Raw genomic sequence first — 57,671 nt, forward strand, 5'->3', positions numbered from 1 at the left:
ACACTTTAATGCTTTTTTATCTCTCTCAAGCGGATTACCCCAACCTCCGCCGCCACTTGTCTGAATATAGAGTCTATCTTTCTTATAAAAACGCACCCTTGCTTTCGAAGGCAAATGTTCTTCCGTTCCATCAGCTCTATTTACTGTAAAACGAGCTCCTAATGCTGCTTTTCCACCATTCAATCCCCACGGTGCCGTATTAACACGATCAGAGGCAATAAAGCAGTCCACCTCATCTGTCTGGAATTCCAGGACTCGCTCAATTCCAAATCCACCCCTGTGCTTACCAGGTCCTTCAGAATTTGGAGCTAAACCATATCGTATTACCTTAACCGGCATGATTCTTTCAAGAACTTCTACTGGTGTATTTCTGGTATTAGTCATATGCGTATTAACTCCACTGGTTCCATCTTGATCGCACATTCCACCATATCCTCCTCCAACAGTTTCACCATTAGCAAAGAACGAATGTGTTTCTGGATTATAACCACCCAGCTGAATTCCATTCATAGATCCACAAGCAGCCGCACATACTTTTTCTGGAACCACTTGAGCCAGTGCACCAAGCAGTACATCTACCAAACGCTGACACGTAATAGAATTTCCAGAACCGGTAGCTGCTGGATATACCGCATTTACCAAGGAACCTTCCGGTGTTATAACCTCAAAGCGGCGATATGTTCCAGAATTCGGTGGAATCGTGGGATCCGTCACTGCTCGAACAACATAATAAATGCAAGCCAACGCCATCGGACGAACACAATTCAAAGGTCCTCTTACCTGAGGGCATGTTCCCGTAAAATCAATTTTAATATGTGGACCTCCTGTAGTAATTGTTACCTTGATTTTTAATGGCTCTGTTGTAGTAATTCCATCTCCCTCTAAGAAATCCTCAAATTCAAATGTCCCTTTCGGAAGTTTTTCTAACTCTGCTCCCATTCGCCGGTCACAGTAGTTCTCTAACTCTGCAATTGCCTCAAGAACTACTTCTACGCCCATCTCATCACATAATTCCTCAAACCGCTTTTCTCCTACATTATTTGCTGCAATCTGAGCCATCAAATCTCCACTACTTTCGTATTTTGTTCGGATATTAGAGCGAAACATAGCAAAAATCTCAGGATCTACTTTTCCTTCTTTTTTTATCTTTACTGGTGGGAAGCAAATCCCTTCATGGAAAATTTCCGTTGCATCTGGTGTTAACGAACCCGGAACCTTTCCTCCCACATCTACATGATGCGCCAGATTTCCTACAAAAGCTACTAGCTCTCCTTTAAAAAAGATCGGAGAAAAGATAATAATATCTGGCAAATGAGTTCCACCAATGAATGGATCATTGTGCATGATAGCATCTCCAGGTTTCAGTTCTTTTTTGTTAATATGCTTTAAAGCTCCCTTTACTCCCCAAGGCAACACTCCTGAATGAACAGGTATATGCTCTGCCTGTGCAATCGTCTCTCCATTTACATCAAATAACGCACACGAACAATCTCTTCTATCTTTAATATTTGTGGAATAGGCTGTCCGAATTAATGCTGCTCCCATCTCTTCTGTAATTGCAAAAAAGCGATTTCGCATAACTTCCAATGTGATTGCATCCATCTTTTCATTCCTCCTTTTAGTTCTCTTCTAATGCTTCCATCTTCCCAGTCTCATGATTTGCAATCTTCACAACCAAATTCATTCTCTCATCTACTGTCACCTTATCGCCAGGCCCTACTACGGACGTAGCTCCTGTTTCCTCTATGATTGCCGGACCGATAAAGCTGTTACCTGCTTTTAAAGCATCTCGCTTATATACGGCTGTATCCAGCCACTCTCCCATAAAATAAGCTTTTCGAATTTCTTCTGGTTTTGGAAGTTCCTTGCTAATTTCTCCTTTTGAATACAAGTTACTTTTGTCCATTTCCCCAACTACAGAAAGACGCAAACTAACCAACTCCATGGGATCATTCTTCTTAAATCCATAAGAACGCTCATGTGCATCACTGAAATCATTCACAAGCTTATCCCAAACCAGCTGATTCACCGGGCTATTGGGTACCGAAATCGTTAATTCGTAGGCCTGACCAAAATAACGGATATCTATTTTTCTCTCAAAACTTACGCTACTCTCTGATACGCCATCTCGAGCCATTTCTTTTCTTGCTTCAGCCTCTAATTTTTCAAATTTTTCTTCCATATGGTCGAAAGAAACATCTTTTTCATGTTTATGATACGTGCATACTTCATCATATCTAATTGGTGCAACTAATAATCCAAAAGCAGAAAAGTTTCCAGGTGCGATAGGAATAACAACTGTTCCTATATCCAGAGTTCTTGCCAGTTCAACCGCATGAAGTGCTCCCGCTCCTCCATATGGCAGAAGCACAAACTTTCTCGGATCGATTCCTCTTTCTACCGTCATAACTCTAATTGCTCTGACCATGTTGGAATTCGCTACACGAAGAATTCCCTCTGCTACTTCCTCCACTGTCATATTTAATTTTACGGCCAATTTTTCTTCTATCGCTTTCCGTGCAGCCGCCACATCCAGGTGCATTTTTCCACCTAGCAATTTTTCACCCACACGACCTAACACAGCATGAGCATCTGTTACTGTTGGTTCTGTTCCTCCTTTGCTATAACAAACCGGTCCCGGTACTGCTCCTGCACTGCGAGGACCAACCCGAAGCGCTCCGCCAGCATCCAGCCATGCTATAGAGCCTCCTCCTGCTCCAATCGTAGTAATATCTATATGTGGGAATTTTACCGGAAATCCCTCAATCACTCCTTCACCTGTGATACCAATAGAACCATTCTGCACAATTCCTACATCAAATGACGTTCCTCCAAGATCTCCAGTAATAATATTATGATAATCCGTAATCTTGGAAAGAAATTCGGCAGCCAAAACACCTCCAGCCGGACCAGATAATAACGTATTCACACTCTTCTGAGCTGCAATCTGATCGGTCATCATACCTCCAGAAGATTGCATAATAGTCAATGGAGAATTAATCCCATTTTCATCTAATCGTCTACGCAACTGGGATACATATTTCTGCATTCTTGGCTGAACATATGCATTCATAACGGTTGTATTCATTCGTTCAAATTCACGAAACTCCGGCAAAATTTCACTAGATACAGACACTGGAAAATCTGGTGCGATTTCACGAATAACTTCCAACGCTTTTTTCTCATTTTCATCATTCGCATAAGAATGAAGAAAACAGATTGCAATGGATTCCGCTCCCTCTTCCATTAATTCATGAATCGTTTTCTTTAATTCCTCCATATCCAACTGCACCAATACAGTTCCCGTATAATCCATTCTTTCGTCTGCCTCCCGACGAAGATATCGGGGAATTAATGAAGCTGGTTTTCTAGCATGTAAATCATAAAGTTCTGGTCTGCTCTGGCGACCAATATCTAAAACATCTCTAAATCCTTTTGTTGTTATTAATGCTGCTACAGCGCCGTTTCGTTCCAAAAGTGTATTTGTAGCCACTGTCGTTCCATGTGCAACACCCGTCACACAATCTGGTGCTACTCCCAACTCTTCTAAAAGTGCTCTAATTCCGTTCAGAACACCTATACTTTGATCTTCAGGTGTAGAAGGCGTTTTTGCAAAATACACCTTACCATCTTCATTTATTCCGACTACATCGGTAAACGTTCCTCCTACATCTACACCTAATTTCAATTTAGCCATTTTTCATCCTCCTTTATCTCTATCCCTGGTAATAATTTACTTTCGGCATATATTTACTTCCTAGCATCTTATGAAATTCTGGGTATCTTGATTGTTCCGGGTGACGTCCTTTCTTTTCTGTTACATCATTAGCCAGCCATTGTAATGGAATAATGTAAAATAATGGAGTTAAAATTTCATCCATTCCTCCTGGAAGCGAGATAAAACGACCTTTTATTTCAATCTCTTTTTCAAAGCCCTCGTAACCAATAACTGTCACGTGATCCGAATGCTCCTGAGCAAATTGAATCATTCTCTTTATTCGCTCTACTCCAGGTCCCTCGTTTACCAAAAAAATCAAATATGACCACTTTTCAAGACAATGATACGGACCATGCATGTACTCTTCCACATCATATACCTCTACCGGGATTCGCACTCCTTCTAATACCTTAAGAGCCCCTTCTTTAGCTGCAGCTGTTAAAGTACCACCTCCGATAATTGTCACAGATGGAGCAGATTTATACTCCTCCGCAAAATCTTCAATTTCTTCAGATGTACATCTCAAACTTTGCTCCATCCATTTTGGAACTAACGAAATGTCTAATTCCTTACCAGCTAATCCCGCAGCATATAAATACAACATTGCTATAGTCGAAGTAAATCCCTTCGTTTTGGCCCCTACCAGTTCTTCTCCTGTACATGTATCCAAAATCGCCTCAGCACTTTTTCCGCCAGGATTATCAGGCTCGGCTGTTACCATAACGGTTCTAGCCCCATACTCTCTTCCTTTTTCCAAACAATGTATCGTCCCAATACTACGTGCCGTCTGTGAAATTCCTAAAATCAGCGTTTTCTCATCTAGTCGATAATGTGGATAGTAATACAAAAAATCAAATGGGGTAAACACCTGAACCTCTGCATTGAACCATTTTGTAAATGCATATTTAGCCGCAATTGCTGTATGAAGTGAGGTTCCAGAACCAATTAAATAGATTTTATCAAATGGACCTTTTCCCACTATAGAATACACACTATCACACACTTTTTCTGCATTTTGGCAAACTCTTCTAATTGTGTCTGGCTGTTCCAATATACAGCTCTTCATGGTTTGCTTCATTCTATGTATGCCTCCCAACTCTTGTATTTTTCTCTATTTTATTTTTTTACCTGTATATCCTGCTCTTCGATTTTTTTTGAAGCAAAATTAATTGCTCCTAGAGCTCCTGCTTTTCCTCCCAAGTTTGCCAAACAAATATCCGCCTGAATTGGCGTAAGCCTGCCAACCTCCTCTCGAATCCGCTGAATCACAGATCCCATAGAATCAGAAACTCCACCGCCTATTACAACCTTCTCTGGATTTAAAAGACTAATCGTATTGGCTATCGCAACTGAAAAATCACGAACAAATTTGTCTATTACCGGTATTACTGAGGTATCTCCTCGGCTATATGCTGTAAATAATGCTTCTGCCGAACCAACAATTTGATCCAGTGCCGAGCCAGAACATTTTTTTTCTAAAATTCCCTGTTGTCCTAATTTATTAATTTCCCCTTTTTCCACATCAGAACTTTCTAAATAATATCCTAATTCTCCTGCTCTTCCTTGAGCCCCCAATACCAACTGTCCACCACATACTAATGCTCCGCCAATACCTGTTCCCAATGCAATAAACAACATATCATCCGTCTGTTCACCTGAACCTATCCAACGTTCACCTAATGCTGCCAGATTCACATCATTTCCGACATACACTGGAAATGAAAAATATTCATTCATTAAACTTTGCAAAGGAAATTGATTCCACGATAATGCTTTGGCACGCACCACTGTTCCATCTGAATCCACCGTTCCCGGGACTCCAATTCCCATGCCAAATATCATTTCTCGTTTAATTCCTGCTGCTTCTAATGACTCCTCTACAATCTGGACTAATTCCTCAAACTGATTTTTGGTTGGTATTTTTTTTTCGTACACAATATTACCCACCAAATCTGTTATCAAAAACAAAAGTTTTGTTCCGCCAATATCCATGCCAATACAATACGCAGATTTTGGATTAAATCCCAACATAGTAGATGGGCGTCCAACCCCTGATGGAGACATACAGTCTCCATACTCAACTAGGAGCTTTTTCTTAATTAATTCATCTACAATCGCACTAACTGTTGTTTTACTTAAATTTAATGCCTTTGATATCTGTGCACGGCTAATCGGCTGTTTCTCCTTGACCATATTCAGAATCAATGTCCGATTAATTTTTCGTATTAATTCTAAATGCCCTAAATTTCCATTCTTCTCCATATTACACCCCTTACTCACTTAATTAGTTCAGTGCACTTACTAATTCTTTTAAAAATTACCTCTCGTATTAAGCAAGAGGATTTATATATAAAATACACTTTTATTATTCTGTTTTCAATAGGATTTTTCAACAAAATATCTTTATATTTTCGTAAAAATCACCAAAACGCGTTTCACATAATTTGTTTCTTCAGAAAACTAAATGTCATTTTCAAGATACACGTCTATATATGCTGAACTCTTTTTGCAATGCAATTGATAATTCATAAAATCAATTATATCTAACAAAAATGCAATTACAAACCAAAGATGACAGTAACTGTCAACCTGTAACGAATCAACAATTTCAAGAATGTTTTTACTAACCTTCTATATGGTTCCACACATACCCATGCAGTAGAACTTTCAACATTTCCTTATCTCGCTCTTCCCAGGCGGCTTGTACATTCTCCATATCGAACATGGGCATTCTTCGTAAATCTGATATGCTGAAATCTCCCAAGAGCAGGCGTGGCAAAGGCAACTGAAAGAAACGATAGCAACAAAAAACAGGTCCGGACGCACGGAGAGTAATCAGTGTATCTGAACCTAGCTTTTCTATGGTCTTTCCGATGAATAGCTTGGCTGGCTTTTCATTGAAATTTCTTATGCTTTTTTTCGTTGACATTTAATACTGTTCAATGTATCATATAATCAAGAAATGGGTTTGTTACCGTACAGCTATTGCTTAAGCGGGATGCTCGTTTCTTTTTTGTGTTCACCATATCGTCCTGTCATTATTCAAGAATGCCTCGGTGCTCTTGTAGCAAAAAGCAGACGCACCCTTTCTTACGTCCTCGAACATTTTTCCGCATCGATCGCCAGCACAAACATTAATGCATCCAGTGCATATTCCGGCTCATTTACCTGAATCACATACGTGTCCGTCATATGGAACAGCTCTTTGCTGACACTGGCAACCGAATATCCCCTTTGATCGAGGATATTATAATCCCATTCCATAATCGAACCGTCGATATGCCAGCCATTGTAATCAATATTGTAATGCGGCATCAGGAAAGAGAATTCTTTACTCAAGCATCCGATATAGGTGCCTTTTTTATATATCTCAAATTTTGGCAGAAATGTCAGTACACGCTGAACAACCATTCCAATTTCATTGCCGTCTGCATCATATATCACCAACTTATGGCCCCAGGACAACTGGCCTTTTACCACATATACTGTATTGCCAAACTCATCATAAATATCATAACTGTCAAACCACGAAAATAACCGCTGTTTAAATAAAAGCTTCATAAAATCACCTCAAATATCATAATCCGTTCTCTTTTGTCCTCGCCCGGAAACAAATCCGATGTGTCAATCTCATCATAAAACATTAGCTGTTCCTCCGTCATCAGACAACTGATATATTCCTCCGATGGATAATAAAAAAACAGCAGTATCTCTCTCGGATTTTCGTAATAGGACTCATATATCCTGGCAAGAACAGAGTGCAATATCTCTACCGAAAATGGATTGAAAAAATAACACCGGTCCACTTCTGAAGGAAGCTCATAGTTCTCCGCACTGCTTAAGATAAAGGAAGTACGGTTTCCGGACACTGCCGTCTCCTTATTTTCTGCTGCCCCCTGATAAATACGTTCATCGTATTCGATTCCGATTGTTTTACTCCTTGTCTGATAGGACAAGTAAAAACAGACTCTTCCCTTGCCGGTTCCATAGTCCAATAAGGTATTATTCTTCCGAATTAATCCGCTGTTCGCCAACCGTTCCAGAACCACGTATGCCGTCGGTTCGTATGGGTATCGGTATTGATCCGCATGCGAATCATCTCTGCCGCTTGTTCGGATTTTCAGAAATCTATCCCATTGGGTCTCATTTTGGTTCATGGTATATCTCCCGTATCATTTACTCGATTCTTATATCTACAGAATATAGGAAATTGGCGGCGCTTGTCAACTTGCAGCTTTGGAAAGAAAAAAATTGCAAATATGTAAATCTCCCATCGTCTTATTATGGGCAGATCTTGTTGTTAATTCTTGGCAAATCTAATATTTCGTACTATAACTATTCTGTACCGTTTTCTCTGTACTGGGCATCTGCTTCCGTAAAGAGAATGTGCCTTGTCACATTCTCTCGCCGGGCGCGGTCGCTTGCAGCATGATTCACAAGATACGGAACCATTCCTTAGGTTTTATTACGAAAGAAGGCTTTTTATGATTTCCCGTCTACTTACCTTAACTGCCTGGTCCATGACACCGCCCGCAGTCTGGTCTCCCTTTCATTTAGTATTTATGCTGATCGGCATCCCGCTCGCCGCCTTTGCCGCATGGAAATTGCGGACGCGCTCCGAAGCGTTCCGTCTGCATCTGCTCTTTGCCTGCGGTGTTTTTCTGGCATTTTCCGAGGTCTACAAACAGCTTTTTCTCTATTACATAGAAAACAACCGGCACTACGACTGGTGGTATTTTCCATTCCAGCTCTGCAGCCTGCCGATGTACCTCTGCCTGCTGCTGCCCTTTGTTCCGCATAAATATCAACGTATTTTTTGCACTTTTATGTATAATTACAACCTGCTCGGTGCCGTCATGGTGTTCGTCGATCCGTCCGGTCTGATGCACCCGTACTGGACGCTGACCCTGCATGGATTTATCTGGCATATCCTTCTGATCTTCATCGGGCTACTCATCGCCTTTTCCCGCATGGTGCTGCCAACCGCCAAAGGATTCTGGCAGTCTACAGCTGTATTTGCGGTCGGATGCGTCATCGCAACCATCATCAATGTTACCTCACATCCGTATGGAAACGCGGATATGTTTTATATCACGCCGTACTACGCGACCACGCAGATTGTGTACTCCCAGATCGCTGCTAAATTTGGAATTTTTGCCGGAAACACGGTGTATGTGCTTTCAATCATTTTGGGCGCATGGCTGCTGCATCTCGTATTTCAAGTCGAACGTCCGTGAGACTTGGCGCGTGATTCTGGTCAGCAAAGCTGGCATATTCGTTGCTGCTCACTCATTCCGTGCACATCAACGGGATTTTACCGATGCTTCGCATTTCAAATCGGCAAAATCTGCTATCGATACGATATCATACGGAATTTTCAGTTCAGAAAATTCCTATCTGCAATTAAAAGAGCGCCAGCCCCGCATTCACAGCCGGGCAGACGCTCTTTTCTATAATAGCTCAATTAATTCACTGTCACGGTAAAATCCACTGAAACGACTCTGTAACAATGGATTTTACCCTTTTATTTTTATTTACTGAATCTCGCTATGGAACTCCTGCAGGGACTTAACCTCCAGATGTCCGTTCTTCTTGATACTTCTCAGAGCCTGTACGGTAGCCTTTGCTGCTGCCATGTTGGTGAAGTACGGAATCTTCGCCTTTACAGCTGCCTTACGGATGTAGCTGTCATCGCCTCTGCCCTTCTTATCGTTCGGGGTATTGATAATGATTGCCACTTCTCCGTTGGTAATCTTATCTAAAATGTTCGGACGGCCTTCGTTGATCTTGCATACCTTCTCAGCCGGAAGTCCTGCTGCTACCATCACATCACAGGTTCTGCCTGTACCCATCAGGGTAAAGCCACACTCGTAGAAGCCTCTTGCAACCTCGATAAGCTCTATCTTATCCTTGTCATTGACACTCAGGAGGACAGTTCCTGAGGAAGGAAGACGTGTCTGGGTTGCTTCCTGTGCCTTGTAGATAGCCTCACCAACGCTGGTGGACATACCAAGAACCTCACCGGTGGAACGCATCTCCGGTCCAAGTACCGGGTCAACCTCCGGGAACATCTTGAACGGGAATACCGGCATCTTAACACCGTAGTGCGGAATCTTCTTCTCTTTCAGTGCCGGAACCGGTGACGGACGGCCTGTTAAGTAAGAAGTCATGATATCCGTTGCCAGTTTTACCATCTTGATGTTGCATACTTTAGATACCAGCGGCACGGTACGGGATGCTCTCGGGTTTGCCTCCAGCACGTATACTTCGCCGTCCTCGATTGCATACTGCATGTTCATCAGACCTACAACGTGCATCTCTTTTGCAATACGGCTTGTGTAATCACGGATTGTCTCTACCTGATCCTTGGTCAGATTTCTGGACGGAAGGATACAAGCGGAGTCACCGGAGTGGATACCTGCCAGCTCGATATGCTCCATAACAGCCGGAACAAATACGTTCTCGCCATCGCTGATAGCATCTGCCTCACACTCGGTTGCATGATGCAGGAAACGGTCAATCAGGATCGGACGATCCGGAGTTACACCGACAGCTGCTCTCATATAGAAGGTCATCGCTTCATCGTCATGAACAACCTCCATGCCGCGGCCGCCAAGTACATAGGACGGACGAACCATAACCGGGTAACCGATCTTATTCGCAATCTCTAATGCGTCATCAACGGTAACTGCCATGCCTGACTCCGGCATCGGAATCTGCAGTTTATCCATCATCGCACGGAACAGGTCACGATCCTCTGCCATGTCGATGGTTTCCGGAGTTGTACCCAGAATATTGACACCATATTTCTTCAGGTCTGCTGCCAGGTTCAGCGGTGTCTGGCCACCAAACTGTGCGATAACTCCCAGCGGTTTCTCCTTATGATAGATGCTTAATACATCTTCCAGAGTCAGCGGCTCGAAATACAGTTTATCGGAGGTATCATAGTCTGTAGATACGGTCTCTGGGTTGCAGTTAACGATAATTGTCTCAAATCCAAGCTCTTTCAGAGCGATAGCTGCATGTACGCAGCAGTAGTCGAACTCAATACCCTGACCGATACGGTTCGGACCGCCGCCCAGAATCATGATCTTCTTGTTGTCGCTGCACGGACTCTGATCCTTGATGTGATAGCTGGAGAAGTAGTATGCAGAATCCGGTGTGGCACTTACGTGTACGCCCTCCCAGCCTTCTACGATACCTTCTTTGGTTCTTGCATCGCGGATCTCTTCCTCTGTAACGCCTAACAGCTCGCTTAAATATTTATCTGCAAAACCGTCCAGCTTCGCCTGGCGGAGAACCTCAACCGGCGGAACCTCGCCCTTATACTGCATCAGGCTTTCTTCCTCTTCTACCAGTTCTTTCATCTGCTGGATGAAGTAATGTTTAATCTTGGTTAATTCGAACAGCTCGTCTACGGTAGCGCCCTTACGAAGTGCCTCGTACATAATAAACTGACGTTCGCTGCTCGGAACATGCAGCATCGCAAGCAGTTCTTTTTTTGTCTTCTTATCGAAGTCTTTCGCATGACCAAGACCGTAGCGGCCTCTCTCCAGGCTTCGGATTGCCTTCTGGAATGCCTCTTTGTAGGTCTTTCCGATACTCATAACCTCGCCGACTGCCTTCATCTGGGTTCCCAGCTTGTCCTCTGCGCCTTTGAACTTCTCAAATGCCCAGCGTGCAAACTTGATAACGATATAGTCGCCGGACGGAACATACTGATCCAGAGTACCGCTCTTGCCGCATGGAATCTCATCCAGAGTCATACCGGTTGCCAGCATCGCTGATACCAGTGCAATCGGGAAACCAGTTGCCTTGGATGCCAGGGCGGACGAACGGGAGGTTCTCGGGTTGATCTCGATAACAATATCACGGTCTGTCTTCGGATCGTGTGCCCACTGTACGTTGGTACCGCCGATTACCTGGATTGCTTCTACGATCTTGTAGGATTTCTCCTGCAGACGTTTCTGTACTTCTTCCGAAATGGTTAACATCGGAGCAGAACAGAAGGAATCTCCGGTGTGTACGCCCAGCGGATCAATATTTTCAATAAAGCAGACAGTGATCATGTTGTTCTTCGCATCACGGACAACTTCCAGCTCAAGCTCTTCCCATCCAAGGATAGACTCCTCTACCAGAACCTGACCAACCATGCTGGCCTGCAGGCCTCTTGCACACACGGTCTTCAGTTCTTCTACGTTATATACAAGACCGCCGCCTTCGCCGCCCATGGTGTAAGCCGGACGAAGAACAACCGGATAACCCAGTTTATCTGCGATTGCCAGTGCATCCTCAACGCTGTAGGCAACCTCACTTCTAGCCATCTCGATACCCAGGCTTTCCATTGTATGCTTAAACTCGATACGGTCCTCACCACGCTCGATAGCATCAACCTGAACGCCGATTACTTTAACATCATATTTATCCAGAACACCTGCTGCTGCCAATTCGGAGCAGAGGTTCAGTCCGGACTGTCCACCCAGGTTCGGGAGCAGCGCATCCGGGCGCTCTTTTTCAATGATCTGAGTCAGACGGTCTACGTTCAGCGGCTCAATATAAGTCACATCTGCTGTCTCCGGATCCGTCATAATCGTAGCCGGATTGGAATTGACCAGCACAATCTCATAGCCGAGTTTTCTCAGTGCCTTGCACGCCTGTGTTCCCGAATAATCGAACTCACACGCCTGTCCGATAATGATTGGACCGGAACCGATAATCAATACTTTGTGAATGTCATTTCTCCTCATGTTTTCTCCCTCTCATTGTCTGCTGTTTTTTGGCTTTAAAAAAGCGGCCTCCCGGATCAACTAAAAATCAAGCACCCCCGCGGTGCCTTCACGCGCGTCTGTCTGATCTTCCGTCACCCTGACAGCCTCCGCCAATCGCAGCTCTGCCAGACCCCAGTTAGCCATTATCAGCATTATAATAGAAAGCGCTTTATTTGTAAACAAAAAATTTTACAAAAATCGATCTTTTTTGCTTTTCAAATTTGATCTTCTATGATATTATAGTAAAGATATACTGGGGTGTTTATTTTGTCCAAAAGGCAGATTTAGACCCTCTTATTTTCGTTCCTGCGCGAGAATGTGCCAAGGCACATTCTTTTTTATTATCTTGTCCTACGAAAATCCTACGAAAAGGAAAGGGGTTATCCATTATGAAAAAAGTTGTCATCATCGACGGTCAGGGCGGACGCATGGGGCGCGCTCTCGTAGAAGAAATCCAGAAACTCTGTCCCGGACAGCCGCTTCTCGCGCTCGGTGCCAACACCACTGCCACTGCCGCGATGATGAAAGCCGGAGCTGCCATGGGCGCCACCGGAGAAAACCCCGTTCTCGTCGCCTGCCGCGATGCCGACCTAATCATCGGACCAATCGGCATCGTCATTGCAGACTCCCTCTTAGGAGAAATCACCCCCGCCATGGCAGCCGCCATCGGACAAAGCCGCGCCCAGAAAATCCTGATTCCTGTCAGTGGAAGCTCCTATTGCCGCCATATTTTAGTAGGAACACAGAATTTACCAATGAATGAATATATCCATTTGGCGGCAGAGGAAGCAGCTGCCTACCTGAATCATATTTAAAAAATGCACGAAGCTGAACTCTCATCGTTCCGCTCCGTGCATTTTTCTCCCGGTCTCTTTATCCTTCAAAACCTGCATCTTCAACTCATCCACCCCGGAAAATTTCATCTCCGGCCGCATAAAATCTAAAAAATGAACCTCTATCTTTTTCCCATACAGGTTTTCATCCAGATCATAGATATATGTCTCCGCCCCCGCTGGTCGTTCTCCGGCAATCGTCGGTTTTTTTCCAATATTCGTGATACTTCCATAAGAAGCACCATCAATCACCGTCCGGGAGAGATATACCCCGAACGCCGGAAGATGTTTCTGGATTCCCGGCAGGATATTCGCCGTCGGAAACCCTAGGGTGGAGCCTAAATGCTCCCCGTGTACCACCTGTCCGCTGATCCGGTACTCGTATCCCAACAGTTCATTCGCCTTGCGGATATTTCCCTTCGCCAGCTCTTCCCGGATATAGGTGCTGCTGATCTCGCGATCGCCGTCCATCGCCTTTTCAACGATCGACACCTCATATCCATATTTCGGTGCCAGTTTCCGAAGCAGTTCAGCATCGCCCTTCCGCTGGTAGCCAAAATGGCAGTCCGGACCGGACACGATCGCCTTTGCGCCCATCTTGCCGACCAGAATCTCGGCAACAAACTGTTCCGGGTCCATATGTGCGACTTCCTGGTTGAACGGATATTCCACCAGATACTCCACCCCCGCCTCGCGCAGGTTCTCCTCGCGCTCCTCGTTGGTCGTGATCATCGTCTGCAGCTTTCCCCGGATCAAGGTTCCCGGTGCCGTCTCAAAGGTAAACACCGCTGGTTTATATCCTTTTTCCCGATACCGCATCACTTCCCGCAGCAGCTTCTGATGTCCTCTGTGAAGGCCGTCAAACTTACCGATCGTGACCGCAGTCGGCTCTTTTATCTGAAATTCTCTGGTTCCGGCAAAATACTGCATCTTACTCTCCTCCCAGAAAGATCTTACGTGGTTTCCATTGTTTCTTCTCCGGCTGATAGGCATAGAGACCGATAAACTGGTTCGCGCTGTCATAGACGCGGATGATTCCAGAATCCGGAAGTACCATCTCTGAGTTTCCATCCGCAGAAACCTGGTGTTCAGCCAAACTGCTTCCGATCTGCACTAAGCAGCCGTCTCTCGATCCCAGCCCCTTCGGGAATGGATTTCCATTCTGCAGAAGCTTATCCAGCACTTCGCTCTCCGACACATACGCCGGGCAGTCCTCAAACATTCCATCCACCGGCACGATCCTAGCCTCGATCTGACCGGCTTTCGCCAGCGCTTCCACCTCGGACAGGCGCAGGCTGTCCCCGATCGCAAATCGATCGACGCGGGTGCGGATCAGTTTTTCCATACAGCCGCCGCATCCCAGCTTTTCACCGATGTCATGGCACAGGGTACGGATGTAGGTTCCCTTGGAACAGGTCACGGTCATCGTCACACGCGGCAGTTCCACCGCATCTATCTGAAGATCATAGATTTCCACCGGACGTGCTGCCCGCTCTACCTCTTTTCCGGCTCTCGCCAGCTCGTAGAGCTTCTTTCCGTTGACCTTAAGCGCCGAATACATCGGCGGTACCTGCATATACGGACCAACAAAGCTCTCCGCCGCCCCGCGGACTGCCGGTTCTGTCAGCTGTTCCGTCGGTTTCTCCGAAAGAATCGTTCCTGTCGTATCCTGCGTATCGGTTTCGGTTCCCAGCAAAAGAACTGCCTGATACGTCTTTCTCTTATCCGTCAAAAGGTCGCACAGCTTCGTGCCCTTCCCCAGACATACAGGGAGTACGCCCTCCGCTGCCGGATCGAGCGTACCCGTATGACCGATCTTTTTCTGTCTCAAAATGCCCCGGAGCTTCGCCACCACATCGTGGGACGTAAACCCCGGTTCTTTATAAATGTTTATCACACCGTGAAACATAAAATCTCCTAAAAAATCAGAACTATTACCGTCCATGCGCTGTGCACCTGAAAGCAGGCAGCGCAATCAGCAACAGAACCTCCTATTCCTCCCTACGGGCATCCATCTGTTTCTCAATATGTCCCGTCAGGTTGTTGATCACATCCCTCGGATGTCCCTGCATCGTGCAGCCCGCCGCGTGGATGTGTCCGCCGCCGCCGAAATACGCCGCCACCTTGCTCACATCGACATAGTCGTTGGAACGAAGGCTGACCTTGTACTCGTTGAACGCCTTTTCATAGATGAAAATGGCACATTCCACTCCTTCGGTAATCCGGAGCTGATCGATAATGCCATCCAGATCGTTCGTATCGACACCGTAAAACTCCATTTCTTTCTGGGAAACCACACTGAAAATACATCTTCCATCCAGAATCCGTGTACTGCCAAGCAGCGCTTTTCCGAGAATCTGGTTCTGTGCGTAGGTCTTGCGGTAAAAGCTGTCGTCGATGATCTTCGCCGCGTTCACGCCTTTTTCCATCAGCGCGCCCGCGATTTCCATCGTTTTCCGGGTCGTTGAATTGTACTTAAATACACCTGTGTCATGCACAATTCCGGTATAGAGACACTCTGCCGCCTCCCTGCTGATCTTTGCCTCATCAAGAAGCGTGTATAACACTTCGCTGCAGGAGCTTGCGTCCGGAATGATGTAATTTTGTTCTGCAAATCCTGTATTGGTTCTGTGATGATCGATACAGAGTGTCTTGGCGGCGCTGTCAAAATAGACCGCGTAGGCGCCCAGACGCTCTTTGTCGCTGGCATCCAGCGTAATGCACAGATCAAACTGTTTTTCCGGCACAATCTCGGTATGAATTTTCTCAAAATCATTCATATAAGAAAATTTAGCAGCCGGATGGTCGAGAAACAGTTCTGCCTCTATCTGCGGATAATTCTCCCGCAGATAGTTAAGCAGTCCCAGAGTCGTTCCGATACAGTCCCCGTCCGGATGGATGTGACCAAGCAGTACGATGTGCTCCGCCCCTTCCAGTGACGCCTCTAAGATATTTTTACTCATTTTCTTCCTCATCTCCCGATTCTGAGTCTCTGAGGTTTTCAGTTACTTCATCGATCAGGCGGGTCATGTGTACACCGTACTCAATCGACTGATCGAGAATAAATGTAATTTCCGGCGTATTCCGTAAATTAATGCGTTTTGCAAGCTGGGTGCGGACAAATCCGACAGCACTTTTCAGTCCCTGGATCGTATCCTTCGCCGCTTCCTCGTTGCCTAACACGCTGATATACGCCTTGCAGTACTTGAGATCCGGAGTTACCTCCACGGAGACAACCGTTGTCATCGGATGAATCCGCGGATCTTTCAGCTCACGGCTGATGATGGAACTCAGCTCTCTCTGTACTTCACTGTTAATTCTTGTATTTTTAATGCTATTTTTACGCATGAATCCCTCTGCCTTTCTAGCGCGGAACCTCTACCATCGCATATGCTTCGATCATATCGTCTTCCTGCAGATCGTTGAACTTCTCAAATACAAGACCACACTCGTATCCGGAAGCAACTTCCTTCACGTCGTCCTTGAAACGCTTTAAGGATGCCAGCGGACCATCGAAGATCTGCTCGCCGTCACGGGTAATACGTGCCTTGCAGCCTCTCTGGAATTTACCATCCAGGACGTAGGAACCAGCGATAGTACCAACGCCAGAAGCCTTGAAGGTCTGACGTACAACGGCGTGACCGATTACCTGCTCCTCGTAAATCGGGTCAAGCATACCCTTCATCGCTGCCTCGACATCCTCGATTGCCTGATAGATGACGCGGTAGAGACGAACGTCTACTTTCTCACGCTCTGCGATGGACTTCGCGGTTGCGTCCGGGCGCACATTGAAACCAATAATGATCGCGTTGGATGCGGCTGCCAGACTGACGTCGGACTCGTTGATCGCACCAACACCGCCGTGGATGACCTTGACTACGACTTCCTCGTTGGACAGCTTCATCAGGCTCTGTTTTACTGCCTCGACAGAACCCTGTACGTCTGCCTTGACGATCAGTGGAAGTTCCTTTACATTTCCTGCCTTGATCTGGGAGAACAGATCGTCCAGGGAAAGCTTCATCTTTGTATCTTCAATTAACTTATTCTTGCTCTCAGAGATAAAGGTTTCTGCAAAGCTTCTTGCCTCTTTCTCGTTCTCCGGCTGTACAAATACCTCGCCGGCGTTCGGCACGTCATTAAGACCCAGAATCTCGACCGGAGTGGACGGACCAGCCTCTTTGACGCGGCGTCCCTTATCGTCCATCATCGCACGGACACGGCCGTAGCAGGCGCCTGCCGCGATCGGATCACCGACATGCAGGGTACCTTTCTGTACCAGGACGGTCGCAACCGGACCTTTACCCTTATCCAGCTCCGCCTCGATGACAAGACCTCTCGCATTACGGTTCGGGTTTGCCTTTAACTCTTTAACCTCTGCGGTCAGAAGGATCATCTCAAGCAGTTCCTTGATACCTTCCTTGGTATGTGCAGATACCGGAACGAAGATGGTGCTGCCGCCCCAGTCCTCCGGAACCAGTTCGTACTCGATAAGCTCCTGTTTTACCTTCTCGATATTGGCACTCGGCTTATCGATCTTGTTGATCGCTACGATGATCTCAACACCTGCTGCCTTCGCATGGTTGATCGCCTCGATGGTCTGCGGCATAACACCGTCATCTGCTGCAACAACGAGAATTGCAATATCAGTGGATTTTGCACCACGCATACGCATTGCGGTAAATGCCTCATGTCCCGGCGTATCGAGGAATGTGATCTTCTGTCCGTTGATCTCTACCATGTACGCACCGATGTGCTGGGTGATACCGCCTGCCTCTTTTGCAGTTACATTGGTCTGGCGGATTGCATCCAGAAGGGAGGTTTTACCATGATCGACATGACCCATAACGCATACAACCGGCGGACGGGTTACCATGTCCTTCTCATCCTCTTCTTCCTCTTTCAGAAGTTCCTCGATGACGTCAACCTTAACCTCTTTCTCACAGAGTACGTCAAACTCCATCGCGATCTCTTCTGCCTGCTCGTAATCTACTTCCTGATTGATGGTGACAACCTTGCCCTGTAAAAAGAGCTTCTTTACAATCACAGACGGCTGAAGTTTCATCTTGTCTGCGAGATCCTTGATGGTGATTACCTCCGGGATCGTGATTGTCTTGATCTCCTCAACCTTTGCCTCCTTCTTCTGCGGCGGCTGAACAGCGCTCTTTACGTTCTTTCCGCCTCTTCCCTTGGAGTGCATCTCTTCCTCATGGTCGATCTTGCTATATTTATCGTTCTTGTAATTATTCTTATTCTGCTTGTTGTTCTGCGGTTTCTGTACAACCGGGCTGTCGAAGGATGGCTTCGGAATATTTAAACCGCCGCGTCCATCGCGTCCGCCTCTCTGACCATCACGGCCGCCCTGATAGCCGCCGCTTCTCTGGCCGTCACGGTTTCCCTGATAGCCGCCGCTTCTCTGGCCATCGCGGTTTCCCTGATAGCCGCCGCTTCTCTGGCCGTCACGGTTTCCCTGATAGCCGCCGCTTCTCTGGCCGTCGCGGTTTCCCTGATAGCCGCCGCTTCTCTGGCCGTCACGGTTTCCCTGATAGCCGCCGCTTCTCTGGCCGTCGCGGTTTCCCTGATAGCCGTTTCTCTGGCCGTCACGGTTTCCCTGATAGCCGCCGCTTCTCTGGCCATCGCGGTTTCCCTGATAGCCGCCGCTTCTCTGGCCGTCGCGGTTTCCCTGATAGCCGCCACTTCTCTGGCCGTCGCGGTTTCCCTGATAGCCGCTTCTCTGTCCATCACGGTTCTCCGCTGGAGCTGCGCTCTTAGCCGGCTCTGCGGTCTGCTCTGCACTTGCTGCTGCCGGACGGCTTGCCGATGCGCCGGTCTTGGCTGCGTTTCCTGTATTGGCCTTGCCTGCCGGACGGCTTCCTCTCTGTACGCTGTTCTGCGGACGATAAACCGCTGCAATCCGCTTTTTCGGCGGCTCAGTTGTCTTCTCCGCCTCTTTCTTCTCTGCCTCTAACGGCTCTTTCTTTATATCTTCCACTCGATTTGTTTCCGCCTTTCCTGTATCTGTCTTTGACGCTGTCGTCTGTCTCTTTGCTCCTGCAAGGAAACATCTGACTGCTTCTGCCTGTTCCTCCGTCACCTTGGAAGAATGGCTTTTTACGTCAAAATGATTTTTCTGCAGTATCTCTAAAACTTCTTTATTTGATTTGCCAATCTGTTTTGACAACTCATTAACTCTCATGTTTTGCTACCTCCGTTCCGGCACTGCCTTCCCGTTCTGCATAAGCTCCTAAAAGAGCCCGCCCAGAAAAGCGTTAATCATCTAACTTCTCTCTTAACGCCTTTGCAAAACCGGAATCCAAAACGGCCAGAGACGCTCTCATCTCTTTTCCCATCGCGTGTCCCAGCTCTTCTTTCATGCCGAACTGGTACACGGGAACCTTGTAGTATGCACATGAATTTTCAAACATCTTTTTTGTATTATCCGACGCTTCTTCTGACACGATCACCAGATACGCTTTTCCACTCTTGATCGCTTTCTCGGTCATGAACTCGCCGCTTGCCGTCTTACCGGCGCGCGTCGCCAGTCCCAGAAGATTCAGCACCTTTTTACGATTCTCCAAACTGCTCCATCTCCTTTTCCAGCGCCTCATAGACTTCCTTCGGAATCGCCATCTTGAGCGACCGCTCCAGTCCTTTGCTCTTTACCGCCTTTTTCCAGCAGTCCATCGAAGGACAGAGGTAGGCGCCGCGTCCATTCCTACGGCCTGTCGCGTCAATCTCGATCGTATCGTCGGCTGTCTTTAAAACGCGGATCATTTCTTTTTTGCTCTTCATTTCTCCGCATCCGATGCACTGTCTGAGCGGCACTTTCTTTGCTCCCACTGTCTATCACTTCCATTTCTGTCAAATCCCGGTTCTGCTGCTTTCTTTCTGCCAAATCTGCTCGTTCCGCCCGAAATCAGCATCCCCGCACATTATCTGTCAGGATTATTCCTGCTCCGCTGCCGGCTCTTCTGTGCCCTCAGCCGCCTCATTTTCTGTTGCCTCGGCTGCGTCTTCCTCTGCCACGCTGATCAGCGGGTCATCGGTGTAGCCCTCGAAGCCTTCCTCATAACCGCTCTCAAGCTCATCTAAAAGACCGGACTCTCTTGCCTGTGTCTCGCTCTTGATATCGATCTTGAAGCCGGTCAGGCGGGCTGCCAGACGTGCATTCTGACCCTCCTTACCGATTGCCAGGGAAAGCTGGTAATCCGGAACGATCACCTGTGCCTCGCGTGCTTCCTCATCTGCTGCAACCAGGATAACCTTTGCCGGGCTTAACGCGTTCTCAATCAGGAATGCAGGGTTGTCATCCCAGTTGATGATATCGATCTTCTCACCGCGCAGCTCATTGACAACCGCGCTGACACGCGCGCCGTTTAAGCCGACACATGCACCGACCGGATCGACGTTCGGGTCGTTGGAGCTGACTGCCATCTTCGTACGGGAACCTGCCTCACGTGCGATCGCCTTGATCTCTACGGTACCGTCTCGGACCTCGGCAACCTCAGACTCAAAAAGGCGTTTTACCAGATCTGGATGGCTTCTGGATACGGTGATACGCGGGTCGCGCTGTGTCTCTTTTACTTCGATGACATACAGTTTGATACGCTCGGTCGGTTTGAATACCTCGCCCTTTACCTGCTCACTCTCGTTCAGGATCGTGTCGATCTTGCCTAAGTTGATGCTGATGTTGCGTCCTACATAGCGCTGTACGATACCCGTTACGATATCTTTCTCTCTGCAGTGCCACTCCTCATACAGGGCGTTGCGCTCCGCCTCACGAAGCTTCTGTAAGATAACATTCTTCGCGTTCTGAACGGCGATACGTCCAAACTCCTTGGAATTGACAGAGAACTGAACGATGTCGCCCAGCTCATACTTGCTGTTTAAGAGCTTTGCCTCTGCCAGGCTTACCTGGGTCATCGGATCCTCTACGGTCTCCACAACCTCACGCTCTGCCACGATGGAAAAATCTCCTGTTTCACGGTTGATGTTTACCTTGACATTATCTGCCCGGCCATAATTGTTTTTGTATGCTGTCAGCAGAGAATTTTCAATTGCTTCTAAAAGAACATCTTTGCTGATATTGTTTTCTTTTTCCAGCAGATTTATTGCCTCAATCAACTCTTTATTCATTTTATTTTATCTCCTCCTACCGTCTAAAAATCAAAGGCTAAACGAATCAAAGCAATCTCTGATTTTTCAAATGTACGCTCGCTGCCGTCCTCCATCGTGATTGTCACAGAATCTGCGTCATAGGACGTAAGCGTTCCTGTAAATTCCTTCTGTTTGTCGATCGCTTTATACAGGCGGATCTCCACATCTTTGCCGATGCTTCTTGCAAAATCTTTCTCTTTCTTCAGAGGACGTCCCAGTCCCGGAGAACTCACCTCCAGTATATAGCTGTCCTCGATGAAATCTTCCTTATCCAGCCATTCACCAAGCAGACGGCTGATTACCTCGCAGTCATCAACGGTAATACCGCCCTCTTTGTCAATGTAGCACCGCAGATACCAGACGCCGACCTCGCGGACATACTCCACATCAACCAGCTCAAACTGATGCTGCTCCAGAACCGGCGCGATCCACGCCTCTACCCGTGCTTCGTACTGCTCTCCCTTTGCCACACCCCCACCACCTTTCTATGAAATTAGAAAGAGTGGACTTTTTTGTCCACTCTTTCCAGTCAGTCTATTATGTTATCGTACCTAGTATAACATGCTTTTTTCGGAAGTTCAAGAGGTATTTCCTATTGTTTCTCTTTATTTACCGAATACAGCCTCATAATCTGCTTTGAATTTCTCGATACCAGCATCGGTCAGCGGGTGTTTTACCATCTGCATCAGAACCTTGAACGGAACAGTTGCGATGTCAGCACCAGCCTTCGCGCACTCGATGATGTGCATCGGATGTCTGGTGGAAGCACAGATAATCTCGGTGGAAATCTCCGGATAATTGTCAAAGATCTCTACGATATCGTAAATCAGGTCTGTACCGTTGGTGGAGATGTCATCCAGACGGCCTAAGAACGGAGAAACGTATGTAGCGCCTGCTCTTGCAGCCAGAAGTGCCTGGTTGGCAGAAAAGATCAGAGTTACGTTGGTCTTGATGCCCTCAGCGGACAGAGCTTTCACAGCCTTTAAGCCCTCGGTAGTCATCGGGATTTTAACAACCATGTTCGGATGAATCTTAGCGATCTCACGGCCCTCAGCGATCATATCCTCTGCCTTCACAGTCGTAGCCTTAACCTCACCGGAAATCGGTCCGTCTACAATGCTGGTGATCTCTTTGATAACCTCATTAAAATCACGGCCTTCTTTTGCAATCAGAGACGGGTTTGTGGTAACGCCACAGATAATACCCATATCATTCGCTTCACGGATCTCATCAACATTCGCGGTATCAATAAAAAATTTCATTTCCCATATCCTCCTAATTTTTATAAGATAGATAGCCAGTATCTCCTATATCTGCTATACATAAGTATACCATACTTGTCCCATCTATTTCCATACTTGAATCTATATTTTACAAATTGTTACTGTTCACTCATACGTGCCCAGTAACTACAAATTCCCTTGTCCGTAATACGCCCCCGGGCCATGCTTGCGCAGATAATGTTTATCCTGCAGGCACTGCGGCGCTTCCTTCACATCCGGATTGATCATCTCGCAGCGCGCCGCCATCTTGGCAACCTCCTCGAGTACAACCGCATTGTGAACCGCCTCATGTGCATCCTTGCCCCAGGTAAACGGTCCATGGTTCTTGCAGAGCACACATGGCACCGCCATCGGGTCGAGCTTCCTCTCCTCAAACAAATCTGCAATCAGCACGCCTGTGTTCCACTCATAATTCTTTAATTCTTCCTCATTTAAGTTTCTCGCGCATGGAACGGAACCATAAATATAATCTGCATGGGTCGTCCCGTAGCACGGAATATCGCGTCCCGCCTGCGCCCAGGAAGTCGCCCACGGGCTGTGCGTGTGAACCACGCCGCCGATCTTCGGAAAACGGTTATAAAGAATCAGGTGGGTTTTTGTATCAGAGGACGGATTCAGCGTTCCCTCAACGCGGTTTCCTTCCAGATCCATGACAACCATATCATCTGGCGTCAGTTTGTCATAGTCCACGCCAGACGGTTTGATGACAAACAGCCCCTTCTCGCGGTCAATCCCGGAAACATTGCCCCAGGTAAAGGTAACCAGACCGTATTTCGGAAGCAGCATATTGGCTTCGTATACTTCTTTTTTTAATTCTTCCAGCATCGATTAAAACCTTCCTTCTACGGCGCCTCTCTCGGCAGCCAGACCATTGATATAGCTTGTCATAAACGCATTGAAGCCCTCGACATCCTTTGCATCCGGCTCCATCGTCTCCGCCTTTGCATCTGCAAATACCTGCTCATTTAAGTAATCGGACAAGCTCTGTCCCGGCTTCTTATCCTTGCGGTATGCCGCCAGAACCGCGATACCCCAGGCACCGCCCTCACCGGCTGTCTCCATAACGGATACCGGCACATCAGCCGCTGCCGCCATGATACGCTGTCCAACACCCTTGGTCTTGAAGAATCCGCCGTGGCCCATCAGTTTATCCAGTGTCACGTGCTCTTCCTTGAACAGAATGTCCAGACCATATTTCAGGGTTGCCAGGGAACTGTATAAGTGGGTACGCATGAAGTTTGCCAGCCCCAGCTTGCTGTCGGGATGGCGCATAAACAGCGGGCGTCCCTCCTCGAAGTCGGTGATCGGCTCGCCGGAGAGGTAGCAGTAGGACATCAGTCCTCCGCAGTCTTCATCGCCCTCAAGCGCCTTGCGATACAGGGTTCCAAACAGGGTGTTGCGGTCTGTTTTCTGACCCATCAGCTCATAGAACTCTTCAAACAGACCTACCCAGGCATTCAGATCGGAGGTACAGTTGTTGCAGTGAACCATACCGACCAGATGGCCGTCCGGCGTAGTTACCATGTCAATCTCCTGGTGAACCGTCTCCAGAGTCTTTTCCAGAACAACCATCGCAAACACGGAAGTTCCGGCAGATACGTTACCGGTGCGGACTGCCACACTATTGGTTGCAGTCATACCGGTTCCTGCATCGCCCTCCGGCGGGCACAGCGGAATGCCAGCTTCCAGATTGCCGCTCTCATCCAGCAGCTTCGCGCCTTCCTCAGTCAGCGTTCCCGCCTCATCGCCAGCGCTCAGAACCTCCGGCAGAAGGTCGCGCAGCTTCCACGGATATCCCTTTGGAACCATCATTTCTTCGAACTTATCCAGCATTTCAGCATCATACTGTCCGGTTGCCGGGTCGATCGGGAACATACCCGAAGCATCGCCGACGCCAAGTACCTGCTTACCGGTCAGTTTCCAATGTACATATCCGGCTAAGGTGGTCAGGAAATGCACGCGGGATACATGCTCCTCGCCGTTGATTACCGCCTGATACAGGTGTGCAATACTCCATCTCTGCGGGATATTGTAGTTAAACAGATCCGTCAGGCGTCTTGCTGCCTCGGCGGTCATCGTATTTCTCCAGGTACGGAACGGAACGAGCAGTTTTCCGTCCGCATCAAATGCCATATAGCCGTGCATCATGGCGCTGACGCCCATCGCACCAACCTTTTTAAGCGTTAAACCGTATTGTTTCTTCACATCGGCAGCCAGATCCGCGTAGCAGTCCTTTAAGCCTTTCCAGATATCTTCCAGGGAATAGGTCCAGATACCATTTTCCAGACGGTTTTCCCACTCATAGCTCCCCTGCGCGATCGGCGCGGTCGTGCCGTCCGTCAAGACTGCCTTGATTCGGGTCGAACCAAATTCAATTCCGAGCGCTGTATTTCCGCTCTCTATGTCTTTCTTGATCTCTTCCGCACTGCGGCCCATATCCATCCTCCTCATTGTAGCAAAAAGCGCACCGCCGCCGGAATTTTCATCCCCTTGGCTGCGGCACGCCCCGTCATTCATAACTATTCTATTTTCACAGTTGTGGCAAAAACTTATGCAGTTACGTCTTTTTTAAAAATTTTTATCTTTCAAACGCCCTATTATTTCATAAAGAATTTCTGTAAATCAGCCTCTGTCGTATCTTCGCCGATTGTAATTAACTCGGTACCGGTCAGACGCGCGAACATAGCGATGTCATCTCTCGTCAGAGCGGTAGATACAACGGAGTGATGAGCGCCGCCTGCGTAGCACCATGCAGCCGTACCGATCTGGAAGTTCGGTTTATGACGGTACATAATTCTCGCTACCGGAAGTTTTGGCATCGGTTTCGGCTGTTTTACAAGCTCGATATCTGCACAGATGATGCGGAAATGATCGCCCATATCTACCATCGTTACCTGGATACCATCGCCGGTCACGCCGTCGAAAATCAGTCTTGCCGGGTCTTCCTTGCCGCCGATCCCCAGCGGAATTACATCGATCTCCGGTTTGGTTGCTGCAAATGCCGGCGGAACCTCCAGCATATGGGAAGCTAACTCTAACTCCTGTCCCGGAGTCAGATCGTAGGTGTAATCCTCGATAAAGCCGGTTGCGCCCTCTTTGCCCTCGGACATCTTCATCAGGACTGCAGACAGAGCGGAAATCTTGTAATCACCCTCCGGACCAAAGCCGATGCCTTTGCCCATCAGGTTCTGTGCTGCGATACCCGGAAGCTGCTTTAAGCCGTGCAGATCCTGGAAGGTGTCTGCGAATGCACCGATTCCGTTCGTGGAGAGGAATTTCTCCAGACCCACTTCGTATTTAGCCTGCTCGCGGACAGAATCAATGCGGTCGGTCTTCATTGTATACTTATCGGTATACTCTTTCATCTTCGCGTCGATCTCTTCCTCGGTTACCTGGTTGATGATGTCAACCAGATCGCCCAGTGCATAGTAGTTGCACTCCCAGCCGTATTTGATCTGGCTCTCTACGCGGTCGCCGTCGGTAACCGCCACCTCGCGCATGTTGTTGCCGAAGGAAGCTACCTTTAAGGACTTAGAGTAGGAGATAGCCTTTGCAACGGATGCAAACTGGCGGATCTTTGCTACCACATCATCATGTTTGTAATATCCAGCTACAACCTCATGCGGAATACCCATTCTGGCAACGATGAAGCCGTACTCACGGTCGCCATGTGCGGACTGGTTCAGGTTCATGAAATCCATGTCGATCTCATCATACGGAAGCTTCTCATTTGCCTGTGTATGTAAATGAAGCAGCGGTTTTCTTAATTCCTGCAGACCCTTGATCCACATTTTTGCAGGGGAGAAGGTGTGCATCCATGTGATAACGCCGACACAGTCATCATCATTGGAAGCTTTCCGCATATCCTGAATACAGATTTCAGAAGTCTCTACGGTTGGAAGAAGTTCGATCTCTGCCAGATCGCCCACTTTTTCGTTTAAGAATGCAACCATCTGACGGCTGTCTTCTGCAACCTGTTTCAGGCATTCCTCTCCGTATAAGTCCTGGGAACCCACAATAAAGTATAACTTTTTCATTTTAATCTGCCTCCTTGTCATTTTCAATGTATATCCCGAACCGAATTTCCGTTGTTAAACATCACTGGAAACCGGTACGAATACTTCTTTTCCTGCCAGTCCGGATCCTCTATCATCCGCAGAAGATTGCGCGCTGTCAGCCGCCCAAGATTGTACTTGGGATGAATCACGGACAGGATCGTGAGATCCCCCTCCTGCGCCGGTCCGGCATCATCAAACGATACCAGGGAAATATCTTCCGGCACACGCAGCCCGCGATCCTTTAAAAAATCCATATAGCTGCCTGCCACCTCGTCGTTGTAGAGGATCATCGCGGTACAGTCCTTCGTCCGGCGGTACATCCGCTGGAGTCCTTTTTTGCTTAATTTCTCTTCCATATCCCGGGTCGAATACCAGCGGATCCAGTCCTCCTGGAAATCGATCCCGAAATCCGACAGGCACTCGATAAAGCCGCGGTAACGCTCGATCCCCTGCCAGTCATCGTATTTGAAAATACCGCCGATCCGGGTATGTCCGTTCTGTATCAGAATCCGCGTCAGCTCATAGCCCGCGCGCGCATCCGACATCTCCACGCTGTCAAACGTCTCATTCTGGTAATGATTGTGAATAAACAGCGTCGGAATATTTCTCCGCCGTATCTCCTTGTAAAGCCGCAGATTCGGATTCGGGAAACTGGAACGCGTCCCCTCGATGATGAGTCCGGACACATTGCGCCCCAGCATCCCCTTGAGATACATGGCCTCATCATTTAAGCGGTTGCGCGTGACCGAAACGCTGATCTCATAACCTTCCTCCCGCAGGACGGACTCGATTCCCTCATACACCTGCGGAAACAGGTAATCTGAAAAATAACTGAGAATCAGTCCGATGCGGGGACGTTCTTCCTTATCCTTCTCCGGCGCGTAGGAAACGTAGGTGCCGCTTCCCTTGACCCGGGCAATCAGCCCGTCCTGCTCCAGGCGGTTGAGCGCATTGCGGACCGTCTGGCGGGAGTATCCAAATTTATTCTGGAGCATATGCTCGGATGGAAACTTGTCCATATTCCGGAGCACCCCGCTCATAATCAGCGTCCGACCCCAGTTGTAGAGCTTCTGATATTTAAGTCCATCCTGATTCCGGCTGCTGTTCTCCCTCATACTGTAACCTCCAGATGTCGCTTTTGTCTGTCCTATTTGATAACCTGCAGGGACTGACGGTCTGCGAATACAGCTACGAATATCAGGAATACAACACCCTGGATGAGCTGCATCATCTGTGTGGTAAAGCCCATCATCGTCAGACCACTGTTCAGGACGATGTACAGAAGAGAACCAACGATGATATTCTCAAAACGTACCTTCGCACCACCGGAAATCGGCATACCGCCCAGTACCAGTGCAATCAGGATCTGGGTCTCAAGCTGGTTACCACCGGAAGAAGTAACCGAACCAACCTTGATAACATTGATAAATGCGGCAAATCCTGTGATCGCACCTGCCAGTGTGTAGATAAGGAACTTCATGCGGTCGGTACGGATGCCGGAGAACATCGCTGCTTTCTCACCTGCTCCGATCGCCTTTAAATAGGTACCAAACTTGGTAAAGCGGAATAAAATAAATCCGATAATCAGGACCACCAACGTACAAGCCAGCTTTAATTCAGTGCTATCGAAGTTGATTAACATCGCAGAGCCGGCTACCGGCGCGTTGGTCGTCAGATATTTGATAAATCCACGGAATAAGAACATCGTACAAATCGTAACGATGAAGGATTTAATCTTGCGGTATACATAGAAGTAACCGTTGATGGCACCGATCGCTGCACCAACCGCGATCCCTGCCACAATCGCCAGTGGAATGCTGGTCTTGGAAACCATGCAGACAACAATCGATGCAATACCAAGGATGGAACCCTGGGAGAAATCTAGACCGCCCATCGTCATGATAAAGAATACGCCGGTTGCCGAAATCATGGTGACATACACCTGGGAAAGTACCAGAGGAAGGTTATTCATCATCCGGAAATTCGTCAGGGCATTGAACATAAGAAAGATGATAATCAGTCCCGCAATCGGCAGAAGCGAACGGATCATCGTCATTTTTGATAACTTTTTGAGCTGCTGCTCTTTATTTTCCGTACTTGTCTTAACTTGATTCTCCATTGCATCCTCCTTATACCATCATCGTGATCAGGCTGTTCTCATCCATCGCCTCATCACGTTCCAGCTCACCGCTGATCTTGCCGTCCTTCATGATAATGATGCGGTCGCACATACCAATCAGCTCCATCAGCTCCTCGGAAATCATGATAATCGATTTTCCGTTCTTTCTCATCTGGTTCATTAACTGGTAAATGTCCTGTTTAACCTTGATATCAATACCACGGGTCGGACTGTCGAGAACGACAATATCGGAATCTTTTCCAATCCATCTTGCCAGAACGACCTTCTGCTTATTACCACCAGAAAGCTCCGAAACGAACTGGTTTACGTTTACCATCTTAACGGACATCTGTTTTGCAAACTGGTTGGAAAATTCTCTTAATTTCTTATCGCTCAACAGGTGAAGCTTGTTTGCCAGCGAATCCAGGGACGGCAGGCAGATGTTGTCGCCGATGCTCTGGTTTAAAACGACCGACTCATTATCACGATCCTTCGACGTATACGCGATGCTGTGCTTGATCGCGCCCGGGATATCGTTGATCTGCGTTCCGTCTGCCAGCTGTACCGTACCGGTTCTGTCATAGGAAGCGCCGAAGATTGCTTTGCCGATCTCATGCATACCGGACTCGGACAGACCGCCAAAGCCAAGGATCTCGCCCTTGTGAAGATCAAAGCTGACATCCTCGATGAGTCCCGGAACCGTCACGTTCTTAACAGAAAGAACAACTTCATCTGATACCTTCTCGCCGTAATCTGCACGGTAATAATCACCGGTTACCTCACGGCCTACCATCAGACGTTTCAGATCGTCCTCGGTCACATCCTTGCTCTTGACGGTATCAATGTAAACGCCGTCGCGCAGGATCGTGATGGTATCTGACTTCTCCAGAATCTCCGGAAGGTCATGGGAGATAAAGATAACCGTGTTGCCGCTCTCACGGATGCGGTTCATGTGTTTGTAAAGTTCTTCACGGCCTTCCTGGGAAAGTGCCGTGGTCGTCTCATCGATGACAACAATCTTCGGATTGAAGTAGGTTGCCTTTACGATCTCGACCAGCTTCCGGTCCTCGAAATTGTAGTTGTCGATAATGTCTGCCGCCTTGATACGCTCGAAGCCGTACTGTTTCAGAAGCTCCGTCGCCTTTTTATTCATGGCATTTGTATTTTTAATTCCCATATGTACGAACTGATCTTCGTGTCCCAGGAATATATTTTCCGCTACTGTAAGTCCCGACAGGGTTCCTAACTCCTGTACGATAATAGAAACACCCTCGTTGTTGGCTTCTACCTGATTCTTCGGATGAATCTCTTTCCCATCCAGAATGAAGGTACCGCTTCCGATACTGTAGATGCCGGTCAGCATGTTGGTCAGCGTCGATTTACCGGAACCATTCTCTCCGATCAGCGCGTGAACCTCGCCTTTATTGACATTAAAAGACACATTCTGAACTGCCTTCGTGATACCGAAGGACTTGCAAAGATTTTTTACCTGTAATCTTACCTCGCTCATTGCATTTCCTCCCTCGATTTACTTGACAATCTCGCCTTTTTCTGCTTTTGTGGTCAGCGTGATGATAATTAACAGTGCCAGACCCGTGATAACGTCCTGGATCGCTGTCGGTGCGCCCATCGCGATGAAACCAAAGAAAATAATGTTGATAACAAACTCGCCGATGACGATCGCCTGCAGCGGCATGCCATATTTCTTAAACGCCAGACCGAAGAAGCATCCCATCGTCGGAACGAAGTTACGGCTCATCGACGCCATACCGGTTACCGCTACCATGGAGGAACCGTAGCTGATCGTTAAAATCGCCATAACGCCTAAAAATGCGCCGCTTAAGATAAATGCAAGTACTTTGTACTTATTAACATTGATACCCATGTTTTTCGCTACAAACTCGTTGCTGCCGATCGCATATGTATACGTACCAATCTTTGTATAATTTAAGAAAATGTAAGCTGCCACACATGCCAGAAGTGCCAGAATAATGTTCCACGGCATCTGTCCGAATGCACGGAGGTTGGACGGAAGCGTCTGCTCCACGCCGCCTGCGATGTAGTTGGCAACCGACTCATAGATAAGAGCCAGACCCGTTGTTACAATCATGGACGGGATACGAAGTTTTACATAAAAAATACCGTTTAAAAGTCCGACAATTGTACCAGTCAGCACGCTGCCGATGATAAGACCGGCATATCCCATGCCGAAACGAGAGGCAAATACACAGCCTACAATCGCTGAAAGCATGATGTTCGCGCCGATGGAGAAGTCGAACATACCCATAACCATAACAAAGTAAAAACCAACAGCGCCAACCGTCGCGATCAGGCTGGCCTGAAAATAACTCAGCATATTGGCCGGAGAACCAAAATTGCCCGGCGTCAGAACTTTAAAAATCGCCCAGGAAAGCACTACCAGACCCACCAGGATGATATAACCCTTGGCAGTTCCCGAAAGTTTTTTCTTTCCGGTTGTTTCAACAACAGAAGAACCCATATTTTATACCTCATTCATAACTGCTCAATCTCTTTTTTCTTTTAAAGAAAAGACCGGCATCGCGCCGTGCGATACCGGCCTTTTCTATTACATTCAGCCTCTTAAAATTCTATAATTTGAATCAGTTTCTGAATTAATTAGTTGCCTGCTCTCTTTGCAGCATCCTCGATGGAGATACCAGCTGCAGTTGCTTTCAGGTCATCCAGGCTAAGCTCGGACATAGCTACCAGTTCCTCATCGGTGTATGGAAGCTGATCTACGAAGTACTGCTCATATGCTTTGTAGTCGTCCGGAGAAGATACATACAGATACGGGAACGGAACATCCTCGAAGTTGCCCTCGATACCTGTGTAGTTGCCCTTGATTGCGTTGTAAACCATCATGAAAGCGATAAGCGGATCGCAGTAATGTCCACCGGACTCACCGGCCATGGAACCATTTTCAAGTCTCTCGCCCAGATCCGGAAGGAAGTCTGTGGAAACGATGTCGATATCCTGAGTCTTGCCTGCACGCTCAACTGCTGCGATAGCGCCCTGAAGCGGGTCACCGCCGCCGCCTGCCGGAATCAGTGCATCCAGAGTCGGATCTGCGGACATCAGAGCCTCTGCTGCCTTGGAACCACCCTCAGAAGAAGTACCTGCGTACTGCGGCTCAGACAGTTTTGCCTGATCATCCGGATGCTCTGCGTTCCATTTCTCAACGCCAGCTTTGTAGCCTTCCCATCTGCCAAGCCAGGTAGCGTCGCCCTGCTCCCAGCCGATCAGACCGATGTTTCTGTCGCCCTTGTCCAGAAGAATCTGAACTAATTTTTCACCGTTCTCCGGCTCGTTCTCATGAACAGCGCCGATGTAGTACGGTGATGCGGTTGCTAAATCATAGATATCCTTGCTGTTCTCCTGGCTGATAACACGGAAGAACTGTGCCAGATATACTTTATTGTCATTACATGTCTTAATAGCGGATGTCATCTCTGTATCAGAAGAGTTGCAGATGATGATACCCTGGCATCCTGCTGCTGCTAACTGCTCTACGGATGCGGTAACCTTCTCCGACACATGACCCTGGTCAACATACTGAACCTGAACGCCCAGAGCCTTTGCTGCCTCGTCGATGATCAGCTTACACTGGGAACCAAGTACATCGGTGGAGGACCAGATGGAAACACCGATCTTGATGTCTTTGTTGTCGATCGTCGAAGCTGCTGCCTCGCTTCCTTCTGCTGCAGAAGCATCTGCTGCCTGTGTCGCATTTGCTGCTCCAGAGCCGCCGCATGCGGTCATGCTCACTGCCATCGCTGCTGCTGTCATGGATGCAGCGGCACGTTTGAACATTTTTTTCATTCTAACTACCTCCCATAAAATTTTCTTTGCAAGCGGCACCCCAGCCGCACTGCTTTGTTGCTTTTCACAACTTTTAGTAACTTTATTATAACAATCCAGGACAAATTGTGCAAGTAAATACAAGAGCATTTTTTCATAAAGTTGTATTTTATTTCGTATATTGTTATAAATTTAACGCCTGATTTTGACATCATTTTAGTAGAAATACAAATGATGCATAAATTAAAGCGGCTGTTTTCGCTAAACATTTATGCATCATGTATAGGTTTGCTGATTTCCTCTCGAATTATGTCGAATCAAGAGAATACAGCTTTATATTGTTTCTAATATGTACTGTACTTTTTTCAGATGTCTTCTCTCTCTTTGCATGGATATTTCCCGTCATTTTGACTGTTCTATCTTGATGCTGTCATAGCAGACATTCATGCCGGTTTGTCTGTCTCCGGAAGAGAATTTCTACTTTTTCTTCTTTACCATCGCAAGGATCGACTGAAGCACGATGAAGAAGCATAAAAGCGCCGCGATCGTGATACGGGTCCACCAGGAAGAAAGTGTTCCCTGGAAAGTGATAAATGCCTCGATCGTCGCCTTGATAAGGACGCCAAACAGGGTTCCGAATACATTACCGACGCCGCCGGTTAAGAGCGTGCCGCCGATAACAGAGGAAGCTATCGCATCCATCTCGAAGCCCTTTGCCTGCTCAACAAAGCCGCCCAGCGTATTCAGACAGAACAGGACGCTGCCGACGCCACAAAGGAAACCGTCCAGGATATAGGCTTTCAGTTTTACCCGGCGCACATTCAAGCCCATCATCAGCGCTGACTGCTCGTTGCCGCCGATCGCGTAGATGCTGCGTCCAAATTTCGTATATTTCAGCATGATAAATGCCAGAACCAGAAGAACCAGCGCAATCACAACCGTCGGATAGATATATGGATAAATCATCATGCCTTTTTTGTTGAGATAGCCGCCGAACGGAATATAAAGTTTCATCTTCGCCCATGCCATGAAAGTTTCATTCGTAATACTGATCATGTCCTTGGAAATGATCGCAGTCATGCCGCGGGCAAAGAACATACCCGCCAGGGTAACAATGAATGGCTGGATATCCATGTAGGCAACCAGGAATCCCTGTACCAGACCGAAGACAATCCCGGTCACCAGCACGATGAGAACCGCCGGAACCGCACCGATACCGCCTTTTTCCATCATCCATGCCAACATCATACAGCCCATCGCCACGAAGGAACCGACGCTGATATCGATACCGCCGGTGATCATGACGATCGTCATGCCGATACCGATGACAATCAAACCCGCATTGGAAATAAAGAGGTTTAAGAAATTCTGTGTCTTGGCAAAGCCCTGTGCATTAAAGAGCACGCAGCCGATCGCGTACATCACGAAGAACAGCAGGATCGTGACAAGAAGCAGGAACGTGTTCTGATTTAATTTCTTCTTTTCTTTCATGATTTATGCCGCCTCCTTTCCTGCCGCGCCCAGTTCTTTTTTCTGTGCCAGAGATTTTCTCCATCTAGCGAATCCCGGTGACTGGAGTGCTACGATGATGACAACCACGATCGCCTTGTAAACCGGAACCTGATCCGAGGATACGTGCATCGCATACAGAGTGGTCGTCAGCGCCTGAATCGTATACGCGCCGATGACGGAACCTGCCAGCGAGAATTTACCGCCGCCAAGGGAGTTTCCGCCGATGGCAACTGCCAGAATCGCATCCAGCTCCATATTAAGACCGATGTTATTCGCATCCGCCGAGTAAATACGGCTGGAAGCAATCAGACCGGAAAGACCGGAACAGAGTCCACAGTACGCGTAGGTGAGGAAAATAATCATGACCGACTTGATGCCGACAAGCTGAGACGCCCGTTTATTGATTCCGACCGACTGTATATACATGCCCAGTGCCGTTTTCTTCAAAAGTAACGAAGTCAGTGCCACAACGACAACCGCCACGATAAACGGGGTCGGAACCGGGAATCCCGGAAGGGAAGCGCCCAGAGTGCGGTAGCTGTCCACGCGCACGTAAGTAATCTGTCCATCCGTGATCAGCTGTGCGATACCGCGCCCGGCAGTAAACATGATAAGAGTCGCTACCATCGGCTGGATGTTTAACTTTGCAACCAGGAAACCGTTGAAGCAGCCGATCGCCGCGCCGACGATGAGCGCTGCCAGGAAGCCAAGAATCAGCGGATTGGCATATGCAGTTGCTGCGCGCTCACCGCCGGTTAAGAGGTTGCAGCAGACTGCCGCACTGACCGCCATGATCGCGCCGACGGAAATATCCGTTCCAGCGGAGGATGATACGACAAGCGTCATGCCGACTGCCAGAATCACCAGCTCTGACGCACGGTTGATGATATCGATTAAGTATCCGTAGAGAACGCCGTTCCGCACCTCGATCGCGAAGAAGTTCGGCGTCGTGACGATATTTACCAGCAATACCAGCGCAAGGCAGAAAATCGGGAGAAACAGCCTCTGCGAGGTAATTTTTTTGAACGTCATATTTTTCATAGCTACTGTCCTCCTGCAATGGTTGACATGATGTTGGACTGGTTCATCTCATCCTCGGAAAGTTCTCCTACCTTTGCACCATCACGCATAACGACCATGCGATCGCAGGTACGGAGCATCTCCTCGATCTCGGAAGAAATAAACACGACTGCCATGCCCTGTTCTGCCAGTTTTACGACCAGTTTCTGAATCTCTGTCTTGGTTCCGACGTCGATGCCACGGGTCGGCTCGTCCAGAATCAGGAAATCCGGGTTGGTCAAAAGCCAACGTCCGATGATTACCTTCTGCTGGTTGCCGCCGGAGAGTGATTTGATCGGCGTCTCACGGCTGGCGGTCTTAATCTGCAGCATATCAATGTATTTATCGGTAAATTCTTCCTGCTGCTTGCGGCTGAGCAGGTGGAACATACCGCGTTTTGCTTGAAGTGCCATGATCAGGTTCTCACGCACGGATAGATCCGCGATGATACCCTCGTTTTTCCGATCCTCCGGCAGATATGCCATGCCGGCATTCATCGAAATCAGCGGGTGGCGCGCCGCGATCGGTCTGCCCTTGACGCTCAGCTCGCCCTCATCCGGTTTTTCCGCTCCATAGAGGACACGAACCGTCTCAGAACGTCCCGAACCCAGAAGCCCGGTAAATCCGACAACTTCACCCTTGTGAATCACCAGATCAAACGGTTTTATGTATCCTTTCTTTCCGAGTCCCACCGCCTTGATGACGATGTCCTCTTCGCCGTGTTTCTCCTCACTCTTGGAATTCTTGATCGCTGCCAGATCATCGAAATCCTTTCCCATCATCTTGGCAACCAGCTGGACTCTCGGAAGCTCCGCCGTCGTAAATTGTCCTACCAGCTGCCCATTCCGAAGAACGGTGATCTTATCGCAGACTGCATACACCTGCTCCAGGAAATGGGTAACGAATATGATGCCGACGCCTTCAGATTTCAGGCGGCGCATCAGATTAAAGAGCTTTTCTACCTCCCCATCATCAAGGGAGGAGGTCGGTTCATCAAGAATCAATACCTTTGCCGACATATCGACTGCACGGGCGATCGCTACCATCTGCTGAATTGCAATCGAATAATTGTCGATCGTCTGTGTTACATCTGCATGTATGTCAAGGTCCTGCAGCAGTTTGCTGGCCTTTTTATTCATTGTTTTCCAGTCAATCAATCCGCCTTTTCGCGGTTCGCGTCCGATAAACAGATTCTCTGCAACCGTCAGGTTCGGACAGAGATTGACTTCCTGATACACGGTGCTGATGCCCCGGTTCTGTGCTTCCTGCGGGCTGCGGTTGATGATCGCATGATCGCAGCCTTCTATCATGATTTCCCCTGTTTCAAACTCCTCTACACCCGTCAGGACTTTGATCAGCGTGGATTTTCCTGCGCCATTTTCCCCCATCAGGGCATGAATTTCGCCTTTTTTTAAGGTAAAATCCACATTCTGCAGAGCTTTTACACCCGGGAATGTCTTATAAATATGCCTCATCTCAAGAACGGAATCCTTTTCCATAAAAGCTTTGCCTCCTTATTTTTTGAAAAAGAAAGCGCAGGGACGGAAACCTAAGCCTCCAGCCCCGCGCCTCCTGATTGCCAAGTGCCTGCCGTCCGCCGAAACCTCCGGTCTGACACTCATTCACTTACGGTCAAAAGCGATTGCCTGTCCGATTATTTACATTTAAAAATACCATTCAAAATCGAATTAGTAAGCTCTTGTCTTTAAGATTTCTTCCAGATCCATGCTTGTATCGAAGTATGCTTCGTCTACGTACTGAATCTTCTCAACCTCTTCGCCTTTTTCCAGCTTCTGGATGATTTCAGCTACACGCGGACCATGAAGCGGGTTGCACTCGAAGGTTGCGTTTAAGTCACCAGCGATCATGGACTCGAAAGCTGCCTTTACAGAGTCAAAACTTACAACGATGATGTCGCCGTCCGGACCACAGGTCTTGCCAGCTGCCTTGATAGCATCGATGGCGCCAAATGCCTCGTTATCATTCTCACAGATAACAACGTCGATGTCATCATAGCTCTTTAAGAAGGACTCCATAACTTCCTGTCCTTTTGCCTGTGTGAACTCACCAGACTGTCTGTCAAGCATCTTCCAGTTGGAGTGCTCTTTCAGCTTGTTGTCCATACCTTCTGTACGGCCAACCTGTGCGGATGCACCGATGGTACCCTGAATGGTAACCATGTTGATCTCTTCGTCTCCGCGTCCCTGTTTGTCTAAGTAATCAGCCAGCCATTCGCCGCAGGTCTCGCCTTCTTTTACGAAGTTTCCGCCTACCCATGCCTCATACAGGCTGTCATCGGAAAGCTGCATCTGACGGTCAGAAAGGATAACCGGGATACCAGCCTCTTTTGCTTCTTCCAGAACGGTCTCCCAGCCAGTCTCAACAACCGGAGCAACTACGATGTAGTCAACACCCTGCTGGATGAAAGAACGGATTGCCTTAATCTGATTTTCCTGTTTCTGCTGTGCATCGTCGAAAATCAGTTTGTAACCATTTTCCTCAGTAAATGTAGATTTGAAAGATTCGGTGTTGGCTGTTCTCCAGTCAGACTCAGCACCAACCTGTGCATAACCTACGGTAATCAGATCGCCGTCTGCTGCCGCTTCTTTCTCTTCGCCCTCTTCTGCTGCCTCTGTATCAGCCGGAGCTGCTGCCTCCGTCTCTTTCTCAGCCGGATTGCTTGTACAAGCGGTCATGGATAACGCCATTGCTGCTGCTAAAGCTGCGGACACTAATCTTTTTCTCATACTGTTTCCTCCTTATAAGACCCAATATATTTGTTTTTGCGTATTTATTATAACAAAGTACCCCGCATCATGGATACGGGGCATCTTTGGAAAAAGGTATATTATTTTTTTGAGATGTTTGTCGTTTTCTGTGTTTTTCCGGGTATGTCTTTAAAAAATTACAATTTTTTTCGAAAAAGTTATGATTTTTTTTGATTTCCCAAATAAACCTTAAAGCAGGTGCCGATATTCTTTTCAGATTCAACCAGGATCTCAGCCTGATCGCCATAATACATCTGAATCCGCTGTGCCACATTATGTAACCCAAATCCGCCGCTGCCGATCGGGGCAAGTTCCTCTTCCGGCTCCAGTGTCAGCTTGGCGCGCACGGCGGCAAGCTCCGCCTCATCCATGCCAATCCCATCGTCCTCCACCTCAAAGACAAGCCCATTCCGATCCTCATAGCCGCGGAGCACAATGCATCCGCCGCCGCGCTTATTTTTGATGCCGTGGTAGAGGGCATTTTCCACCAGCGGCTGCAGCAGCATTTTCAGCACAATCCGGTGCCGGATGGACGGCTCGATCTCGATCGAATAGTCGAGAATGTCCTCGTACCGGATCTTCTGAATCTTTAAATAGCTCCGGATGTGTGATTCTTCCTCCTCGATCGTGATGAAATCGCGCCCGCCCGATAAAACCGTGCGAAAAAAGTCGCTTAAATCCGTCGTCATCTCCACGACCTGGCGGTTGTTGCCGCCCTCTGCCATCCATACGATCGAATCAAGTGTATTATAGAGGAAATGGGGACTGATCTGCTCCTGGTGGAGGCGCAGCTCCAGCTCCCGCAGGTTCTTCTGCTCCTGCCTCGTCTTATCAAGCAGCCGCCGGATGCGGTCGCTCATCTGGTTAAACGCCCGTGCCAGCACGTTGATCTCTTCCAGTCCGCCCGTTCTCGCCCTCGCATTCAGGTTCCCGCGGCCGAGCTGTTCTGCCGTCCTCTGTAACTGCTGCAGCGGTTCCGTGATGGATTTCGTGATCGTGACTGCCAGAAACATACCGACCACCAGTACCACCAGAAGAAGCGCCAGATAGCTCTGCATCTGATCCGCCATCTGCACCTTCAGCTCTTTCTGAAGCTGCTCCATGTTGATCATCTCATAATAGGTATACTGCGTGATGTAATCCTGAATCATCGAGCACAGACCCTGGATGTCATTCTCCCAGATATTGACATTTTCATCGTAATATCCACCGGCGGCGGCATTTCCAATCATTTTATCCACTGCCCGCTCCAGGGAATCCAGACAGGAGAGGATACCTCTTATCTTGATATCACAGTCCGACCCCGGTTCCCGCTCGATCGCCGTTCCGAACGCCTGTCTCGCCGACGCAATCAGGCTGTGGGGATTCTTGACCACCGTCGCATACTTCGTCTCGCCCTCGACAATATCTCCATTTTCGAACTGTTCCGCGTCAATCAGCCCGATCATAACACGGTACATCGAATACTCCATATCCGATTTGAACTTTATGTTGTACTCATTCGCCGTCTTTAGATTCGCCAGAATCGCGTCATAGGAAGCAGAATAGGAAGCGATCATCTTCTGGAATCCGAGCGCCATGCCTGTCAATGGAATGGCGATCACGAAGAGGAGAAGGATCAGACGGGCGCGGAGAGAAAGAGGGCGATATGGACGGGCAGCGGATAATGAATCAGCGCCCGGATCCTGATTTTTATTCAAATCTGCCATCTCTTCTGTTTTTCCAATCTGCCCCTGCTCCACTCCCATATCTTTCCTCCCTTTTTGAACACCTATGTACTTTCGGAATCTTTCTGTGCTTGATTTTGTGAGATAATTTTTTGTCAGTTGTGCCCAAATTTCTGAGGCGTACGCGGTACGTACGTTGATGAAATTCGGGTGCAGCTGGCGGAAAATCAGCCACAAAAGCAAGTGCAGAAAGACTCCGAGAGTACATACCTTCCTTACCCCTGCCGCGTCTGGCTCGCCTTATACTCTTTTGGCGACTGCCCCATCGCTTTTTTGAACGCCGCGCTGAAATAGTGTGAATCATTGTATCCCACCTGCTCCCCGATCTCAGACGTCCGGTAGGAGGTGCATTTCAAAAGTTCACATGCCCGTTCCATCCGCACCTGCGTCAGATACTCCACAAAGGACTGCCCCGTCTCCTGCTTGAAAATCGAACTGAAATAGCTCGGACTGACGCCAATGTGCACGGCAATCCGGTTCAGCGACAGGTCGCTCTGGCTGAAATTTGCCCGGATATATTCCTTTGCATCCCGAATCACGCTGCCATAACGGTCGTTCGATGCCCGGTCACGCGCCTGCAGGGCAACCGTAAACTCATCGACCAGATAGGCTTTCGTCATCTCCACGCTCTCGATCACCTTCGGAACTCGTTTTATGTCAACCGCACTTTCCGGAACCTCCGGCGGATCCGCTTTCAATTTCTTCAAAAACTCCTGCACACAGTAAAAAATATCCATCGTCATATACTGACGCAGCAAGAGCGATTTGTAATTATGTTCACCGATCGCTGCAAAATACTCCTCGACAAACGGACTGCACTCTTCGACTGAGCCGAGCTTTAAAAAATCGTTGATAAGCTTCCGGTCAACGCCGCTATAATCCGTTTTGTCCAGAAATTCCGTATATTTTTCGTAGCTGACAAAATACCTCTCCAAAAGCTTTGATTTTTCCCTCTCTTCCCGGATCTCGTCCGCCGCCTTTTTCAACGCATCGATGAGTCCCGCCGAGGATACCGGTTTCAGCAGATAATCGCTGATTCCTATCTTGATCGCCTCTTTTGCATATTCAAATTCATTATAGCCGCTGAGCACGATGATCCGCGTGCGCGGAAGCGCCTTTTTCACCAGGCGGCTCAGCTCCAGCCCGTCCATAAACGGCATCTTGATATCCGTTACCAGAATATCCGGCTGTGCCTTCAATATCAGCGGATACGCGTACTCGCCGTCGCCCGCCTCCCCCGCAAATTCAAATCCGTGGCTTGCCCAGTCAATATTATCCCGGATGCCGCGCCGGATGATCGCCTCATCCTCTACCAGAAACACCTTTACCATGTTTTTCCCCCCTGGACTCCATTTTTGTCACTGTTCACATACAAGTGTGCCCAGTAACTGGATTTTTCCGGCTGAAAATGTTCATGCCTTACTTCTTCTCAGTCACCTCATACAAATCACTCCGCCGGTTTTCCAACGACGGAATCTGTTTCCGTATCTTATCCAGATAATCTAAATCAATCTCCGCATAGGTGATCCCCGGTGCATCCTTTGACCGTGCAATCACCGTTCCCCACGGATCTGCCACCAGGCTGTTGCCGTATGCTGCATACGCCGGTTTCTGTCCAATCTGTCCCGGTGCCACGATGTAACAGCCGTTCTCGATCGCCCGTGCCCGCAGAAGGATCTCCCAGTGATCCTTTCCCGTCGGCATCGTAAAGCTCGCTGGAACAAAGATAACCTGCGCCCCGCGAAGCGCCATGAGCCGGTAAATCTCCGGAAAACGCACATCATAGCAGATCGACATTCCAAAAACGCCCAGCTCCGTCTCCACCGTCACAATCGAATCGCCCGGTTTGACCCGGTCCGACTCCCGGTACGGCGTGCCGTCCGCCAGCGTGATGTCAAACATATGCAGTTTGCTGTATGTCGCCAGAATCTTCCCCTCCGGCGAAATCAGCACACTCGTATTTGCCGATCGTTTTTCCCCCGGAAGTGCCTGCGTGATACTGCCCCCGTGAATATAGACGCCGTGTTCCTTCGCTTTCGCGCAGAGGCGCTCGGTCGTGTACCCCGGAATTTCCTCGCGTCCGCCGCCTTCACCGATATTTTTGCCGATCAGATTCATCACCTCCGGGAAACAGATAAGCTTCGCCCCTTTTGCCGCCGCCTCGTCAATCCAGGCGCATGCCGTCTCCAGATTCTTTCCTTTATCATTCTGTGTATCCATCTGCATCAATGCCACTGTATATCTGCGTATCATAAATACCCCCTGTATCCTGTCTATAAGCGCTTTTCTCTCCACAATTACCTATATTTTATTATAGCATCTCTTTTCCACACGGGTCAACCAATGCAAGGCGCTTCTCGCACAACCAGTAACCCGGCTTTGTTACTATACACGCATACGTGTCCAGTAACGGAATTTGCCGTGGCTTCGCATTTCAATACGGCAAATTCCTGCTGCCACCACGTTTTCTTACGGCACTTTCGGTTCCAAAAGTGCCTACCCGTGTACAGTAACCCGGCTTTTCATTTCCGCATATTATAAAGTAAGAATGTTTCAAGGAGCGTAACTGTCCCACTGATACACAGTTACCCAGGTATTTGCTTATGCCGCCCATTCTGGAAGTTTCCGGGCTTTCCTACTCCTACCACACGATATCCGGGGAGACGAAAGCCCTTTCTGATATATCATTTCAGGTAGAAACCGGCGAATTTATCGCCATTGTCGGACCGTCCGGCTGTGGAAAATCCACGCTGCTCTCCTTAATCAGCGGGCTCCTGCCGCCGGAAGAAGGTTCCATTCTTATAAATGGGGTTCCGCTCTCGAAAAGCCAGTGCCGCATCGGTTATATGCTGCAAAGCGACCAGCTTTTCGAGTGGAGGACGATCATCCAGAATGCTGCCCTCGGGCTGGAAATTCAGAAAAAAATGGATCATGCCGCGGAAGACCGCCTCCACCGGCTCTTAAAAATCTACGGACTGGAACAATTTGAGCATTCCCGCCCCTCCGAACTATCCGGTGGAATGCGCCAGCGCGCCGCCCTGATCCGGACACTGGCGCTAGAACCGGAGCTTCTGCTTCTCGACGAACCATTTTCGGCGCTCGATTATCAGACACGCTTAACCGTCTGCGACGATATCAGCACCATCATCCGGGAGCGCCGCAAAACAGCGATTCTGATCACCCACGACCTCTCCGAAGCCGTGAGTGCCGCCGACCGCATCCTGGTTCTGACTAAACGCCCCGGAACCATCTGCCGCATCCTGCCGGTTACCTTCCCGCTGTCCGCTAACCGACCGCTGGAACGCCGGAATGATCCGGCTTTTTCTCTTTATTTCAATGAACTATGGAAGACACTGCAAGGGGAGGGCAAAAAGTATGAAATGTAAGAAAGAATCCACCGCCCAGAAAGCCTACCTCCGCCGCCAGCTCCATCGGCGCCGTCTGGTTCTCTTCTGCCGGATTTTCTTATTCGTTTTCTTTTTAATATGCTGGGAAATGAGCGCCCGACTGGGGCTCATCGACGCGTTTATTTTCAGTTCCCCGTCACGCACCGTGCGCTGTTTCCTGCGGATGATGCAGGACAAAAGCATCCTCATCCACACCGGCGTGACGCTCTATGAAACGCTGATCAGCTTTACACTGGTCATCCTCTGCGGGCTGATCGGCGCGGTTCTCCTCTGGTCGAGCCGGAATCTTTCAGAGATTCTGGAGCCATATCTCGTCATGCTCAACAGTCTGCCGAAATCCGCCCTCGCCCCGATTCTCATCGTCTGGCTTGGGAGCAACATCCGCACGATCATCGTTGCCTCCATCTCGGTCGCTGTCTTCGGCTCGATCCTGACACTCCACAACGGATTTTCCTCGATAGATCCCGACCAGATCAAATTAATCCGGTCCCTCGGAGGAAACCGGATTCATATTTTAACCAAAGTCCTGCTGCCTGGCTCAATCCCGCTGATTCTCGCCAACATGAAGGTCAACATCGGTCTCTGCCTGGTCGGCGTCATCATCGGTGAATTTCTCGCTGCCAAACAGGGACTCGGATATCTGATCATCTACGGCTCACAGGTATTCCAGATGGATATGGTTGTGATGAGTATTATTCTTTTATGTATTATGTCTGCGGCGCTATATCAGGGAGTAGGAATACTGGGAAAATTTCTACAGCAGCAATATCACCAGCATTAAATCTGTCCACTGCTTCACGTTTGCTGTTCTTAAACGCCTGCATTTTTCCGCATCCTGTTCCCGCCGAAGCCTGTTTCCTGCCGCTTTTCTTTCCCTCATCCTGTAGAAAACTTGCAGGGAACAGACTTTACAGCTTCTGCTCCTTCTCCAGCTTCTCTGCTTCTTCCATCTCCTCTGCCGCCTCGACTGCCGTCTCCTCCGGAGTCTCGCTTTCAAGCGGAGCCGTACCGACCGCGATAAAGGTTCTCGCAGCCGCCAATGGCAAAAAGCCTACATAGGCGCTATAGATGCCGAACTGACCGACCGCCCACGCTCCGAGTACCACGCCCAGGAAAAAACAGATGACCGTATAGGTATAAAGAATTGCTTTTCTCTTAAATTCCTTATCCTTTGTCAGACCGTACTGCAGCCAGCCAAGCACCGACTGTTTGAAGTTGTTCGTCATAAAGATCGTCGCACTGTTAAATCCGTCGGCACCGGAATAGACGCCCCACTGAAATGCGGATGCAAAGAAAATCGGATAAATTCCGACCAGCGCCGGTTCAAGCGGCAGCATCGATGCCAGTGCCAGCGCAGCCGCATCCACCCAGAGGGCAAGTTTCCGCATGTTTATCTTCGTAAAGTTCGTGAGCAGATATGCGGATGCCACGCCCAGTCCAAACAGCACCAGCGCAGCCAGACGCAGAAGGACGTTAAACCATTCCATCGATACCAGTTCCGCTCCCATCTCCATCAGGTTGCCTGTCTGAGCAGAGCCAAAGTTTCCGACATGAAGCAAAATCGCATAGGCTCCGAGAAATCCCCCGACCAGGGATATATTCCAATGAAGGATCGCATCCAGGCGATCCCGAATCACTTTCTGTACCATACCATTACCGCCTTTCGCGGTTGATTGTATCGCGCGGCGGCTGGATCGTCAATGACAATTTACAAAAAATTACCATTTCTATCATAGACATTATCTATATAATGGCAAAAAAATCACTCCGGATAGTCTCCCAAAAAAACTGTCCGAAGTGTTTTTTCTATCTCCTTTAATCATGCACCGCACAAGTAAAAAGCATATCCCGGTTAATGGTTTTATAAAACATCTCCCGTATTTCTTCCGGATCACTGGTTTGTCCCAGAATCCACATTAATTTTGTCACAACCGCTTCCAGCGTCATATCATAGGCCTCCAAGAGGTCAAATTCCTTTTTAATGCTTTTTCCCACCTCGTAGACTGACATATTGCTGCCCTCATTGGTTACCTGGGTGGTCATGACAACTGTTTTTCCGGTCCGCACCAGATCTTCAATGGATTTATGAAAATCACCCGAATCATAAGTTGGAATGCCTCCGACACCGAAGGACTCCAAAATCACCGCATCACAGTGTTCTGCCATGTAATCCAGCACGCCGGAATCCATGGCCGGTATCAGCTTCAAAAGGCCCACTTTCGGATTCAATGAATGATAAAACCTCACCGGTTCTTTCATCTGCTCTTTATCATCCAGATAGAAAATAATATGCCCATCTAGGATGGCTGCAATATAAGGGAAATTGATACTGGAAAAGGCATTGTAGCTCTTCGTTTTTTCTTTTTTTCCTCTGGTTCCGGCAATCACCTTGCCGTCAAAGACAATCGTTACACCATATGCCTTATCGCAGCTGGCGAACCGCAGACTGTCTGAAAGATTTGTTCTGGCATCGGTGATTTCCAAATCAATCGGCTTCTGTGCGCCGGTCACAACGATAGGTTTTCTCGAATTCTGCACCAGATAAGAAAGCGCTGCCGCCGTATAAGCCATGGTATCGGTTCCATGGCAGACCACAAATCCATCATAATCTTCATAGTATTTTTCAATGGTCTCTGCAATCATCAGCCAGTAACGCGGCTGCATATTCGTACTGTCAATATTAATCACCTGCAGCGAATCCACCTTACAAAACTCTTTTGTATCCGGAACATACCTAAGCAATTCTTCCGATGTAAGAAGGGGCTTGAGCCCATCCTCACTGCTTTTACAGGCAATCGTGCCTCCCGTTCCAACCATTAAAATTCGCTTTAATACCCTGTCTTTTACTAAACTACTCATTGATTCCTTATTTCATCGGCAATTCTCTTCCCTGTCTCAGACTCCGCAATTCCTCCTAATGCAGTTTCCCGAAGTTCTCTTGGCAGTTGCTTCCCTACTCTGTACATAGCCTCAATTGCCTCATCTGCCGGAACCGGACACACCGTATCTGCCAGTGCCAAATCTGCACTGACAATGGCATTCACCGCCTGAGACGCATTTCTCTGTGCACATGGTATCTGAACTAATCCTGCAATCGGATCACAGACCAATCCCATCACATTAATCAATGCCAATGACACCGCTGCTGCCTGCTGTCTGCAGGTTCCGCCTGCCAGATACACTACGGCTGCAGCTGCCATAGCAGCCGCCACTCCACATTCTGCCTGACATCCTCCCTCCGCTCCTGCAACAGTGGCATTTTTCACTACCACCGCTCCAATTCCGGAAGCAATGAGAAGTCCTTCCAGGATCTTTCTCTTAGATAGATTCCACTCTTCTTCCATCGTAACCAGAACGGCTGGAAGAATTCCGCACGAGCCTGCAGTCGGGGCCGCACAAATCTTACCCATCGCCGCATTCGTCTCACTTAACGAAATGGCACGTGCCATCATTTTATTGATACCCACCCCACACAGACTATTTCCGTTTTCTGCATAGCTGAACTGGCGCTCCGCCATACCGGTGATCATTGTTTTCCGAAGGCGTTTTCCAGATTCACCAAGTGCCGCTGTCGTTCCATTTTTCATGATGTCATATCGATTCTCCAGCTCTTTCCAGACATCATCCTCACATTTATCCGTACAACGCATCTCATCTTCAAGAATCTCCATCCACATCGGCTGATTTCGTTCCTCGGCTGTACGGCACAAATCCTCAATTGTATTATACACCTCTGCCTTCCCCACTTTCTTCTATATTCTACTGCATATTCCTGGCACATATCTTAGGTCGTTACTGTTCACGCATACGTGCCCAGTAACCTTAGGCCTTCCTGCCGAAAGTTATATCTGTACTGCCTGTACACTCAATACATCCGGAATCCGGCGAAGACGTTCAAGAATTTTATCATCCACCGGCTCATCCACCTCTATAATGCTCAGTGCATGCTCTCCTTTCGTATTTCTCGTCAGCTTCAGAGTTCCTACATTCATGTCTTCGTCCAAAAGAACGCTGGTAATCTGATGAATCATGCCTTTTCGATCCATGTGACTAATCACAATTGCAGGCAGCTCAGCTGAAAGATCAATCCGGCAGCCATTTAAATCATTAATCATGATACGACCACCTCCAATAGACGATCCTACCATACAAAGGACCTGCTCCTCTCCATCAAAAAGGCGAATTTCTACTGCGTTTTCATGAACTCCCTCCATCTGCTTTTCAAAAAATTTCCAGGCGAGTCCTTGTTCAGCAGCAATCTGAAACGCGTCGGGAATCCGCCCGTCTTCCGGACTCATACCAATAATACCCGCAAGTAATGCCAGATCAGTTCCATGTCCGCGATATGTTTTCGCAAACGATCCATGTAAGCCAAATTCTGCTCTGTTAAACGTTTTTCCGCAAAGTGCGCGGGCAGCCCCTCCCAATCTTGCAGCCCCTGCTGTATGGGAACTGGACGGTCCTATCATAACCGGTCCTATCACATCCATAATACTAATATCCATCTTTCTCCTCCTGATAGTCAGAGTGCATTAACGTCTTTCTGCCGTCATCCGTTCCAGATAAAGAAGTGTTCCTAGCGATGATATTTCATTCAATGATAAATCGCTCCCCATTTCCATATACTGTACTGCTTTTTCAATTCTATATTTTACGGAATTAACATGAATTCCCAAAAGCTGTGATACTTCTTTAATACTGCGAAGAACCAGATAAAGGCGAAGTGTGTTCAAAAAAATTATCACTTCATCTGAATATTTGATTTTTAATTGATCCGCCGAATACAAAAGAACTTTCTGTTCCCTCGGCGCATTCGTAAGCAGGTAAAGTAAAGAAAGCTCATCCATACTGTAAAGCCCCTTCAAAAACAGAAGAGAATTCAATAAATTTTTTATTCGCATGATCTCTCGATGCAGTTCCTTATTTTTATATTTTCTTTGTGAAAACACAAACAGATTCGGTTTATTATCTTCTGACAACCTGCAATAAACATCATACGGCGATTTCATCCCTTCCTCTTCCGGAATTAACAAAATACAGTACTTCTGATTATAGTTACTTTCATACAAAATATACTTTCTGTCAAAGTTTAATTTCGATTTGTCAAAACTATCAAATCGCATGAACACTATGTATATTTTTGCTTTCCCGTAGTATGGTATTGCTGGTTCAATTTTTCGTATTTTACTGCCCTGAGAAATATTATCCAGTTCCCGAACTATATAAGGCGCCATCTGATGATATAGCTGAAGCATATTCTCCTGCACTGACCCCCGGCTCGGACAGCAGGCCACCATGCTGTTTTCTCCAAAATATACAACTGCCAGGCGTGAACTATCAATTCGAAGCATCATCGGCGATTGCATCGTATTCCCCTCATTCTGTCGTATCTTCTGAATCCGGGAAATCAAAAAAGCTACCGTAATTCCTTCTGTTCCATAACTGTAAACCGTCAATGCACTCATCACAATCGGAAGCTGCAAAATCTCACTCATTTTCCGGCACAGCATATCCGGATCTTTATTCACATGAAAATCAACAAAGGTCCCCAATGCCATATCCATCCAACTGCGTTCGATCGATTCCATGCTGTTGTTTGCGATGATGCTATATTCCGAAACCATATCTCCCCACCGAACAGTTACAGGAATATATAAAATCGGAAAACCACATTCATTTCCCAATTTCAATATCTCAGGATCTATCTCCTCATTTAGGTAACTTCCAGGCATTATCCCGATCCCAGCACATCGATGCTCGATCATCGCCTCAATCAGATGTATCCGGTTTTCTTTATTATCCGCCAGGCTCCAGAAACTCGTCAGATAAAAAATCCCCTCATCCAAATACTGAACAACCGCTGGATAGGTCTCTTCTAGAATCTCGAATCGTCGTATCACACGATACGCACCATTTCCTCCCGCTGCAATATAGCCTTCACGCATGGAAGGCAGATTCAATATATCAATTGCTCTTATCATTCTGCCAGCACCTCCGAGTCGTGTTATATAGCGATTAATTATACTACAAATTGCCCGAACCTGCACCTAAAATAAAGGTTAAAATCAACACATTACACAAACCCTCAAAAAAGGGGGATGCTGCAAATCTGCAGCACCCCCTTGCCTATTTTTCTATCCTGATCAATGACCTAACTGATGTGCCATTTCTACAATTTCAGGAGTAGGGCCAACAACTCTTCCTTCGTCAAGAATCTGAACACCATCTACCCATACGCTGCAGTTTAAGCAAATACCATCAGAATGGGTTGCTGCCGGGATACCACCCGGAATATCCGAAACAAGCTGAGGACCAACATTACCAAATCCCCACTCTGTACATCCCCATACTCGCTCATCTTCTACGATATCGCCATTGAGCATTGCATTCGGTCCAAAACCAAAGCTTCCATGCGCAACCAGATAAATCTGTTTGTCATTGAATGATTTCATCCATTCTGCATAAGCCTTTGCATCAGTTCCTTCGCCTTCAATCTTGGTAACATAACCCTTTTCAATAGTAAATGTAATCGGATTCTTTACAGCTCCCAGAGGCGGTGTGATAGTACCATCTACAACGATCGTTCCATTGATGCTGTCAAAGTTCGGAGACCAGCTAATCTGTCCTGGGAACATCTTAATTTCACCCTTACGTACATGTCCGTCTGCTGTCACATAAGCTCTACCCGGCTCATTATCGCATTCCAGGTGCATACCATTTGGAGATGTGATTACAAAATGTTTTCCAGCCTCACAGAAATCAGAGATTGCCATGATAAATTTGGTCAGAAGATTATTATCAACTTTACCAATATTACGAACCATCAGCTCCGGATTAACTCCGCACAGATTCATGTATCTTGGTCTATCTTCTGGATCCGCTACAATCTTATCATATGCAGTTGAATAGAAGATCCATTTATTGTTATACTCTACCCAGGCATCACATCCCTTGATAGCTGCCACTAACGGCTCAATCGGCATATCAATATCGCCGGCTTTTCCACAGTCTCTTGGTGTTGACATTTTCAGGACCAGCGGTTTTGCCCCAAGAGCAAAAGCAGCTTTTGCTGTTGCGTTTACAACGTCCATATTCGACTCTGTATCACACGTAATAGCAAGGGATTCTCCGGGCTGCAAATCAAACATATCATAAAGCAGCTTATAGCACGCATTCGTTAATTCTAATTCGTACATGTATGTGTACCTCCTATCATTTTATTGTTTTCTTATCCTACTCTTCGTATCTAGCCAACGCAGCCAGATAAATCTTTGTATCACGAACCAAGTTATCAATTACCACATATTCATTTGGTGTATGACACATATCATCCAGTGTAGACCAGATTACAGCAGGAATATTTTTCTCCCGGAGAATGGCGCCGCAGGTGCCGCCTCCGATACCACCGCAGTAGGCCTTTGTTCCCGTCTCCGAGATTGCCTCCATCAAGCTCCGTACTACCTTACTTTCCGGCGAGGTAGGCGGCGGTGCTACCACCCGGGTCAGATACTCCACATTCATGTTAATTCCCGGGTATTTTGCCTCATATTGCTTCATAAGTCCTTGGATAAACTCCATCACTTCATCCACTGAATAATCCGGTAAAATTCTTAAATCCATACAAAATACATCTTTTCCCGGCATGACATTAGGACTTTCCACATTGGCAAATTTTTGTGTCACCTCAAAGGTCGACATTGGTGGATTGAACATGGTGTCTACTTTATCATATCTCGTTTTAAGAGCATCCTCCAATTCAACACCAAATTTCATTCCTATATAACATGCATTGATACCCAGATGTGGCATCGCTGCATGAGATGTTTTTCCGTTTATTGTAAATTTAAGCCAAATCTGCGATTTTTCTGCAATTTCAACAAAAGAGCCATCCGCGCTGCCCCCATCCGGAACAATTGCCTCATCTTTCGGCTGAATGAGTCCTTTATCAAGAAGTGCCTTCATGCCAAAATCACTTCCAGTTTCTTCATCCGACGCATAATAGAAGCACAAATTCCTATCTATCTGGATATGTTCGGCAAACAACGCCTCGCATGCATACATGGTAGTAATCACTGACTGGCTGTTATCTTCACATCCAAGTCCATAGATTCTTCCATCCTTTACTGTAGGAGTAAAAGGATCCGTATCCCAGGCACTTAAATCTCCCGGACCTACGGTGTCCACATGGCTGATAAACCACAGAGAACGATCCGTAAGCTTAGTTCCGGGGATTGTCACAACTACGTTGAGGCGCACGCCTTCTTTGACATTTTCGTCCGGAACCTCGTATACCTCATAGGGGATCTGGCGCTTATCGAACCATCGCATGATCCACTGCATTCTTGCATATTCGCCGGTGCCTCCCATCTTCGGATTGACAGCAGGTATCGAACTCATCTCTATCATATCTGCAACCATCTGTTCCCGTTTTTCTGAAATCAGATTCTGCAATTTCTGAACATCCATCGTGTACCTCTCCGTAATTTATTACTTATTGATTAATGACCAAGCTGTCTTGCCAGCTCTACAAACTCTTCGGTCGGGCCGACCACCTTACCTTCATCAAGAACCTGCACACCATCAATCCAGAGGCTGCAGTTCAATGCAATACCGTCCGAATGAGAAGCTGCAGCAATTCCACCTTCCATATCAGATACCAGCTGCGGACCAACATTTCCGATACCCCATTCTGTACAGCCCCATACACGCTCATCTTCTACGATGTCGCCGTTAAGCTGTGCCATCGGTCCAAATCCAAGACCACTATGAGCCATCAGGAACATATTCGGATCATCGAAGCTCTCCAGCCATGCACGGAAGTTTTCAGCATCTCTTCCACCTTCAATTTTTTTGATATAGCCCTTCTCGATATAGAACTTAACCGGTCCCTGTAATGCTCCGATTGGCGGAGAAAGAGTTCCATCAACCACAAGCACGCCATTTACACTCTCAAAGTTCGGAGACCAGCTGATCTGACCTGGGAACATCTTAATATCATTCTTACGAACGAATCCATCCGCCGTTACATAATCACGACCCGGTTCATTATCACACTCCAAATCCGTTCCTGCCGGAGTTGTAAAGCGCATATGATGTCCTGCCTCACAGTAATCCGAGAATCCCTGGATAAACTTGTTCAGAAGAATGTTGTCTACTTTACCAATGTTGCGAACCAACAGTTCCGGATGAACACCGTTCTGATTCATATATCTCGGACGATTGTTCGGATCTTCTGTAATCTTGTCATAAACGGTGGAATAGAAGATCAGCTTATAGTTGAATTCTACCCAGGCATCACAAGCTTTAATACCATCAATCAGTGCTTTCATCGGCATATCTTTATCGCCAGCTTTTGCGCCTTCCGGTGCAGCGATCTTAAAGATAAGTGGCTTAGCTCCGAGAATCACTGCTGCTTGTGCAGTTGCTTCTACAATCTCATCACTGGACATTGTATCAGTTGTAATCGCAATTGTCTCTCCAGGTTTCAACATGAACATGTCGCGAAGCAGCTTCAAACAAGCATCGAGAACTTCATATTCTAACATAACACCCTCCATTCTATTGTCTCTTGGGACAATGTGTCTTTTTTATTCTTAATTCCCGGCATTCGGGAATCTCTGAATCACTATTTACATTTTCCACACAAATGGCATCGGACAAAGTGACCAGGTTCTACTTCCTGCATTTCAGGATCCACTTCCATACAGATTTTCTGCTTAAAGGCACATCTGGTGTGGAAACTACAGCCACTTGGAATATTAACAGGAGATGGAATTTCCCCTTCACTCTTCACTTTCTTTGGTTTCAATGCTTCTTCTTCCGGTGTAACAACCGGAATCGCCGAAAGCAGCATCTGTGTATATGGGTGCATTGGTGCTTCATAGAATGTTTTTGTTGGAGCAATCTCACAAATCTTGCCCAAGTACATAATAGCAATCTTTGTGGATACGTTTCTCATAACACCCATATCATGTGTAATAAACATATATGTCAACTTCTGCTCTTCCTTCAGCTTCATCAGCATATTCAGAATCTTCGCCTGAATAGAAACATCCAGAGAAGAAGTTGGCTCATCCAAAATAATAAATTTCGGATTGCTGCAAAGAGCTCTGGCAATCGATACCAGCTGACGCTCGCCGCCTCCGATGGAGTTCGGCGTCTTATACATGAAATCCGGCGGCAATTCTACCATCTGAAGAATTTCACGAATTTTGTCATCTATCCCGTCTTTTGAAACTACATTGTGTACACGAAGAGGAAGACTTAAAATCTGACGAACATCTTGATACGGATTCAGGGATGAGCCCGGATCCTGAAATACAATCTGTGCATCCCGGCGAAAATCTTTGCTTCGTCCTTTTGTCTTATTCGTAATGGTCTGCCCGTTAAAAATAATCTCTCCATCCGTCTGACGGTACATTCCCATAACTGTATAGGCAATCGTACTCTTTCCGGAACCGGACTCGCCTACCAGTCCCATAACCTCTCCTTCATTGATGGAAAAATTAACTCCGTCAACGGCACGGACAAAGCGATCCTTTCCAATGGGGAAATACTGCTTTAAATCTTTTGCAATCAATAATTCTTTTCCCATTACTCCGCCCCCTCCTTTTCCGTTTTTCCATCTGCATAGCGGAAACAGGCAACTTTATGTTCCGGTTCAATCTCCACTACTGGCGGACGTTTTTTCTTACATATTTCCGTTGCGTATGGACATCTAGGTGCAAATCGACATCCTTCCGGAGGATTTACATAATCTGGTACATAACCGTAAATTCCTGCTGATAATCCGCCGCCTGAAAGCCTCGGTACACAGGAAAGAAGTCCCTGCGTATATGGATGAGACGGCGATTTAAACAAGTCTTCTGTCCGACATGTCTCCACAATATTTCCACCATACATGATATAGATTCGGTCTACCAGTTCTCTGGCCACGCCAAGAGAATGAGTAATCATAATCAATGAACGTTTCTTTTCTTCTACAAGCACTCGTAAAAGATGATGAATCTGATCCTGAATTGTAACATCCAGTGCTGTACACGGTTCATCCGCAATCAAGAGTTCCTTCGGTGTAACCAACGCTGATGCAATACAGACGCGCTGCCTCATGCCTCCTGATAACTGATGTGGATAACTTGCCATAATACGATCCGGATCCGACAACATAACACTGGTAAGTGCCTGATGTGCTGCCTCCGTGATGGCTTTTTTATCATTCTTTTTATAAAGACCGGAATACTTGATAATATCTGTCAGCTGCTGACCAATTGTAAATACTGGATTCAACGCTGACATAGGGGACTGAGAAATCATGGATATTCCGGTTCGTCGTAACTGTAAAAGTTCTGATTGCTTCATTTCCAGAACATTTTTTCCTGCAAAATCTATCTTGCCATCTGGAACATGGATTAAATCCTTTCCCAGAACTCCCATTACTGTTTTCATTGTTGTTGTCTTGCCACAGCCAGACTCACCAACCAGACCTATTTTCTCTCCTTTTCCTACCTGCAGATTGATATGATCAACCACTTTAGAATAACCGCGATAGGTACGATACCAAATAGAGAGGTCTTCAATATTTAAAATGTTTTCTCTCATCCTTAGTGCCCTCCCTTATCAAACATGTCGCGGATACCGTCTCCCAGGAAGTTAAAGCCTAAAATCATAAATGCAATACCAGCAGCTGGGAATATTGTCAGCCACCAGATATCCGGCATTAATGCAGCACCGTCAGAAATCATCTGTCCAAATGCCGGTGTAGGAGGCTGTTCACCCAGACCAACGAAACTCAAGGACGCTCCCATCAGAATAACCCAGCCTACATCCAGCGCCATTTTTGTAAAAATAGGAGACAAACAATTAGGAAGAATTTCTCTAAAGAGAATGTGCGCCTTGGAAGCTCCTATTAATTCTGCATTTTTAACAAAGTATTCTTCCGAAATAGATGATGCCTGGCTGTATACAAGTCGTGTATACCACGGCCACCACATAATTGTTACTGCGAGCATGGAGTTCATCATGTTCGGTTCCAGAATCGAAGCTACACACAGTGCCAGAATCAGAGACGGTACAGAAAGGAATACGTCCGAGATTCTCATGATAACTGCATCTATCTTAGTTCCATGATAATATCCGGCCAAAAGTCCAAGTACCGTTCCTACCGGAACAGAAATAGCCAGAACAACGATACTCATAATCAGTGCACCGCGGAAACTGAAGATAACTCGCGAAAAAACGTCACGTCCCATCTGATCAGTTCCAAATAAGTAGTCCTTACAAGGCGGAAGGCTGGCATTTGCGTAGTCAACAAAACTACCGATGCTTTCCGGATGCGGAACAATTACTTCTGCAAAAATTGCGAAGAAAAACGAAAGCAATACAAGCACAAGTCCAAATACTGACAGTTTATTGCGACTGAATTTGTATTTATAAATTCGAAGATTCTCTCTTGTGGATGGAGATAGAAGCGGTTTACGAGCCGCTTTTGTTTCACCTTGCGTACTCATTACTTACTTCCTCCCTTCCGCATTCTAGGATCCAGAGCAGCCACAATCAGGTCTACCACCAGATTCACTACAAAAAATGTAATACCGATAATCAAAACAACCGCACATATAGCATTTAAATCCTTAAACAACATTGCGTTAATTCCATATCTGGAAATACCAGGCCAGTTGAAAATACGCTCTACCAGGAATGCATTTCCCATCAAAGACGCAAAGTCCATACCCATGGTCGTAATTGCCGAGGTTGCTGACGGTTTCAGAAGATACTTCCGGATCAACAGGTTCGGAGGAAGTCCATGTCCCGTAGAAACTGCCATATATTCTTTGGCTGAGTTATCAACCAGAGAAGAGCGAAGGATTCTGGCATCCTGAACCATCGGCGGTACGGCAAGTGCAAGTGCCGGAAGAAGCAAATGTAAAAATGCATCCCAGGCCACTGTGAAATCACCTGCCAGCAACGCATCCAGCACAAAAAATCCAGTTACCGTTTTCGGAGCTACCAGTGTTGTGCTTAACCGTCCCAAAACCGGAATTGCCTGTAATTTATATCCAAACAGAAGCAAAAGCAGAATTCCGATTACGAATGCCGGAAGTGCTACTCCGATATAAGACAGAACTCGAATCAAACCATCTACCCATGTATTCTTGTATTTACCAGCCAGAAGTCCAAGAATAAATGTTCCGATTACCATAAATACACCAGCCATGATAATCAATTCCAATGTTGCTGGAAGAAACTGTGCCACGTCCATGGCTACCGGTCTCTTAGTTACAAAAGAGTTTCCAAAATTTCCTGTTACTGCACTAGTGAGCCATTTTACATATTGAACCGGGAACGGATCATAGAGGTTCATCTCCATGCGAAGCGCTTCTTTAGCTGCCTCAGTGGCTCTGGCTCCCAGAGCGATGGTAGCTACATCACCGGGAACAACTCTGGCAATGGTAAATATCAATAATGATGTTCCAAACAATACCAGGATTCCCATCAATAGCCGTTTTATTATGTATTTAATCACTACGCTTCACCTCTTACTGTCTGCAAAAAGGATGCTGCAAAATCATATATTTAGATTATAAATATGTTTTATTTTGCAGCAGAGCCTTTCACAAATCTTACTTTTGATCCAGATTATACTCAAATTCAGAGTAAACCTGACTATAACCATTTACACACTGTGGAACGCCACCCTGCTCTACAAACGGCCAGGTAACATAAGAGCTCTGGTAAGCACATCTCTCTGAAAGGTCACAGAGCCAAGCGCTCGGACAGACTTCATCAACAATATAGTTCTGGATATCTGCGTATTTTGCAAGACGCTCATCCGTATCTGTAGTTCCAAGTGCATCTTCAATCATATCGTTAACGGTTGAATCAGCTAACCACTCACCATTCTCCCAGGTTCCTTTTGTCTCATCTCCATAACGGCTCTGTAAATAGATACCTGCATCATCGAACGGCGGAGCAGAGTTGATAATTGTAATCTGCGGAGAAGTTTCTACTGAACCCATCTGATCAATCAGAGAAACCCACGGAGCTTTTGCAATTGTAATTGTCACTCCAATTTCTTTTGCTGCTGACTGCATCATCAGTGCAATCTTTTCAAGGTCAGATACATCCGAGTTAACAACAATTTCGATCGGATAGTTTGCATAATCATTTGCATATTTAGATGCTGCGATGTATTTCTTAGCCTGCTCAATATCAAATTTAAAAGCCTTTGTATCTACATGACCCATAACACCTGCTGGAACCGGACCGGTTGCCTTAACGGAATCTGGGAAAATAGAATTAAGGATCGTATCGTAATCAATTACGCAGTTCATCGCACGACGGAAATTAATATCATCCATCGGAGCTGCCTGTGTGTTCATGTATACATTATATTCCAGACCATTGCTGTATTTAGCAATCGAAATACCATCTATCTTGCTTAATGCAG

At 47.3% G+C, this 57,671-nt stretch carries 52 protein-coding genes (2 of these 52 only partly in view); 4 read left to right on the top strand and 48 right to left on the bottom strand.

What is annotated here, in order from left to right:
- From DWX68_RS08075 to DWX68_RS15095, 8 genes are all read right to left on the bottom strand, one after another.
- A protein-coding gene (locus DWX68_RS08075) for a hydantoinase B/oxoprolinase family protein (protein ID WP_118468271.1) crosses the window boundary here: on the bottom strand, positions 1-1,602 show its 5' portion. Its footprint begins 60 nt before the window's first position; 1,602 of the gene's 1,662 nt are visible here — the first part of the coding sequence; its start codon is at positions 1,600-1,602; its stop codon lies beyond the left edge, outside the window.
- 16 nt (positions 1,603-1,618) lie between these two features.
- Positions 1,619-3,697: a hydantoinase/oxoprolinase family protein gene (locus DWX68_RS08080; protein ID WP_118629045.1), complete on the bottom strand. Its 2,079-nt coding sequence runs from the start codon at positions 3,695-3,697 to the stop codon at positions 1,619-1,621.
- A gap of 19 nt (positions 3,698-3,716) precedes the next feature.
- Positions 3,717-4,796: an SIS domain-containing protein gene (locus tag DWX68_RS08085; RefSeq protein ID WP_118468274.1), complete on the bottom strand. Its 1,080-nt coding sequence runs from the start codon at positions 4,794-4,796 to the stop codon at positions 3,717-3,719.
- 38 nt (positions 4,797-4,834) lie between these two features.
- Complete coding sequence (locus tag DWX68_RS08090; RefSeq protein WP_118629047.1) at positions 4,835-5,980, bottom strand: ROK family transcriptional regulator; 1,146 nt, start codon at positions 5,978-5,980, stop codon at positions 4,835-4,837.
- Positions 5,981-6,341: 361 nt separating this feature from the next.
- Positions 6,342-6,647, bottom strand: a complete 306-nt coding sequence (locus tag DWX68_RS14665; protein ID WP_117796221.1) for a hypothetical protein — start codon at positions 6,645-6,647, stop codon at positions 6,342-6,344.
- A 161-nt stretch (positions 6,648-6,808) separates the two neighbouring features.
- Positions 6,809-7,279 carry an LURP-one-related family protein gene (locus tag DWX68_RS08100; RefSeq protein WP_117796222.1) on the bottom strand — a complete coding sequence of 157 codons (471 nt, stop codon included), beginning with the start codon at positions 7,277-7,279 and terminating at the stop codon, positions 6,809-6,811.
- Complete coding sequence (locus DWX68_RS08105; RefSeq protein ID WP_118472213.1) at positions 7,276-7,875, bottom strand: methyltransferase domain-containing protein; 600 nt, start codon at positions 7,873-7,875, stop codon at positions 7,276-7,278. Before DWX68_RS08105 ends, DWX68_RS08100 begins: the two co-directional genes overlap by 4 nt.
- Before the next feature lie 396 nt (positions 7,876-8,271).
- The gene (locus DWX68_RS15095) at positions 8,272-8,517 is read right to left on the bottom strand and encodes a hypothetical protein (RefSeq protein WP_347475173.1); all 246 of its coding nucleotides are present in this window, start codon (positions 8,515-8,517) and stop codon (positions 8,272-8,274) included.
- 27 nt (positions 8,518-8,544) lie between these two features.
- On the opposite strand from DWX68_RS15095, the gene DWX68_RS15100 reads away from it, so the two are divergent.
- Positions 8,545-8,955 (top strand): hypothetical protein, encoded by a 411-nt coding sequence (locus DWX68_RS15100; protein WP_347475174.1) that lies wholly within the window; start codon positions 8,545-8,547, stop codon positions 8,953-8,955.
- 297 nt (positions 8,956-9,252) lie between these two features.
- Here the strand turns inward: DWX68_RS15100 and carB are convergent, their stop codons facing one another.
- Complete coding sequence (gene carB / locus DWX68_RS08115) at positions 9,253-12,465, bottom strand: carbamoyl-phosphate synthase large subunit (RefSeq protein ID WP_107000573.1); 3,213 nt, start codon at positions 12,463-12,465, stop codon at positions 9,253-9,255.
- Between the two features lie 60 nt (positions 12,466-12,525).
- The gene (locus tag DWX68_RS14670; protein WP_182432162.1) at positions 12,526-12,669 is read right to left on the bottom strand and encodes a hypothetical protein; all 144 of its coding nucleotides are present in this window, start codon (positions 12,667-12,669) and stop codon (positions 12,526-12,528) included.
- Positions 12,670-12,875: 206 nt separating this feature from the next.
- Between DWX68_RS14670 and DWX68_RS08120 the strand changes: the two genes are divergently transcribed.
- Positions 12,876-13,301, top strand: a complete 426-nt coding sequence (locus tag DWX68_RS08120; protein WP_107000574.1) for a DUF3842 family protein — start codon at positions 12,876-12,878, stop codon at positions 13,299-13,301.
- Positions 13,302-13,322: 21 nt separating this feature from the next.
- Here the strand turns inward: DWX68_RS08120 and DWX68_RS08125 are convergent, their stop codons facing one another.
- The 25 genes from DWX68_RS08125 to DWX68_RS08245 all read right to left on the bottom strand — a co-directional run bounded on the left by DWX68_RS08125 (position 13,323) and on the right by DWX68_RS08245 (position 42,071).
- Entirely contained in the window at positions 13,323-14,249 is a 927-nt protein-coding gene (locus DWX68_RS08125) for a bifunctional riboflavin kinase/FAD synthetase (protein ID WP_118468282.1), read from the bottom strand.
- A 1-nt stretch (position 14,250) separates the two neighbouring features.
- Positions 14,251-15,228 carry a tRNA pseudouridine(55) synthase TruB gene (gene truB, locus DWX68_RS08130; RefSeq protein WP_118629111.1) on the bottom strand — a complete coding sequence of 326 codons (978 nt, stop codon included), beginning with the start codon at positions 15,226-15,228 and terminating at the stop codon, positions 14,251-14,253.
- An 82-nt stretch (positions 15,229-15,310) separates the two neighbouring features.
- The gene (locus DWX68_RS08135; protein WP_118570830.1) at positions 15,311-16,282 is read right to left on the bottom strand and encodes a bifunctional oligoribonuclease/PAP phosphatase NrnA; all 972 of its coding nucleotides are present in this window, start codon (positions 16,280-16,282) and stop codon (positions 15,311-15,313) included.
- Positions 16,275-16,667, bottom strand: coding sequence for a 30S ribosome-binding factor RbfA (rbfA, locus tag DWX68_RS08140; protein ID WP_022360140.1), 393 nt, complete (start codon positions 16,665-16,667; stop codon positions 16,275-16,277). The genes DWX68_RS08135 and rbfA overlap by 8 nt, the downstream gene beginning before the upstream one ends.
- A gap of 16 nt (positions 16,668-16,683) precedes the next feature.
- Positions 16,684-19,512, bottom strand: coding sequence for a translation initiation factor IF-2 (gene infB, locus DWX68_RS08145; RefSeq protein ID WP_118629049.1), 2,829 nt, complete (start codon positions 19,510-19,512; stop codon positions 16,684-16,686).
- Positions 19,513-19,585: 73 nt separating this feature from the next.
- A complete protein-coding gene (locus tag DWX68_RS08150; RefSeq protein WP_107000578.1) occupies positions 19,586-19,894 on the bottom strand; it encodes a ribosomal L7Ae/L30e/S12e/Gadd45 family protein in 309 nt (102 codons plus the stop codon).
- Entirely contained in the window at positions 19,881-20,156 is a 276-nt protein-coding gene (locus DWX68_RS08155; protein WP_117796229.1) for a YlxR family protein, read from the bottom strand. The genes DWX68_RS08150 and DWX68_RS08155 overlap by 14 nt, the downstream gene beginning before the upstream one ends.
- Before the next feature lie 105 nt (positions 20,157-20,261).
- The gene (gene nusA / locus DWX68_RS08160) at positions 20,262-21,452 is read right to left on the bottom strand and encodes a transcription termination factor NusA (protein ID WP_118629051.1); all 1,191 of its coding nucleotides are present in this window, start codon (positions 21,450-21,452) and stop codon (positions 20,262-20,264) included.
- Between the two features lie 23 nt (positions 21,453-21,475).
- A complete protein-coding gene (gene rimP / locus DWX68_RS08165; RefSeq protein WP_118629053.1) occupies positions 21,476-21,943 on the bottom strand; it encodes a ribosome maturation factor RimP in 468 nt (155 codons plus the stop codon).
- Between the two features lie 135 nt (positions 21,944-22,078).
- The gene (fsa, locus tag DWX68_RS08170; protein ID WP_107000581.1) at positions 22,079-22,735 is read right to left on the bottom strand and encodes a fructose-6-phosphate aldolase; all 657 of its coding nucleotides are present in this window, start codon (positions 22,733-22,735) and stop codon (positions 22,079-22,081) included.
- A 147-nt stretch (positions 22,736-22,882) separates the two neighbouring features.
- The gene (locus DWX68_RS08175) at positions 22,883-23,581 is read right to left on the bottom strand and encodes an L-ribulose-5-phosphate 4-epimerase (RefSeq protein ID WP_107000582.1); all 699 of its coding nucleotides are present in this window, start codon (positions 23,579-23,581) and stop codon (positions 22,883-22,885) included.
- A gap of 3 nt (positions 23,582-23,584) precedes the next feature.
- Complete coding sequence (locus tag DWX68_RS08180; RefSeq protein WP_118570687.1) at positions 23,585-25,192, bottom strand: FGGY-family carbohydrate kinase; 1,608 nt, start codon at positions 25,190-25,192, stop codon at positions 23,585-23,587.
- A 161-nt stretch (positions 25,193-25,353) separates the two neighbouring features.
- Positions 25,354-26,793: an L-arabinose isomerase gene (gene araA, locus DWX68_RS08185; protein WP_118468294.1), complete on the bottom strand. Its 1,440-nt coding sequence runs from the start codon at positions 26,791-26,793 to the stop codon at positions 25,354-25,356.
- A gap of 23 nt (positions 26,794-26,816) precedes the next feature.
- A complete protein-coding gene (locus tag DWX68_RS08190; protein ID WP_118524500.1) occupies positions 26,817-27,929 on the bottom strand; it encodes a GntR family transcriptional regulator in 1,113 nt (370 codons plus the stop codon).
- Between the two features lie 32 nt (positions 27,930-27,961).
- A complete protein-coding gene (locus DWX68_RS08195) occupies positions 27,962-28,933 on the bottom strand; it encodes an ABC transporter permease (protein WP_107000586.1) in 972 nt (323 codons plus the stop codon).
- Positions 28,934-28,943: 10 nt separating this feature from the next.
- A complete protein-coding gene (locus DWX68_RS08200) occupies positions 28,944-30,443 on the bottom strand; it encodes a sugar ABC transporter ATP-binding protein (protein WP_022358936.1) in 1,500 nt (499 codons plus the stop codon).
- Positions 30,444-30,461: 18 nt separating this feature from the next.
- Positions 30,462-31,433 (bottom strand): ABC transporter permease, encoded by a 972-nt coding sequence (locus tag DWX68_RS08205; RefSeq protein WP_022358935.1) that lies wholly within the window; start codon positions 31,431-31,433, stop codon positions 30,462-30,464.
- Between the two features lie 137 nt (positions 31,434-31,570).
- Positions 31,571-32,773, bottom strand: a complete 1,203-nt coding sequence (locus tag DWX68_RS08210) for a sugar ABC transporter substrate-binding protein (RefSeq protein WP_118629055.1) — start codon at positions 32,771-32,773, stop codon at positions 31,571-31,573.
- A 456-nt stretch (positions 32,774-33,229) separates the two neighbouring features.
- Complete coding sequence (locus tag DWX68_RS08215) at positions 33,230-34,243, bottom strand: sugar ABC transporter permease YjfF (protein ID WP_117796234.1); 1,014 nt, start codon at positions 34,241-34,243, stop codon at positions 33,230-33,232.
- Between the two features lie 3 nt (positions 34,244-34,246).
- Entirely contained in the window at positions 34,247-35,305 is a 1,059-nt protein-coding gene (locus tag DWX68_RS08220) for an ABC transporter permease (protein WP_118472223.1), read from the bottom strand.
- A 2-nt stretch (positions 35,306-35,307) separates the two neighbouring features.
- Positions 35,308-36,822: a sugar ABC transporter ATP-binding protein gene (locus DWX68_RS08225; protein ID WP_118629057.1), complete on the bottom strand. Its 1,515-nt coding sequence runs from the start codon at positions 36,820-36,822 to the stop codon at positions 35,308-35,310.
- Between the two features lie 189 nt (positions 36,823-37,011).
- Positions 37,012-38,070 carry an ABC transporter substrate-binding protein gene (locus DWX68_RS08230; protein ID WP_118629059.1) on the bottom strand — a complete coding sequence of 353 codons (1,059 nt, stop codon included), beginning with the start codon at positions 38,068-38,070 and terminating at the stop codon, positions 37,012-37,014.
- A gap of 179 nt (positions 38,071-38,249) precedes the next feature.
- On the bottom strand, positions 38,250-39,839 hold the full coding sequence (locus tag DWX68_RS08235) for a sensor histidine kinase (protein WP_118629061.1): 1,590 nt from the start codon (positions 39,837-39,839) through the stop codon (positions 38,250-38,252).
- A 194-nt stretch (positions 39,840-40,033) separates the two neighbouring features.
- Positions 40,034-41,149, bottom strand: a complete 1,116-nt coding sequence (locus DWX68_RS08240) for a response regulator (RefSeq protein ID WP_118629063.1) — start codon at positions 41,147-41,149, stop codon at positions 40,034-40,036.
- A gap of 88 nt (positions 41,150-41,237) precedes the next feature.
- Positions 41,238-42,071, bottom strand: coding sequence for a carbon-nitrogen hydrolase family protein (locus DWX68_RS08245; RefSeq protein ID WP_118629065.1), 834 nt, complete (start codon positions 42,069-42,071; stop codon positions 41,238-41,240).
- A 350-nt stretch (positions 42,072-42,421) separates the two neighbouring features.
- Between DWX68_RS08245 and DWX68_RS08250 the strand changes: the two genes are divergently transcribed.
- Positions 42,422-43,204 carry an ABC transporter ATP-binding protein gene (locus DWX68_RS08250; protein WP_118491667.1) on the top strand — a complete coding sequence of 261 codons (783 nt, stop codon included), beginning with the start codon at positions 42,422-42,424 and terminating at the stop codon, positions 43,202-43,204.
- Positions 43,194-44,006: an ABC transporter permease gene (locus DWX68_RS08255; protein ID WP_118491669.1), complete on the top strand. Its 813-nt coding sequence runs from the start codon at positions 43,194-43,196 to the stop codon at positions 44,004-44,006. Before DWX68_RS08250 ends, DWX68_RS08255 begins: the two co-directional genes overlap by 11 nt.
- 127 nt (positions 44,007-44,133) lie before the next feature.
- Here DWX68_RS08255 and DWX68_RS08260 read toward each other — a convergent pair whose 3' ends face one another.
- The 13 genes from DWX68_RS08260 to DWX68_RS08320 all read right to left on the bottom strand — a co-directional run.
- Positions 44,134-44,874: a YoaK family protein gene (locus tag DWX68_RS08260; RefSeq protein ID WP_118481901.1), complete on the bottom strand. Its 741-nt coding sequence runs from the start codon at positions 44,872-44,874 to the stop codon at positions 44,134-44,136.
- Between the two features lie 166 nt (positions 44,875-45,040).
- Complete coding sequence (locus DWX68_RS08265) at positions 45,041-46,084, bottom strand: asparaginase (RefSeq protein ID WP_118629067.1); 1,044 nt, start codon at positions 46,082-46,084, stop codon at positions 45,041-45,043.
- Positions 46,081-46,956: an L-serine ammonia-lyase, iron-sulfur-dependent, subunit alpha gene (sdaAA, locus tag DWX68_RS08270; protein ID WP_107000600.1), complete on the bottom strand. Its 876-nt coding sequence runs from the start codon at positions 46,954-46,956 to the stop codon at positions 46,081-46,083. The genes DWX68_RS08265 and sdaAA overlap by 4 nt, the downstream gene beginning before the upstream one ends.
- A 111-nt stretch (positions 46,957-47,067) precedes the next feature.
- Complete coding sequence (sdaAB, locus tag DWX68_RS08275) at positions 47,068-47,730, bottom strand: L-serine ammonia-lyase, iron-sulfur-dependent subunit beta (RefSeq protein ID WP_118629069.1); 663 nt, start codon at positions 47,728-47,730, stop codon at positions 47,068-47,070.
- Between the two features lie 27 nt (positions 47,731-47,757).
- Positions 47,758-49,206, bottom strand: a complete 1,449-nt coding sequence (locus tag DWX68_RS08280) for a PucR family transcriptional regulator (protein ID WP_107000602.1) — start codon at positions 49,204-49,206, stop codon at positions 47,758-47,760.
- Between the two features lie 162 nt (positions 49,207-49,368).
- Positions 49,369-50,421: an aminopeptidase gene (locus DWX68_RS08285; RefSeq protein WP_118629071.1), complete on the bottom strand. Its 1,053-nt coding sequence runs from the start codon at positions 50,419-50,421 to the stop codon at positions 49,369-49,371.
- A gap of 37 nt (positions 50,422-50,458) precedes the next feature.
- Positions 50,459-51,691, bottom strand: a complete 1,233-nt coding sequence (locus DWX68_RS08290) for a M20 family metallo-hydrolase (RefSeq protein ID WP_118629073.1) — start codon at positions 51,689-51,691, stop codon at positions 50,459-50,461.
- 32 nt (positions 51,692-51,723) lie between these two features.
- A complete protein-coding gene (locus tag DWX68_RS08295; RefSeq protein WP_107000987.1) occupies positions 51,724-52,770 on the bottom strand; it encodes a leucyl aminopeptidase in 1,047 nt (348 codons plus the stop codon).
- Between the two features lie 80 nt (positions 52,771-52,850).
- Positions 52,851-53,819, bottom strand: coding sequence for an ABC transporter ATP-binding protein (locus DWX68_RS08300; RefSeq protein WP_107000605.1), 969 nt, complete (start codon positions 53,817-53,819; stop codon positions 52,851-52,853).
- Positions 53,819-54,823 (bottom strand): ABC transporter ATP-binding protein, encoded by a 1,005-nt coding sequence (locus tag DWX68_RS08305; protein WP_107000606.1) that lies wholly within the window; start codon positions 54,821-54,823, stop codon positions 53,819-53,821. Before DWX68_RS08305 ends, DWX68_RS08300 begins: the two co-directional genes overlap by 1 nt.
- 2 nt (positions 54,824-54,825) lie before the next feature.
- Positions 54,826-55,731, bottom strand: coding sequence for an ABC transporter permease (locus DWX68_RS08310; protein WP_107000607.1), 906 nt, complete (start codon positions 55,729-55,731; stop codon positions 54,826-54,828).
- Complete coding sequence (locus tag DWX68_RS08315; protein ID WP_233430204.1) at positions 55,731-56,747, bottom strand: ABC transporter permease; 1,017 nt, start codon at positions 56,745-56,747, stop codon at positions 55,731-55,733. The genes DWX68_RS08310 and DWX68_RS08315 overlap by 1 nt, the downstream gene beginning before the upstream one ends.
- Positions 56,748-56,844: 97 nt before the next feature.
- A protein-coding gene (locus DWX68_RS08320; protein WP_118629075.1) for an ABC transporter substrate-binding protein crosses the window boundary here: on the bottom strand, positions 56,845-57,671 show its 3' end. It continues 859 nt past the right edge of the window; only the last 827 of its 1,686 coding nucleotides appear in the window; its start codon lies beyond the right edge, outside the window; it ends in the stop codon at positions 56,845-56,847.

Origin of the sequence: Clostridium sp. AF20-7, from assembly GCF_003479275.1 — a bacterium.
GTDB classification, from domain to species: domain Bacteria; phylum Bacillota; class Clostridia; order Lachnospirales; family Lachnospiraceae; genus Otoolea; species Otoolea fessa.

What these genes read in the sequence shown, in the direction of transcription:
- DWX68_RS08195 (WP_107000586.1), bottom strand. Translation starts at nt 28,933, where the DNA reads ATGGAGAATCAAGTTAAGACAAGTACGGAAAATAAAGAGCAGCAGCTC.
- sdaAB (WP_118629069.1), bottom strand. Translation starts at nt 47,730, where the DNA reads ATGGATATTAGTATTATGGATGTGATAGGACCGGTTATGATAGGACCG.
- DWX68_RS08120 (WP_107000574.1), top strand. Translation starts at nt 12,876, where the DNA reads ATGAAAAAAGTTGTCATCATCGACGGTCAGGGCGGACGCATGGGGCGC.
- DWX68_RS08220 (WP_118472223.1), bottom strand. Translation starts at nt 35,305, where the DNA reads ATGAAAAATATGACGTTCAAAAAAATTACCTCGCAGAGGCTGTTTCTC.
- DWX68_RS08250 (WP_118491667.1), top strand. Translation starts at nt 42,422, where the DNA reads ATGCCGCCCATTCTGGAAGTTTCCGGGCTTTCCTACTCCTACCACACG.
- DWX68_RS08305 (WP_107000606.1), bottom strand. Translation starts at nt 54,823, where the DNA reads ATGAGAGAAAACATTTTAAATATTGAAGACCTCTCTATTTGGTATCGT.
- DWX68_RS08300 (WP_107000605.1), bottom strand. Translation starts at nt 53,819, where the DNA reads ATGGGAAAAGAATTATTGATTGCAAAAGATTTAAAGCAGTATTTCCCC.
- DWX68_RS08295 (WP_107000987.1), bottom strand. Translation starts at nt 52,770, where the DNA reads ATGTTAGAATATGAAGTTCTCGATGCTTGTTTGAAGCTGCTTCGCGAC.
- DWX68_RS08190 (WP_118524500.1), bottom strand. Translation starts at nt 27,929, where the DNA reads ATGAGGGAGAACAGCAGCCGGAATCAGGATGGACTTAAATATCAGAAG.
- DWX68_RS08265 (WP_118629067.1), bottom strand. Translation starts at nt 46,084, where the DNA reads ATGAGTAGTTTAGTAAAAGACAGGGTATTAAAGCGAATTTTAATGGTT.
- infB (WP_118629049.1), bottom strand. Translation starts at nt 19,512, where the DNA reads ATGAGAGTTAATGAGTTGTCAAAACAGATTGGCAAATCAAATAAAGAA.
- DWX68_RS15100 (WP_347475174.1), top strand. Translation starts at nt 8,545, where the DNA reads ATGTATAATTACAACCTGCTCGGTGCCGTCATGGTGTTCGTCGATCCG.
- DWX68_RS08200 (WP_022358936.1), bottom strand. Translation starts at nt 30,443, where the DNA reads ATGAGCGAGGTAAGATTACAGGTAAAAAATCTTTGCAAGTCCTTCGGT.
- DWX68_RS08105 (WP_118472213.1), bottom strand. Translation starts at nt 7,875, where the DNA reads ATGAACCAAAATGAGACCCAATGGGATAGATTTCTGAAAATCCGAACA.
- DWX68_RS08175 (WP_107000582.1), bottom strand. Translation starts at nt 23,581, where the DNA reads ATGCTGGAAGAATTAAAAAAAGAAGTATACGAAGCCAATATGCTGCTT.
- araA (WP_118468294.1), bottom strand. Translation starts at nt 26,793, where the DNA reads ATGAAAAAGTTATACTTTATTGTGGGTTCCCAGGACTTATACGGAGAG.
- DWX68_RS08215 (WP_117796234.1), bottom strand. Translation starts at nt 34,243, where the DNA reads ATGAAAGAAAAGAAGAAATTAAATCAGAACACGTTCCTGCTTCTTGTC.
- rbfA (WP_022360140.1), bottom strand. Translation starts at nt 16,667, where the DNA reads ATGCGTAAAAATAGCATTAAAAATACAAGAATTAACAGTGAAGTACAG.
- truB (WP_118629111.1), bottom strand. Translation starts at nt 15,228, where the DNA reads ATGTTTCACGGTGTGATAAACATTTATAAAGAACCGGGGTTTACGTCC.
- DWX68_RS08255 (WP_118491669.1), top strand. Translation starts at nt 43,194, where the DNA reads ATGAAATGTAAGAAAGAATCCACCGCCCAGAAAGCCTACCTCCGCCGC.
- nusA (WP_118629051.1), bottom strand. Translation starts at nt 21,452, where the DNA reads ATGAATAAAGAGTTGATTGAGGCAATAAATCTGCTGGAAAAAGAAAAC.
- carB (WP_107000573.1), bottom strand. Translation starts at nt 12,465, where the DNA reads ATGAGGAGAAATGACATTCACAAAGTATTGATTATCGGTTCCGGTCCA.
- DWX68_RS08310 (WP_107000607.1), bottom strand. Translation starts at nt 55,731, where the DNA reads ATGAGTACGCAAGGTGAAACAAAAGCGGCTCGTAAACCGCTTCTATCT.
- DWX68_RS08100 (WP_117796222.1), bottom strand. Translation starts at nt 7,279, where the DNA reads ATGAAGCTTTTATTTAAACAGCGGTTATTTTCGTGGTTTGACAGTTAT.
- DWX68_RS14665 (WP_117796221.1), bottom strand. Translation starts at nt 6,647, where the DNA reads ATGTCAACGAAAAAAAGCATAAGAAATTTCAATGAAAAGCCAGCCAAG.
- DWX68_RS08135 (WP_118570830.1), bottom strand. Translation starts at nt 16,282, where the DNA reads ATGAGTAAAAATATCTTAGAGGCGTCACTGGAAGGGGCGGAGCACATC.
- DWX68_RS08290 (WP_118629073.1), bottom strand. Translation starts at nt 51,691, where the DNA reads ATGGATGTTCAGAAATTGCAGAATCTGATTTCAGAAAAACGGGAACAG.
- DWX68_RS08205 (WP_022358935.1), bottom strand. Translation starts at nt 31,433, where the DNA reads ATGGGTTCTTCTGTTGTTGAAACAACCGGAAAGAAAAAACTTTCGGGA.
- DWX68_RS08125 (WP_118468282.1), bottom strand. Translation starts at nt 14,249, where the DNA reads ATGCAGTATTTTGCCGGAACCAGAGAATTTCAGATAAAAGAGCCGACT.
- DWX68_RS08090 (WP_118629047.1), bottom strand. Translation starts at nt 5,980, where the DNA reads ATGGAGAAGAATGGAAATTTAGGGCATTTAGAATTAATACGAAAAATT.
- DWX68_RS15095 (WP_347475173.1), bottom strand. Translation starts at nt 8,517, where the DNA reads ATGCGGAACAAAGGGCAGCAGCAGGCAGAGGTACATCGGCAGGCTGCA.
- DWX68_RS08285 (WP_118629071.1), bottom strand. Translation starts at nt 50,421, where the DNA reads ATGTACGAATTAGAATTAACGAATGCGTGCTATAAGCTGCTTTATGAT.
- DWX68_RS08225 (WP_118629057.1), bottom strand. Translation starts at nt 36,822, where the DNA reads ATGGAAAAGGATTCCGTTCTTGAGATGAGGCATATTTATAAGACATTC.
- DWX68_RS08085 (WP_118468274.1), bottom strand. Translation starts at nt 4,796, where the DNA reads ATGAAGCAAACCATGAAGAGCTGTATATTGGAACAGCCAGACACAATT.
- DWX68_RS08180 (WP_118570687.1), bottom strand. Translation starts at nt 25,192, where the DNA reads ATGGGCCGCAGTGCGGAAGAGATCAAGAAAGACATAGAGAGCGGAAAT.
- fsa (WP_107000581.1), bottom strand. Translation starts at nt 22,735, where the DNA reads ATGAAATTTTTTATTGATACCGCGAATGTTGATGAGATCCGTGAAGCG.
- DWX68_RS08245 (WP_118629065.1), bottom strand. Translation starts at nt 42,071, where the DNA reads ATGATACGCAGATATACAGTGGCATTGATGCAGATGGATACACAGAAT.
- DWX68_RS08210 (WP_118629055.1), bottom strand. Translation starts at nt 32,773, where the DNA reads ATGAAAAAAATGTTCAAACGTGCCGCTGCATCCATGACAGCAGCAGCG.
- DWX68_RS08230 (WP_118629059.1), bottom strand. Translation starts at nt 38,070, where the DNA reads ATGAGAAAAAGATTAGTGTCCGCAGCTTTAGCAGCAGCAATGGCGTTA.
- DWX68_RS08235 (WP_118629061.1), bottom strand. Translation starts at nt 39,839, where the DNA reads ATGGGAGTGGAGCAGGGGCAGATTGGAAAAACAGAAGAGATGGCAGAT.
- DWX68_RS08260 (WP_118481901.1), bottom strand. Translation starts at nt 44,874, where the DNA reads ATGGTACAGAAAGTGATTCGGGATCGCCTGGATGCGATCCTTCATTGG.
- DWX68_RS08080 (WP_118629045.1), bottom strand. Translation starts at nt 3,697, where the DNA reads ATGGCTAAATTGAAATTAGGTGTAGATGTAGGAGGAACGTTTACCGAT.
- DWX68_RS08280 (WP_107000602.1), bottom strand. Translation starts at nt 49,206, where the DNA reads ATGATAAGAGCAATTGATATATTGAATCTGCCTTCCATGCGTGAAGGC.
- DWX68_RS08240 (WP_118629063.1), bottom strand. Translation starts at nt 41,149, where the DNA reads ATGGTAAAGGTGTTTCTGGTAGAGGATGAGGCGATCATCCGGCGCGGC.